The 57137-nt window shown below is 71.6% G+C and carries 51 protein-coding genes, 1 tRNA gene, 1 other RNA gene and 1 pseudogene (2 of these 54 running past the window's edge); 30 read left to right on the top strand and 24 right to left on the bottom strand.

The window, feature by feature from the left end; genetic code table 11:
- Positions 1-1280 carry the 3' portion of a leucyl aminopeptidase gene (locus ABD907_RS19735; protein WP_345218729.1) on the top strand. 193 nt of this gene lie to the left of the window's left edge, so 1280 of the gene's 1473 nt are visible here — the last part of the coding sequence; its start codon lies beyond the left edge, outside the window; it ends in the stop codon at positions 1278-1280.
- Positions 1281-1285: 5 nt separating this feature from the next.
- Here the strand turns inward: ABD907_RS19735 and ABD907_RS19730 are convergent, their stop codons facing one another.
- On the bottom strand, positions 1286-1642 hold the full coding sequence (locus ABD907_RS19730) for an oxidoreductase (protein ID WP_345218727.1): 357 nt from the start codon (positions 1640-1642) through the stop codon (positions 1286-1288).
- A gap of 190 nt (positions 1643-1832) precedes the next feature.
- On the opposite strand from ABD907_RS19730, the gene lpdA reads away from it, so the two are divergent.
- The gene (lpdA, locus tag ABD907_RS19725) at positions 1833-3212 is read left to right on the top strand and encodes a dihydrolipoyl dehydrogenase (RefSeq protein WP_345218726.1); all 1380 of its coding nucleotides are present in this window, start codon (positions 1833-1835) and stop codon (positions 3210-3212) included.
- A gap of 24 nt (positions 3213-3236) precedes the next feature.
- Positions 3237-5228 (top strand): 2-oxoglutarate dehydrogenase, E2 component, dihydrolipoamide succinyltransferase, encoded by a 1992-nt coding sequence (sucB, locus tag ABD907_RS19720; protein WP_345218724.1) that lies wholly within the window; start codon positions 3237-3239, stop codon positions 5226-5228.
- Positions 5229-5319: 91 nt separating this feature from the next.
- Here the strand turns inward: sucB and ABD907_RS19715 are convergent, their stop codons facing one another.
- On the bottom strand, positions 5320-6636 hold the full coding sequence (locus tag ABD907_RS19715; protein WP_345218722.1) for a serine/threonine-protein kinase: 1317 nt from the start codon (positions 6634-6636) through the stop codon (positions 5320-5322).
- A 103-nt stretch (positions 6637-6739) separates the two neighbouring features.
- The gene (locus ABD907_RS19710) at positions 6740-8851 is read right to left on the bottom strand and encodes an MMPL family transporter (RefSeq protein WP_345218720.1); all 2112 of its coding nucleotides are present in this window, start codon (positions 8849-8851) and stop codon (positions 6740-6742) included.
- 196 nt (positions 8852-9047) lie between these two features.
- Between ABD907_RS19710 and lipB the strand changes: the two genes are divergently transcribed.
- From lipB to ABD907_RS19695, 3 genes are read left to right on the top strand one after another with little or no spacing between them, the layout of a single operon-like run.
- On the top strand, positions 9048-9716 hold the full coding sequence (lipB, locus tag ABD907_RS19705) for a lipoyl(octanoyl) transferase LipB (RefSeq protein WP_345218719.1): 669 nt from the start codon (positions 9048-9050) through the stop codon (positions 9714-9716).
- 10 nt (positions 9717-9726) lie between these two features.
- The gene (gene lipA, locus ABD907_RS19700; protein WP_345218716.1) at positions 9727-10749 is read left to right on the top strand and encodes a lipoyl synthase; all 1023 of its coding nucleotides are present in this window, start codon (positions 9727-9729) and stop codon (positions 10747-10749) included.
- A 19-nt stretch (positions 10750-10768) separates the two neighbouring features.
- Positions 10769-11497: a DUF4191 domain-containing protein gene (locus ABD907_RS19695; protein ID WP_345218714.1), complete on the top strand. Its 729-nt coding sequence runs from the start codon at positions 10769-10771 to the stop codon at positions 11495-11497.
- A gap of 195 nt (positions 11498-11692) precedes the next feature.
- On the opposite strand, the gene ABD907_RS19690 is transcribed toward ABD907_RS19695, so the two are convergent.
- Entirely contained in the window at positions 11693-12049 is a 357-nt protein-coding gene (locus tag ABD907_RS19690) for an RDD family protein (RefSeq protein ID WP_345218712.1), read from the bottom strand.
- A 142-nt stretch (positions 12050-12191) separates the two neighbouring features.
- Here ABD907_RS19690 and glnA point away from each other — a divergent pair, with 142 nt between their 5' ends.
- Complete coding sequence (gene glnA / locus ABD907_RS19685) at positions 12192-13616, top strand: type I glutamate--ammonia ligase (protein WP_345218710.1); 1425 nt, start codon at positions 12192-12194, stop codon at positions 13614-13616.
- A gap of 167 nt (positions 13617-13783) precedes the next feature.
- Here glnA and ABD907_RS19680 read toward each other — a convergent pair whose 3' ends face one another.
- From ABD907_RS19680 to ABD907_RS19650, 7 genes are all read right to left on the bottom strand, one after another.
- Positions 13784-14056, bottom strand: a complete 273-nt coding sequence (locus ABD907_RS19680; RefSeq protein WP_345218709.1) for an antibiotic biosynthesis monooxygenase family protein — start codon at positions 14054-14056, stop codon at positions 13784-13786.
- A gap of 369 nt (positions 14057-14425) precedes the next feature.
- Positions 14426-15103 carry an ABC-2 transporter permease gene (locus tag ABD907_RS19675; RefSeq protein ID WP_486334144.1) on the bottom strand — a complete coding sequence of 226 codons (678 nt, stop codon included), beginning with the start codon at positions 15101-15103 and terminating at the stop codon, positions 14426-14428.
- Between the two features lie 45 nt (positions 15104-15148).
- Complete coding sequence (locus tag ABD907_RS19670) at positions 15149-16060, bottom strand: ABC transporter ATP-binding protein (protein ID WP_345218706.1); 912 nt, start codon at positions 16058-16060, stop codon at positions 15149-15151.
- Positions 16060-16965, bottom strand: a complete 906-nt coding sequence (locus tag ABD907_RS19665; protein ID WP_345218703.1) for an ABC-2 transporter permease — start codon at positions 16963-16965, stop codon at positions 16060-16062. Before ABD907_RS19665 ends, ABD907_RS19670 begins: the two co-directional genes overlap by 1 nt.
- Positions 16952-17863: an ABC transporter ATP-binding protein gene (locus ABD907_RS19660; RefSeq protein WP_345218702.1), complete on the bottom strand. Its 912-nt coding sequence runs from the start codon at positions 17861-17863 to the stop codon at positions 16952-16954. Before ABD907_RS19660 ends, ABD907_RS19665 begins: the two co-directional genes overlap by 14 nt.
- A gap of 140 nt (positions 17864-18003) precedes the next feature.
- Positions 18004-21060: a bifunctional [glutamine synthetase] adenylyltransferase/[glutamine synthetase]-adenylyl-L-tyrosine phosphorylase gene (locus ABD907_RS19655; protein WP_345218700.1), complete on the bottom strand. Its 3057-nt coding sequence runs from the start codon at positions 21058-21060 to the stop codon at positions 18004-18006.
- Positions 21057-22394: a glutamine synthetase family protein gene (locus ABD907_RS19650; RefSeq protein ID WP_345218699.1), complete on the bottom strand. Its 1338-nt coding sequence runs from the start codon at positions 22392-22394 to the stop codon at positions 21057-21059. The genes ABD907_RS19655 and ABD907_RS19650 overlap by 4 nt, the downstream gene beginning before the upstream one ends.
- A gap of 120 nt (positions 22395-22514) precedes the next feature.
- On the opposite strand from ABD907_RS19650, the gene panB reads away from it, so the two are divergent.
- Positions 22515-23393: a 3-methyl-2-oxobutanoate hydroxymethyltransferase gene (gene panB, locus ABD907_RS19645; protein WP_345218697.1), complete on the top strand. Its 879-nt coding sequence runs from the start codon at positions 22515-22517 to the stop codon at positions 23391-23393.
- 86 nt (positions 23394-23479) lie between these two features.
- Here panB and ABD907_RS19640 read toward each other — a convergent pair whose 3' ends face one another.
- On the bottom strand, positions 23480-23683 hold the full coding sequence (locus ABD907_RS19640) for an SPOR domain-containing protein (RefSeq protein ID WP_345218696.1): 204 nt from the start codon (positions 23681-23683) through the stop codon (positions 23480-23482).
- A 44-nt stretch (positions 23684-23727) separates the two neighbouring features.
- On the opposite strand from ABD907_RS19640, the gene map reads away from it, so the two are divergent.
- The 3 genes from map to ABD907_RS19625 all read left to right on the top strand — a co-directional run bounded on the left by map (position 23728) and on the right by ABD907_RS19625 (position 25800).
- On the top strand, positions 23728-24612 hold the full coding sequence (gene map / locus ABD907_RS19635) for a type I methionyl aminopeptidase (protein ID WP_345218694.1): 885 nt from the start codon (positions 23728-23730) through the stop codon (positions 24610-24612).
- Positions 24609-25376 (top strand): polyphosphate--glucose phosphotransferase, encoded by a 768-nt coding sequence (gene ppgK, locus ABD907_RS19630; RefSeq protein WP_345218692.1) that lies wholly within the window; start codon positions 24609-24611, stop codon positions 25374-25376. The genes map and ppgK overlap by 4 nt, the downstream gene beginning before the upstream one ends.
- Positions 25377-25611: 235 nt before the next feature.
- Entirely contained in the window at positions 25612-25800 is a 189-nt protein-coding gene (locus tag ABD907_RS19625; RefSeq protein WP_486334143.1) for a PspC domain-containing protein, read from the top strand.
- A gap of 76 nt (positions 25801-25876) precedes the next feature.
- Here ABD907_RS19625 and rnpB read toward each other — a convergent pair.
- Positions 25877-26249: RNase P RNA component class A (rnpB, locus tag ABD907_RS19620), an RNA gene on the bottom strand.
- A gap of 82 nt (positions 26250-26331) precedes the next feature.
- Between rnpB and ABD907_RS19615 the strand changes: the two genes are divergently transcribed.
- The gene (locus tag ABD907_RS19615; protein ID WP_345218689.1) at positions 26332-27123 is read left to right on the top strand and encodes a YaaA family protein; all 792 of its coding nucleotides are present in this window, start codon (positions 26332-26334) and stop codon (positions 27121-27123) included.
- Positions 27124-27178: 55 nt separating this feature from the next.
- On the opposite strand, the gene ABD907_RS19610 is transcribed toward ABD907_RS19615, so the two are convergent.
- The 3 genes from ABD907_RS19610 to ABD907_RS19600 form a co-directional block, all read right to left on the bottom strand.
- Positions 27179-27934 carry a zinc ribbon domain-containing protein gene (locus tag ABD907_RS19610; RefSeq protein ID WP_345218688.1) on the bottom strand — a complete coding sequence of 252 codons (756 nt, stop codon included), beginning with the start codon at positions 27932-27934 and terminating at the stop codon, positions 27179-27181.
- A complete protein-coding gene (locus ABD907_RS19605; protein ID WP_345218687.1) occupies positions 27931-29112 on the bottom strand; it encodes a Nif3-like dinuclear metal center hexameric protein in 1182 nt (393 codons plus the stop codon). Before ABD907_RS19605 ends, ABD907_RS19610 begins: the two co-directional genes overlap by 4 nt.
- A 295-nt stretch (positions 29113-29407) precedes the next feature.
- A complete protein-coding gene (locus tag ABD907_RS19600) occupies positions 29408-30286 on the bottom strand; it encodes a LysR family transcriptional regulator (protein WP_345218684.1) in 879 nt (292 codons plus the stop codon).
- A 95-nt stretch (positions 30287-30381) separates the two neighbouring features.
- Between ABD907_RS19600 and ABD907_RS19595 the strand changes: the two genes are divergently transcribed.
- Positions 30382-30867 (top strand): carboxymuconolactone decarboxylase family protein, encoded by a 486-nt coding sequence (locus ABD907_RS19595; RefSeq protein ID WP_345218681.1) that lies wholly within the window; start codon positions 30382-30384, stop codon positions 30865-30867.
- 28 nt (positions 30868-30895) lie between these two features.
- Complete coding sequence (locus ABD907_RS19590; RefSeq protein WP_345218680.1) at positions 30896-31252, top strand: nuclear transport factor 2 family protein; 357 nt, start codon at positions 30896-30898, stop codon at positions 31250-31252.
- Positions 31253-31361: 109 nt separating this feature from the next.
- On the opposite strand, the gene ABD907_RS19585 is transcribed toward ABD907_RS19590, so the two are convergent.
- Positions 31362-31435, bottom strand: a tRNA-Val gene (locus ABD907_RS19585).
- 144 nt (positions 31436-31579) lie between these two features.
- On the opposite strand from ABD907_RS19585, the gene ABD907_RS19580 reads away from it, so the two are divergent.
- On the top strand, positions 31580-31981 hold the full coding sequence (locus tag ABD907_RS19580; protein ID WP_486334142.1) for a GNAT family N-acetyltransferase: 402 nt from the start codon (positions 31580-31582) through the stop codon (positions 31979-31981).
- Positions 31982-32149: 168 nt separating this feature from the next.
- Here the strand turns inward: ABD907_RS19580 and ABD907_RS19575 are convergent, their stop codons facing one another.
- Both ABD907_RS19575 and ABD907_RS19570 read right to left on the bottom strand, forming a co-directional pair.
- Positions 32150-32641 carry a redoxin domain-containing protein gene (locus ABD907_RS19575; protein ID WP_345218932.1) on the bottom strand — a complete coding sequence of 164 codons (492 nt, stop codon included), beginning with the start codon at positions 32639-32641 and terminating at the stop codon, positions 32150-32152.
- Between the two features lie 20 nt (positions 32642-32661).
- A complete protein-coding gene (locus ABD907_RS19570; RefSeq protein WP_345218676.1) occupies positions 32662-33051 on the bottom strand; it encodes a DUF3052 domain-containing protein in 390 nt (129 codons plus the stop codon).
- A gap of 288 nt (positions 33052-33339) precedes the next feature.
- Here ABD907_RS19570 and ABD907_RS19565 point away from each other — a divergent pair, with 288 nt between their 5' ends.
- From ABD907_RS19565 to ABD907_RS19555, 3 genes are read left to right on the top strand one after another with little or no spacing between them, the layout of a single operon-like run.
- The gene (locus ABD907_RS19565) at positions 33340-34329 is read left to right on the top strand and encodes an ABC transporter ATP-binding protein (RefSeq protein ID WP_345218674.1); all 990 of its coding nucleotides are present in this window, start codon (positions 33340-33342) and stop codon (positions 34327-34329) included.
- Positions 34329-35312 carry an ABC transporter permease subunit gene (locus tag ABD907_RS19560; RefSeq protein ID WP_345218673.1) on the top strand — a complete coding sequence of 328 codons (984 nt, stop codon included), beginning with the start codon at positions 34329-34331 and terminating at the stop codon, positions 35310-35312. Before ABD907_RS19565 ends, ABD907_RS19560 begins: the two co-directional genes overlap by 1 nt.
- Positions 35313-35344: 32 nt before the next feature.
- Positions 35345-36682, top strand: coding sequence for a CoA transferase (locus ABD907_RS19555; protein ID WP_345218671.1), 1338 nt, complete (start codon positions 35345-35347; stop codon positions 36680-36682).
- A gap of 32 nt (positions 36683-36714) precedes the next feature.
- Here the strand turns inward: ABD907_RS19555 and ABD907_RS19550 are convergent, their stop codons facing one another.
- Positions 36715-38172, bottom strand: a complete 1458-nt coding sequence (locus tag ABD907_RS19550) for a sugar porter family MFS transporter (RefSeq protein WP_345218669.1) — start codon at positions 38170-38172, stop codon at positions 36715-36717.
- 265 nt (positions 38173-38437) lie between these two features.
- Here ABD907_RS19550 and aceE point away from each other — a divergent pair, with 265 nt between their 5' ends.
- The 9 genes from aceE (at position 38438) to ABD907_RS19505 (ending at position 50364) form a co-directional block, all read left to right on the top strand.
- Positions 38438-41182 (top strand): pyruvate dehydrogenase (acetyl-transferring), homodimeric type, encoded by a 2745-nt coding sequence (gene aceE / locus ABD907_RS19545; RefSeq protein WP_345218666.1) that lies wholly within the window; start codon positions 38438-38440, stop codon positions 41180-41182.
- A gap of 42 nt (positions 41183-41224) precedes the next feature.
- Positions 41225-41905, top strand: a complete 681-nt coding sequence (locus ABD907_RS19540) for a hypothetical protein (RefSeq protein WP_345218664.1) — start codon at positions 41225-41227, stop codon at positions 41903-41905.
- Between the two features lie 38 nt (positions 41906-41943).
- Positions 41944-43137: a PucR family transcriptional regulator gene (locus ABD907_RS19535; protein WP_345218662.1), complete on the top strand. Its 1194-nt coding sequence runs from the start codon at positions 41944-41946 to the stop codon at positions 43135-43137.
- 178 nt (positions 43138-43315) lie between these two features.
- Positions 43316-44203, top strand: a complete 888-nt coding sequence (locus ABD907_RS19530) for an ACP S-malonyltransferase (protein ID WP_486334122.1) — start codon at positions 43316-43318, stop codon at positions 44201-44203.
- Complete coding sequence (locus ABD907_RS19525) at positions 44200-45213, top strand: beta-ketoacyl-ACP synthase III (RefSeq protein ID WP_345218658.1); 1014 nt, start codon at positions 44200-44202, stop codon at positions 45211-45213. Before ABD907_RS19530 ends, ABD907_RS19525 begins: the two co-directional genes overlap by 4 nt.
- An 82-nt stretch (positions 45214-45295) precedes the next feature.
- Positions 45296-45544 (top strand): acyl carrier protein, encoded by a 249-nt coding sequence (locus ABD907_RS19520; RefSeq protein ID WP_345218657.1) that lies wholly within the window; start codon positions 45296-45298, stop codon positions 45542-45544.
- Between the two features lie 102 nt (positions 45545-45646).
- Complete coding sequence (locus ABD907_RS19515; RefSeq protein WP_345218655.1) at positions 45647-46879, top strand: beta-ketoacyl-[acyl-carrier-protein] synthase family protein; 1233 nt, start codon at positions 45647-45649, stop codon at positions 46877-46879.
- Positions 46880-46980: 101 nt separating this feature from the next.
- Positions 46981-47667: a response regulator gene (locus ABD907_RS19510; protein WP_345218654.1), complete on the top strand. Its 687-nt coding sequence runs from the start codon at positions 46981-46983 to the stop codon at positions 47665-47667.
- Between the two features lie 3 nt (positions 47668-47670).
- On the top strand, positions 47671-50364 hold the full coding sequence (locus ABD907_RS19505; RefSeq protein WP_345218653.1) for a DUF4153 domain-containing protein: 2694 nt from the start codon (positions 47671-47673) through the stop codon (positions 50362-50364).
- 146 nt (positions 50365-50510) lie between these two features.
- Here the strand turns inward: ABD907_RS19505 and ABD907_RS19500 are convergent, their stop codons facing one another.
- The 4 genes from ABD907_RS19500 to ABD907_RS19485 all read right to left on the bottom strand — a co-directional run bounded on the left by ABD907_RS19500 (position 50511) and on the right by ABD907_RS19485 (position 53102).
- Complete coding sequence (locus tag ABD907_RS19500; RefSeq protein WP_345218651.1) at positions 50511-51011, bottom strand: DUF3145 domain-containing protein; 501 nt, start codon at positions 51009-51011, stop codon at positions 50511-50513.
- A gap of 156 nt (positions 51012-51167) precedes the next feature.
- Positions 51168-51656, bottom strand: coding sequence for a peptide deformylase (gene def / locus ABD907_RS19495; protein WP_345218650.1), 489 nt, complete (start codon positions 51654-51656; stop codon positions 51168-51170).
- Between the two features lie 44 nt (positions 51657-51700).
- Entirely contained in the window at positions 51701-52348 is a 648-nt protein-coding gene (locus ABD907_RS19490; RefSeq protein ID WP_345218648.1) for an SGNH/GDSL hydrolase family protein, read from the bottom strand.
- 49 nt (positions 52349-52397) lie between these two features.
- Positions 52398-53102, bottom strand: a complete 705-nt coding sequence (locus ABD907_RS19485) for a CPBP family intramembrane glutamic endopeptidase (RefSeq protein WP_345218645.1) — start codon at positions 53100-53102, stop codon at positions 52398-52400.
- Positions 53103-54263: 1161 nt separating this feature from the next.
- On the opposite strand from ABD907_RS19485, the gene ABD907_RS21320 reads away from it, so the two are divergent.
- The 3 genes and pseudogenes from ABD907_RS21320 to ABD907_RS19470 form a co-directional block, all read left to right on the top strand.
- The gene (locus tag ABD907_RS21320) at positions 54264-55643 is read left to right on the top strand and encodes a dihydrolipoyl dehydrogenase family protein (protein WP_486334141.1); all 1380 of its coding nucleotides are present in this window, start codon (positions 54264-54266) and stop codon (positions 55641-55643) included.
- Between the two features lie 171 nt (positions 55644-55814).
- Positions 55815-56832: pseudogene (locus ABD907_RS19475) on the top strand (ATP-binding cassette domain-containing protein).
- Positions 56829-57137 carry the beginning of an ABC transporter permease gene (locus ABD907_RS19470; protein ID WP_345218639.1) on the top strand. It continues 507 nt past the right edge of the window, so the window shows 309 of its 816 coding nt (coding positions 1-309); its start codon is at positions 56829-56831; the stop codon falls past the right edge of the window. Before ABD907_RS19475 ends, ABD907_RS19470 begins: the two are co-directional and overlap by 4 nt.

Raw genomic sequence — 57137 nt, 5'->3', positions numbered from 1 at the left:
GCGGCGACGGTGTCGCAGCCGACGTCGTCCTCCTCACGGGCGTCGGGAACCTCGGCGACGGCGGTCCCGGCCTCGAGGCGTTGCGGCGGGCCGCCGGTGCGGCCGCCCGCAACCTGGCGGGCACCGGGTCCGCGGTGTTGGCGTTGCCCGCCGAGGACGCCGCCGCGGTGGGTGCCGTGGCGGAAGGCGCCCTCATGGGTGCGTACCGCCTCGGTCAGTACCGCGCGTCCGACCCGGCGCCGGTCGAGCGGCTCCAGCTGTCCACGCCGGCCGCCCGGCAGAAGGACTGCAAGGCCGCCCTCGTGCGCGCCCGGGCCGTCGGCGACGGGGTCCGCGAGGTCCGCGACCTCGTGAACGCCTCCCCCAAGCACCTGTTCCCCGGCTCCTTCGTGGACGCCGCGAAGAGTGCCTCGAAGGGTACCCGGGTCAAGGTCACCGTCCTCGACGAGAAGCAGCTCGCCGCCGGCGGCTACGGCGGCATCCTCGGCGTCGGGCAGGGCAGCACGCGCCCGCCGCGCCTGGTCCGGATCGAGCACTCCCCGTCCCGGCCGCGTGCACACTACGCGCTCGTCGGCAAGGGCATCACCTTCGACTCCGGCGGCCTGTCCCTCAAGCCGGCCAAAGGCATGGAGAACATGAAGGACGACATGGCCGGCGCCGCCACCGTCCTGCACACCGTGCTGGCGGCGACCGCCCTCGACCTGCCCGTCAGGGTGACCGGGTGGCTCGCGCTGGCGGAGAACATGCCCGGCAGCAACGCCCAGCGCCCCTCCGACGTCGTGACCATGCGTGACGGGACGACCGTCGAGATCCTCAACACCGACGCGGAGGGCAGGCTCGTCATGGCCGACGCGCTCGTCGCGGCGCTCGAGGAGCGTCCGGACGCCGTCCTCGACATCGCCACCCTGACCGGTGCGCAGATGGTCGCCCTCGGAGGACGCGTGGGCGGGGTCATGGGTACCGACGACGTGCGGGGCGCCGTCGTCTCCGCGGCCGAGGACGTCGGTGAGCAGTTCTGGCCCATGCCGCTGCCGGCCGAGCTGCGGCCCTCGCTCGACTCCGCCGTCGCCGACCTGGCCAACGTCGGTGGGCGTGAGGGCGGGATGCTCACCGCGGGGCTGTTCCTGAAGGAGTTCGTCGGCGAGACGCCCTGGGCGCACCTCGACGTGGCCGGGCCCGCCTTCAACGAGTCCGGCCCGTACGGCTACACCCCCAAGGGTGGGACCGGTATGGGACTGCGCACGCTGCTCGGCGTGCTGGAGTCGGCCGGGAGGCGCTGACGCACTCAGGTGCGGTGGCGGTGCCGGTTCGCCGAGTTCCAGCGCCGCATCTGCGGCGGGTAGCCGGTCTTCAAGACGTCGTACACCGGGATCTGCAGCTCGCGCCCCAGCGCCCGCGCCGCCCGGGCGTCCGGGACGCGGCGCCGGGTCCACTCGCCCGACCGGGCGATCAGCACGAGGGTGACCGGGTCGTTCGCCGTGGCCGGCTCGATGTAGCCCTCGACGGCGGGTCGGGTCGCCACGAACTGGCGGAAGTGCGCCAGGGTCTGCTGTCGCGCCTCCCGGCGGTCGGGCGCGACCGTCGGGTCCGCGCTTTCCCGGCGCCGCAGCCGCCGGAGGAGTCCACGGGAGATCAGTGCCATCCCTCAACGGTACTGACCACCCGCACTCCGTGCCCGCGTCTCGGCCCGTGCCCCCGGGTCCGCCTGTGAGATACGGCACTGCCCGCGCGGGGCCGGATGCGACTCCGAGCCGCTCGGGTGGAACAATGAGCGCGACACAGGCACCAAGCTGACCCCGTAGTGTTGACAGCGCGCGCTCAAGGAGAGGTACGTGGCAGATTCGCAGGAGTACGACATCGTCATCCTGGGTGCCGGGAGCGGAGGCTATGCGGCGGCGCTGCGTGCCGCCGAACTCGGCATGACAGTGGCGCTCATCGAGGCGGACAAGCTCGGCGGCACCTGCCTGCACCGTGGCTGCATCCCCACCAAGGCGCTGCTGCACTCCGCCGAGGTGGCCGACACCATCCGCGAGAGCGCCGGGGTCGGCATCAAGGGCACGCTAGACGGCATCGACATGGCCGGTGTGAACAGCTTCAAGGACGGCGTCGTCACCCGACTGTTCAAGGGCCTGCAGGGGCTGGTCTCCTCCCGCAAAGTCGAGCTCGTCCAGGGGTGGGGCAAGCTCGTCGCCCCGAACGCCGTCGAGGTCGACGGGAAGCGGTACACCGGCAAGAACGTGGTTCTTGCGTCCGGCTCGTACTCCAAGACCCTGCCCGGCCTGGAGCTCGGGGGCCGCGTGCTCACCTCCGAGCAAGCCCTGGAGCTCGACCACGTGCCCTCGAGCGCCATCGTGCTGGGCGGCGGCGTCATCGGTGTCGAGTTCGCGTCGTTGTGGAGCTCGTTCGGTGCCGAGGTCACCATCATCGAGGGTCTGCCGAACCTGGTGCCGGCCGAGGACGTCGCCCTCTCCAAGGGCCTGGAGCGGGCCTTCCGCAAGCGGAAGATCGGTTTCCACACCAAGACGATGTTCTCCGGGGTCGAGCAGGACGAGAACGGCGTCAAGGTCACGACCGAGGACGGCAAGACGTTCGAGGCCGAGGTGCTGCTCGTCGCGGTCGGCCGCGGCCCCGCCACCGAGGGTCTCGGCTACGAGGAGCAGGGCGTCCCGATGGAGCGGGGGTTCGTCCGCACGGACGAGCGGCTCCGCACCGGCGTCGGGAACGTGTACGCGGTCGGTGACATCGTCCCCGGCCTGCAGCTGGCGCACCGCGGCTTCCAGCAGGGCATCTTCGTCGCCGAGGAGATCGCCGGCCTGAACCCGGCGCCGATCATCGAGTCCGGCATCCCGCGCGTGACGTACTCCGAACCGAACGTCGCGTCGGTCGGGCTCACGGAGTCCCAGGCCAGGGAGACGCTCGGCGAGGACAACGTCCTGACGCTCGACTACAACCTGGGTGGCAACGGCAAGAGCCAGATCCTGCAGACCGCCGGCTTCGTCAAGCTGGTCCGCGAGAAGGACGGACCGATCGTGGGCGTCCACATGCTCGGAGCCCGACTGGGCGAGCTCGTCGGTGAGGGGCAGCTCATCGTCAACTGGGAGGCCTACCCGGAAGACGTCGCTGCCCTGGTCCACGCCCACCCGACGCAGGACGAGGCGCTCGGCGAGGCTGCCCTCGCGCTCGCCGGCAAGCCGCTGCACTCCCACAACTGACCCGATCGAAGGAGATTCCAGGACATGTCTGAGTCCGTGAAGATGCCCGCGCTGGGCGAGTCCGTCACCGAGGGCACGGTCACCCGGTGGCTCAAGGCGGTCGGGGACACGGTCGAGGTCGACGAGCCCCTGCTCGAGGTCTCCACCGACAAGGTCGACACCGAGGTGCCCTCGCCCGTCGCGGGCACGATCGAGAAGATCCTGGTCGAGGAGGACGACACCGTGGAGGTGGGCGGCGACCTCGTCGTCATCGGCGACGGCTCCGGAGGCGGCGAGGCGCCCGCGCAGGATGAAGCCTCCGGGGAGGAGGCGCCCGCGCAGGACGAGGCCCCCGCCGAGGAGGCCCCCGCCCAGGACGAGGCCCCCGCCGAGGACACCGGGGACACGCTGGCGGAGGAGCGACCCTCCTCCGAGCCTGCTGCCGAGGACGTCGAGGCCGCGCAGCCCGCCTCCGAGGGTGCCAAGCCGGCGGACGAGGCCCAGGACGAGGCCACCGAGTCCGCGCCGCCGGCCCGTGGTGGCGGTGACGGCGGCGAGCCGGTGACCATGCCCGCGCTCGGTGAGTCCGTCACCGAGGGCACCATCACGCGCTGGCTCAAGGCCGAGGGCGACACCGTGGAGGTCGACGAGCCGCTGCTCGAGGTCTCCACCGACAAGGTCGACACGGAGGTGCCCTCGCCCGTCGCGGGCACCGTGCTCAAGCTCCTGGTCGGCGAGGACGAGACGGTCGAGGTCGGCGCCGAGCTGGCCCTCGTCGGTTCCGGGGAGGCGCCGGCCTCGGAGCCGGAACAGAAGCGGGAGCAGCCGGAGCAGGGCGAGCAGGAGCAGGCCGAGCAGCCGGAGCCGGAGGAGAAGCAGCAGCCGGCACAACCCCCCGCCGAGACGGAGGCGGCACCGGCCACGACACCCGAGCCGGTGGCCACGACGCCGGAGCGCGCCGAGGAGTCGGTCTCGGAGAAGGCCGAGCCGGAGGCCGAGGAGGAGCCCGCGCAGCCCGCCGAGAAGACGGAGACGCAGGAGCAGGCCGGCGCGCCCGCCGCGCAGCCACCGGCCAGCGAGCCGGCGGAGCCGGTCAGGGAGCGCCCTGCCGCTGCTGCCGGCACCGCGTATGTCACTCCGCTGGTGCGCAAGCTGGCCGCCGAGAAGGGTGTCGACCTGTCGAGCCTGACCGGGACCGGTGTGGGCGGCCGTATCCGCAAGCAGGACGTGGAGGAGGCCGCGGCGAAGGCCGCCGAGCCGGCCAAGGAGGAAGCGCCGGCAGCCGCGCCCAAGGCACCCGCACCGGTGGAGGTCTCCCCCCTGCGTGGCACCACGGAGAAGATGTCTCGGTTGCGCAAGGTGATCTCCAAGCGGATGCGCGAGTCCCTGGACACCTCGGCCCAGCTGACGTCGGTGGCCGAGGTCGACCTGACGCGCGTGGCCGCGCTGCGCGCTCGGGCGAAGGACGGCTTTGCCTCCCGCGAGGGCACGAAGCTGACGTTCCTGCCGTTCTTCGTCAAGGCGGTCACCGAGGCGCTGAAGGCGCACCCGAAGCTGAACGCCACCATCGACGGCGACCAGGTGATCTACCACGGTGCCGAGCACGTGGGTATCGCGGTCGACACGCCCCGCGGCCTGCTCGTGCCGGTCGTCAAGGACGCAGGCGACCTCACGCTGGGCGGAGCCGCGAAGAAGATCAGCGACCTCGCCGCCCGCGCCCGGGACAGCAAGGTCACGCCGGACGAGCTCGCCGGGTCGACGTTCACGATCACGAACACCGGCTCGGCCGGGCTGCTGATCGACACGCCGATCATCAACCAGCCGGAGGTGGCGATCCTCGGCACGGGCACCATCGTCAAGCGCCCGATGGTGGTCAAGGACGCCGACGGCAACGAGACGATCGGCATCCGGTCGATGATCTACCTGTCGCTGACCTACGACCACCGACTGGTCGACGGTGCCGACGCCGGCCGGTTCCTCATGGCGGTGAAGTCCCGGCTGGAGGAGGGCGCCTTCGAGGCCGACCTCGGTCTCTGAGGCATCCGCACGTGCGAAGGCTCCGCAGCCGAGGTATCGGCGCGGGGCCTTCGTGCTGCGCGCCGCCGGGCGGGTGCCGCCACTGCGGTTCTCAGCCGCAAGGTGCGACGCCCGCGATCCGCCACGGAGCCGGACCGGCGACCTCCAGCACCGTGCAGCTGGGCTCCTGCGCCGGGACGACCGTGCCGCTCCTGGGACCCGAGCCGGCGAGTGTGTACTCGCCCTGACGCGTGACCACCTCGACGCGCCATCCGCCGTCGGCGCCGGTACGAGCGTCGATGAGCCGCACGTCCGCGACCTCGGTGTGCAGCCCGGACGGCCGGACGCCCGCGTCCCCCAGATCGGCCAGGAGCGCTGCGTCTCGCTCGGCAGCAGCCGTGCCCGGGACGGTGAGCCGGGCAAGCGCCTGCGCGTCACCGTCCGCGATCGCTTCGTCGCGGGCGGCCACGAGCCGGTCGACCACCTGCTCGGCCGTGGCCGCGTCCACCTCTTGCGTGCCGGAGCCCCAGCGGACCGCGACACCGGTGACTCCGCCGAGCACCGCGGCGCAGGCCGCCACCACGACCAGCGCCTTCCTGGTGGCACGACGACGCCGGTGCCGGCCGCGCGGTCGGCGTGGTCGCGCGGGCTGGGTGCTGGCCTCACCCGAGCGCAGGCGTGCCTGGGCGAGGTCCGCCTCGGACGGGACCTCCAGCTTCCGCGGCGTGCCCAGCGCGGCGGCTTCGGCGGCCAGCTCGCGCGCCCGGGGCCGGTCGCGCGGATCAGGCGACAGGGCCCGCGCGAGCGCTCTGTCGACGTCGGGATGACCACCGGTGGCCCACCGCACCACCTGCGCCAGCGCCCACACGTCGGCGGACGCACTGGCCGGGTCACCGACGCGCCGCTCGGGTGCGACGAAGCCCGGTGTGCCCCTCTCGTGCGTGACCTCGCCGGCGAGGTCGAGGAGCACCGGGACACCGCCGGCGGTGAGGACGATGTTCGACGGCGCCACGTCACCGTGCACGATGCCCATCTCGTGCAGCCGGCCGAGCGCAGAGGCGAGTGCGCCGAGCAGCGTCAGCGCTCCCCCGGGCGTGAGATCGCCCTGTGCGATCCGGACGGTCACCAGGTTCGGGCCGGGCACCTCCTCCGCGACGAGGGCACATCGCCCCTCCCCGAGTCCGACGACATCGATGACGCGCAGCAGGTGCGGGTCCGCCGTCGACCGGAGCGCCTCCAGCCGCCGCAGGAGCGCGGTGCCCCGCTCCCCCTCCGGGAGCTGGACGAACGAGACGACGACCGGCCGTCCGAGGCGGCTGCGCGCGGACCAGGCGGCGCCGCCGGCGCCGAATCCCACGGGCGAGACGATCTCGTACCCGGGGACCGTGGGCCGGCTCGTTGGACCCGGCCGACGCTGCAGGATCTGCATGGCTCGAGCCAACCACGCCCGCCCCGGTGCCCACCGGAGTTATCCACAGGTTCGGTAGGGGTTGGCGCGACCGTGGAGGGGCCGTCGTCGGGACTGGTGGCGGTCAGTCGGCCGGCACTGAGCGCTGCCGCGGCCACCAAGCGGTCCGTCCGAGGTCGTGGACGACACCCGGTACGAGCAGGCTCCGCACGACGAACGTGTCGATGAGCACGCCGGCGGCCACGATGAAGGCGATCTGCACGAGGAAGAGCAGCGGAATCACCGACAATGCGCTGAACGTGGCGGCAAGGACGAGGCCGGCCGAGGTGATGACGCCACCCGTCACCGCCAAACCACGCCGGGTGCCCTCCCGGGTGCCGTGGGTCAGCGACTCCTCGCGCACCCGAGTCATGAGAAAGATCGAGTAGTCGATGCCGAGCGCCACGAGGAACACGAACCCGTACAGCGGAACGGTCGCGTCCGCGCCCGGGAAGTCGAGGACGTGGTTGAACACCACGGCGCTCAGGCCCATGGTGGCCGCGAAGGAGAGCACGTTGGCGCCCAGCAGGACGAGCGGCGCGACGATCGAGCGCAGCAGCAGCACGAGCATGACGAAGATCGCCGTCAGCACCACGGGGATGATCGTGCGCAGGTCCTGTGCAGAGGTCCGCTGGGTGTCCAGGCGTTCTGCCGCGGCGCCGCCCACGAGGGCGTCCGGATCGGCACGCTGGACCGCGTCACGGAGCGCGGCGACGGTGGACGCCGCCTCCTGCGTCTCGGCCGCGGCCTCGGTGACGACCTCGACCCGGACGCGCCCGTCGACGACCACCGGCTCGCCGCCCGGACCGGCAAGGATCTCTGCGCCCCGCACGCCGTCGACCTCTTCGGCGGCGTTGCGGACCTCCTCGCCGGTCTCCTGCGACGTGATGACGAGTGCCGGCTGGACCGTGCCTTCCGCGAAGTGCTCGGCGAGCACCTCCTCCCCGGCCACCGACTCCACGTCGCTGAGGAAGACGTCCGACTGGCCGGTGCCCTCCGCCCGCAGCGTGGGGACGAACGCCGCACCCGCGAGCAGCACGATGGCGGTGACCGCCCACACGCCCCGGTCGTGCCGGCTGACGCCGTCGGCCACCCGCGACCAGAGCCGGCGGTCCCGACCGGCCTCGCCGTACTGCGGGGCGCTCGGCCAGAACACGAACCGTGAGCGACGACCGGCCACGAGGAGCAGCGCCGGAAGCAGCGTCAGCGCGGCGACGAAGGCCGCGGCTATCCCGATCGCGGCCACCGGCCCGAGGCTGGCGTTGGACCGCAGGTCGGACAGCAGCAGACACAGGAGGCCGACGATGACCGTGCCGGCGCTGGCCGCGACCGGTTCGAGGGAGGCCCGCCACGCCGCCCACATCGCCGTCGAGGGCCGCTCGTGGCGGGTCAGCTCTTCGCGGTACCGCGCCACCAGCAGGAGCGAGTAGTCGGTCGCGGCGCCGATGACCAGGATCGAGAGAATGCCCTGGCCCTGCCCGTTCAGCAGCAGCACGCCGTTCCCGGCCAACGGTTTGACCACCAACGCCGCCGCGCACAGCGCGAACACGGCCGTGAGCAGCACGGCGAAGGGGAGGATCGGCGAGCGGTACACGACGACGAGGATGACCAGGACGACGGCCAGGGCCACCCCGAGGAGGATGCCGTCGATCCCGGCGAACGCCGAGCCGAGGTCGGTCACGAAACCCGCCGGACCGGTGACCCACGCCTGGAGCCCGCTCCCGGCGAGCTCGTCGTCGACGAACTCCCGCAGGTTGCCGACGACGACGGCTGCGAGGCTCTCCTGCTCCGCGCCCACGAGCTCGTCCGCGGCCTCGCCGTCGAGCGGGACGGGAACCAGCAGTGCCTCGCCGTCCTCGGACGGTACGAGGGCGATCCGACCGTCCACCACGTCAGCCAGCACCCGGTCGCCCGGCAGGTCGAGCTCCGCCGCCGCGTCGGCGAGAGATCGGCCCACCTCGACCTGATCCGGTGTCAGCTTTCCGCCCTCGGTGGGACGAAGGACGATGAGCGCCGGGAGTGTCGTGCCGTCGGAGAACTCGCGCGCCAGCTCACCGGCGCGTGTCGACTCGGCGTTCTCCGGAAGGAAGGTCGCCTCGTCGTTCTCCTGCACCTCGGAGAGCGACCCTTGCGCCATGCCGCCGAACCCGCCGACGGCGAGCCAGCCGACGAGGACCCCGAGAATGGCTGGGCGCACCAGGCGACGGCGGTTCACGGTCTTCGAGGGCCTCTCCGGGTAGGACCGCCCGCCCGGACGGCGGACTCGCTCATGCTGAAGTCGGCCGGGCGCGCCTGCAAGCCGGGGCGCGCCCGCGAGCCGGCCGCGGCCGCGGGGGCCCGCCCCGCTCGGCCTCGCCCCCGCCCGGCCGCGCGCCGAGGGATACGATCCAGACGTGGAGCTGCAGCGGGTGGACCTCGGTTCGGAGCTCGTCGACTACCGGTGGGCGTGGGACCTTCAACGCGAGGTGCATGCCGCCGTCGTCGCCGGCGATGGCCCGGACACGGTGCTGCTCCTGGAGCACGCGGACGTCTACACCGCCGGCAAGCGCACCTCGAGAGCCGAACGGCCCACCGACGGCACCGAGGTCATCGACGTCGACCGTGGTGGCCGCATCACCTGGCACGGTCCCGGCCAACTGGTGGCCTACCCGATCGTGCGCCTGGCCGAACCGGTGGACGTCGTCGCCCACGTCCGGGCGCTCGAGCAGGCGGTCATCGAAGTCGCGGCCCGACACGGGGTGACGACGGTACGGGTGGAGGGCCGCTCCGGCGTCTGGGTGCCGGCGGACGCCCGCGGCCGTGACCGCAAGCTTTGTGCCATCGGCGTACGGGTGGCGCGCGGCGTGACCATGCACGGGCTCGCGCTGAACGCCTGCCCCGACCTGGCTGCGTTCGACCGGATCGTCCCGTGCGGCATCGACGACGCCGACGTCACCTCGCTCACCGCGGAGACCGGGCGGCGGGTCACTCCGCTCGAGCTCGCGGACGACCTCGGGGACGCGCTCGTGACCGCCCTCACACCCATCGTGGCCGCTGGTGTCCCCACGGCTGCCGGGACGTAGTATCGAGATCGTGACCGTCGAACCCGAAGGCCGCCGCATGCTCCGCGTCGAGGCTCGCAACGCCGAGACGCCCATCGAGCGCAAGCCCGAGTGGATCAAGACCAAGGCCGTGATGGGCCCCGAGTACCGCGAGCTGAAACAGCTCGTGCACGGGCAGGGCCTGCACACGGTGTGCGAGGAGGCGGGCTGTCCCAACATCTTCGAGTGTTGGGAGGACCGCGAGGCCACGTTCCTCATCGGCGGGTCCCAATGCACCCGTCGCTGCGACTTCTGCCAGATCGACACCGGCAAGCCCTCCGCGCTGGACCGGATGGAGCCGATCAAGGTCGCCAACTCCGTCAAGGAGATGGGCCTGAAGTACTCGACCGTCACGGGCGTCGCGCGTGACGACCTGGAGGACGGCGGAGCCTGGCTCTACGCCGAGACCGTGCGGCAGATCCACGAGCGCAACCCCGGCACCGGCGTCGAGCTGCTCATCCCGGACTTCGACGCGAAGCCGGACCAGCTCGCCGAGGTCTTCTCCTCCCGGCCGGAGGTGCTCGCCCACAACGTCGAGACGGTCCCGCGGATCTTCCGCCGGATCCGGCCGGGGTTCCGTTACGACCGTTCGCTGCGGGTCCTGACGATGGCGGCCGAGGACGGCTTCGTCACCAAGTCGAACCTCATGCTCGGCATGGGCGAGTCGTTCGACGAGGTCGTCGACGCCATGCAGCAGCTCCGCGACGCCCGCTGCGACCTGCTGACCATCAACCAGTACATGCGTCCGACGCTGCGTCACCATCCGGTCGAGCGCTGGGTGAAGCCCCACGAGTTCGTCGAGCTGTCGGAGATCGCCGAGGAGATCGGCTTCCTGGGCGTCATGGCGGGCCCGATGGTCCGTTCGAGCTACCGGGCCGGCCGGCTCTGGGCCCGCGCGATGGTGAAGAAGGGCCGCGAGGTCCCGGCGGCACTGTCGCACCTGACGGAGGAGACCACGTCCCGCCAGGAGGCGAGCTCCGTCGTCGCCCGCCTGAGCGCCACGGTCGGCGCCTGACCCCGTACCCTTGACGATCATGGCCCGCAAGAAATCTGACGGCGCGACAGACGCCGCACCTGTGCCCGAACCAGAGAAGAAGCAGCGCTGGTACCACAACGTCCGGGACGCGTACCAGATGACCCGTCGGGTCAATCCCGCGATCACCTGGATCCTCATCGGCGTCTTCGTGCTCACCATGGGACTGGCGCTGGCGATCGGCTTCGCCTGGGGCCACCCGATCTACATGGCGTTCTTCGGGCTGCTGCTCTCGCTGACCCTGCTGATGGCCGTGCTCGCCTGGCAGACGCGGAAGTCGAGCTACAAGCAGATCGACGGGCGGCCCGGCGCCGTCGGCGCCGTGCTCGGTCAGATCCGCCGCGGCTGGAACCTCGAGCAGGAGCCGGTGGCGGTCAACCCCCGCACCCAGGACATGGTGTTCCGGATGATCGGCAAGGCTGGCATCGTCCTCGTCTCCGAGGGCCCGAGCCACCGCGCCGGGCGACTGCTCAACGAGGAGAAGCGCAAGGTCTCGCGCGTGGCCCCGAACGTGCCGGTGCACACCGTGCAGTACGGCAACGAGGAGGGTCAGGTCCCGATCTCGAAGCTGACCCGCACCGTCCAGAAGCTCGACAAGAAGCTCACCAGCGCCGAGGTCGCGCAGGTCAGCAAGCGGATGCAGGCGCTCGGCAGCGCGAAGCCGCCGGTGCCCAAGGGCGTCGACCCGATGAAGGCGCGCCCGGACCGCAAGGCGATGAAGGGCCGCTGACGAGCACGTAGCGGAGGCTGGGGCGAGGAACGAGACCCGGCCGAAGCGAAGAGCGAGGAAGCGACTTAGTCGAAAGGGCCGCTGACGAGCACGTAGCGGAGCTGGCCCAACCGTTGGAGCAACTTCCGAAGGCTGTGCCTGCCGGAGTCGAGCCCTTGACCTCGTAGGCCTCGTATGCGCTGTGCGAGAGCCGAGTCAGCGGATCTTGGTGATCGTGGTGCCGGCGGCGACGTCGTGGAGGCCGCGGCCGTCGCCCGTCCACACCACGGCCGGGATCACCAGGCAGAGCAGCACCGTCCGGACGAGCGCACGCAACGGCCCGGCGGGCCCGCGGCCCGGTGTCCGGACGGCGATCCCGACAACGACGTGGCCGATCGTCGCGCTGAGCGTGCCCACCATGGCGACGGTCATGACCGCGAAGACCGCGAGCGTGGCCATGGGGTCGTAGTCGAAGAAGCCCGCGCTGATCGCAGACGCGACGGCCCAGTCGATGACGAGGCCCAGAAGGCGGCGGCCGAGGCCGGCCGGGGGCGGGAAGTCCGGATCGTGCACCGCCCGAGCCTATCGATCCGGCGACGGCGTAACGTGCCCGACACATTTGGGTGACACAAGTGAAATGGCCGCAGAATAGCGTCGGCGCGGTTGACCGGATCGGCCCGTACCCCACCCCACCCCACCCCCAAGGAGCCCACGGATGTTCTCAACCCCCGAGGAGGCGATCGCCTTCACCAAGGAGCAGGACGTCAAGTTCGTCGACGTCCGCTTCTGCGACTTGCCGGGCATCATGCAGCACTTCAACATCCCCGTCGAGGCGTTCACCCCGGACGCCTTCACCGACGGCCTGATGTTCGACGGGTCCTCCATCCGAGGGTTCCAGGCGATCCACGAGTCGGACATGAAGCTGGTGCCGGACGTCACGAGCGCGTTCGTCGACCCGTTCCGCAAGCACAAGACCCTGGTGGTCAACTTCTCCATCGTCGACCCGTTCACCGGTGAGGCCTACTCCCGCGACCCGCGCAACATCGCGGCCAAGGCCGAGGCGTACCTGAAGACCACCGGCATCGCGGACACCGTCTTCTTCGGTGCCGAGGCGGAGTTCTACGTCTTCGACGACGTCCGGTTCGCGACGGACCAGCACTCCAGCTTCTACTACCTCGACTCCAAGGAGGCCGCGTGGAACACCGGCCGTGAGGAGGAGGGTGGCAACCAGGGGTACAAGACCCGGTACAAGGGTGGCTACTTCCCCGTCTCCCCCTCGGACCAGTTCGCGGACATCCGTGACGACATGGTCACGACGCTGCAGCAGGTCGGCCTCGAGGTCGAGCGCGCGCACCACGAGGTGGGCACCGCCGGCCAGCAGGAGATCAACTACCGCTTCGACACGCTCCGTCACGCGGCCGACGACGTGCTCAAGTTCAAATACGTCATCAAGAACACCGCCTGGGAGGCCGGCAAGACCGCGACCTTCATGCCGAAGCCGCTGTTCGGCGACAACGGCTCCGGCATGCACTCGCACCAGTCGCTGTGGAAGGACGGCGAGCCGCTGTTCTTCGACGAGCGCGGCTACGGCGGCCTGTCCGACCTCGCCCGCTGGTACATCGGTGGCCTGCTCCGCCACGCCCCGTCCCTGCTGGCGTTCACCAACCCGACGGTGAACTCTTACCACCGGCTCGTGCCCGGCTTCGAGGCCCCGGTCAACCTGGTGTACTCGGCCCGCAACCGCTCCGCATGCATCCGCATCCCGATCACCGGCTCCTCGCCGAAGGCCAAGCGCATCGAGTTCCGCGTGCCCGACCCGTCGTCGAACCCGTACCTGGCGTTCTCCGCCATGCTGATGGCCGGTCTCGACGGCATCCAGAACCGGATCGAGCCGCCGGAGCCGGTCGACAAGGACCTCTACGAGCTCCCGCCCGAGGAGCACTCCCAGATCGCCCAGGTCCCGGACTCGCTGCCCGGGGTCCTCGACGCCCTCGAGGCGGACCACGACTACCTGACGCAGGGTGATGTCTTCACCGAGGACCTCATCGAGACCTGGATCGAGTACAAGCGCGAGAACGAGATCGACCCGCTGCGGCACCGTCCGCACCCGCACGAGTTCGAGCTCTACTTCGACATCTGATCGGTAGACCGAAGAGCCCCCGGAGATTGAGGGTCTCCGGGGGATTCTCGCGTCCCGCAGGCCTGCCCTCACCCGTCGCTGGTGGAGAGTGCCGCCTGTAGCCGACCCGAAGGCGGCCCACCCGAAGGGCCCGCCCCGGGTGGGGGACGAGGGGGCAAGCCCCGGCCCTAGGCGTCGTACTCAGCCGTCGGCGTCACCAGTACGGGTGGTGCCTGGAGCTTCAAGCTCTGGGCGATCGCCGGGATCTCCGGATCTCCAAGGAACTCCTTATAGTCTTCCTCGTCCCAGTCGAAGACCGACCACACCCGGTGAGGATCGTCGGGATCGAGGAACACCAGGGAGCCTCGGCATCCGTGCTCCCGCCGCTTGTCCGCGCCGGTCGTCGCGAAGACTTCCAAGAACCGATCGAGATCGGTGACCTTAGCGATGGTCGTGATCATGAATCCCTCCCTTCCTGCCCATCGTGCGAAGTCCGAGCATCCAGGTTGAGGCCTCAAGTGGACGTGAGGTCCAGGCCTCACGTCGTCCAATTGCCCTCTCCGAGGTGCACAAAAAACTGTGCGGGTCAGCTCCTCGTCGTCACTACGTGGCAGGCAAGAACTCCGGAACAAGAACTACGGGGTATATGGACAAGGTTGTAGCCACGGGCACGACGGCATTAGGCCCGCCGGGGACGAGCTGCCGCACACCGCAGTGAGCGGTGCTCGTCTCGGCGAGACGCGACACGACGTGGAGACGCTCGCCCACTCGTACGCCGCGAATCCGGCGATCTGTCCGACGTGCCGTGCTCGCCGGACCTGTCGCGTAGGTCAGTCCTCCCCCGCAACCGTGAGGACCCGGAGCCGGTTCCCGGCGTACCAGGTCGCAGCGGCGAACACGGCGATGATCAGCACGACGGCGAGCGCGGCGCCGACGTCCGCGGTGAACAGCCCCGACGGTGCGATCGACTCGGTCACGGACAGCGCCCACTGCTGCACGCTGAGGTTGCGCGCGCCCGGCACGAAACTGCCGACGAGGCTCTCCCAGATCAGCGCGTAGACGAGGCCGATGATGACCGCGTGCCGGGTGATGATCGCCAGGAGCATGAAGATCACGCCGTAGACGGCTCCGGCGGCCAGCGCACCCGCGCCGAACGCGAGCACGATGCTCGCACCCATGCCCAGGATGGCCGCGGCCAGCATGGTGGGGATCACCGCGAAGCCGATCGTCGCCCCGACCGCCACCGCCAGCTTGCTCTGCACGATGGTGTGGCGCGAGAGGGGCTTGGAGAGGATGTGGATGACCGAGCCGTCGTCGATCTCGGGTGCGATCACCCCGGTGCCGACGATGAGCCCGAACAGGGGCAGGAACGTCGCCAGCGACACGCTCTGCAGCAGGGTGGCGGCCTGGGCGTCGGACACCGAGACCAGCAGCCGCGTCAGTACCGCGATGCCGACCAGGAGCAGGGCCAACGCGCCGAGCAGCCACGCGCGTCGTCCGCCGAGCATCCCGCGGGCGGTCAGTCGAATGATGGTGCCGTTCACGTTGATCTCCTAGTTCTCGACCAGATAGGAGAAGACGCTCTCCAACGACTCGTCGGTCGGTGACACCTCGTACAGCCGCACTCCCGCGTCGCGGGCGACGCGAGGCAACAGCTCGGAAAACCGCAAGAACTCGCTTGCATGCACCCGCAAGGTCCCTCCTTCGAGGTTGACACCGGCCGTCGAACCGTCGGCCACCAGGGCGGACGCGAGCACGCGGTCATCGCTCGACGCGATGGTGTACTGGTGGGGCCGGTCGATCATCAGCCGGCGGATCTCGCGATAGTCGCCGGAGGCGGCGTAGCGGCCGGCGATCACCACCTCGATCCGGTTCGCGACCTGCTCCACCTCCTCGAGGATGTGGGAGCTGAACAGCACGGTCCGGCCCTCGGCGCCCATCGTGCGTAGCAGCCCGATCAGGTGCAGGCGCTGGCGCGGGTCCATGCCGTTGAACGGCTCGTCCAGCAGCAGCACGTCGGGATCGTGCACCAGGGCGGACGCCATCTTGACCCGCTGCTTCATGCCCTTCGAGTACTCGCCCACCTTCCGGTTCTGGGCGTCCTGCATGCCGACCGTCCCGAGCGCGCGCTGTGCGGCCGCACCGGGCTCTGGCACGCCGTGCAGCTCCGCGTTGGCCAGGACGAACTGCCGGCCGGTGAGGAAGTCGTAGGTCGCCTCGCGCTCGGGGACGATCCCCATCACCCGGTAGACGTCCTGGTGCTTCCAGATGGTCGAGCCGTCGAGCGTCACGGTTCCGGTCGACGGCGGCAGGAAACCCGCGAGCATATGAATCAGGGTGGACTTGCCGGCCCCGTTCGGTCCGAGCAGCCCGGTGATGCCGGGACCGATCGACATGGTGATGTCATTGACCGCCACGACGTTGCCGAACCAGCGCGAGCAGGCGTCGATCTCAAGTGTCGCCATCAGAGCTTCACCCTCCGGTATCGCAGGGACAGAGCCCAGTAGGTCAGGGCCACGGCGGCCAGGGTCACGACGAAGAACACCAGTCCGGCCGCGTCGGTCGTCGGCCCGGCCGGCGCCGACGGCTCCACGCCGAACGCCCACACCTGCACGCCGTCGACGAGCGTCATCGGTGAGAACAGACCGATCCAGCCGGCCATGCTCGGGTTGTCGGCGTCGAAGGCCACCAGGGCCTGGAGTCCGGTGACGACGGCGTAGCTGAGCGCCAGGACGGTGACGATCGCGGCGATGCCGAACCCGCGGCGGGCGGTGAGCGACGCGATCAGCATCCCGACGCCCGCCAGGACCACCGCGAACAGGGCCGCGCCGACCAGGGCCTGCGCGACCTCGACGGTCTGGGTTCCCGCGTCGAACTCCGCGGCCAGCGAACCCACGTACATGATCAGCAGCGGGACGGCGATCAGGATGAACACCGCTGTCGTGAGCGCCGCGTACTTGGCGCGGACGTAGTCGACCCGCTCCAGCGGCCTCGAGAGGTAGAGCGGCAGGGTGTGGAACCGCAGGTCCAGCGAGACCGCCTGGGGCGCCGCGACGGCCACGAAGATGGCGATGGCGGCCTGAGTCACCATCGCGAAGCGGGTGTAGGCCAGCACCGGCTCCGTCAGCTGCCCCTGCCCGCTGCCGACCACCGTGATCACCGCGAGCACGACGGCGGGCAGGATCATCACGACGACCATGCCCATCGGGACGACCTTCGACTTGGCGGATCGCCCCAGCCCGAAGATGCCGCGGAGCGTGTGCGTGTAGAGCCCGTAGGTGATCGCTCCGCGGCTCAGCCGCTCGCCGTCGTACCCGCGATAGCCGATGTTGTGGATGACGCCTGTCGGTGACGCCTCAGACTGCGACATCGGCCGCCTCCTCGTCGAAGACCTCGGATATGTGGTGACGCCGTGCTTCGAGCCGGACCAGGCCGAACGCCCCGTCGGCGATCACGTCCCGCACCAGGTCGTACGTCTCGTCCCCGTCGACACCTACGACCAGCAGCTGACCGTCCCGCGCGACGCGCAAACCGGCTGAGGTCATCGCCTGCGCCGCAGCGTCGGCGTCCTTGGCCACCTCGACGGCGAGCTGGGCGCTCGACCGGGTGAAGTCGGCGACTGACGACGATCGCAGCAGCACACCGGCGTCGATGATCACGACGTGGTCGCAGATCCGCTCGAGCTCGCCGAGCAGGTGGGAGGTGACGAGGACGGAGATGCCGAAGTCGTCGTAGATGCGGCGGACCAGTGCGAGCATCTCGTCCCGGCCGACCGGGTCGAGCCCGTTGGTGGGCTCGTCGAGAAAGACCACGTCGGGGTCGTGGACGAGCGCCTGCGCGAGCTTCACGCGCTGCTTCATGCCGGTCGAGTAGCCACCGATCGGCCGGTAACGCTCCTCGTACAGCCCGACGTGCCGCAGGGTGTCGGCGGCACGCTCGCGCGCGGCGTCGGACGGCAGACCGGACATCCGCGCGAGGTGGACGACGAGCTCCGTCGCGGAGACGTCGCCCGGCAGACAGTCATGCTCCGGCATGTAGCCGACGCGGCTACGCAGCGCAGCCCCGTCGTCCTGGATGTCGCGACCCAGGATGCGTGCGCTGCCCGACGTCGCGTCGGTCAGGCCCAGCAGGATCTTGATCAAGGTCGACTTGCCGGCGCCGTTGGCTCCGACCAGGCCGGTGACTCCGTCGCCGACGTCGACGGTCAGCCCGTCGAGCGCCGTGACGCCGGGATATCTCTTGGTGAGGTGTTCTGTCGCTATGACCACGCCTTGAAGGTATGCCTGGGCGTCGGCCGGGAGAACCCTGAGATCGGCATTCAAGGGCAACGTCAGGGTGGGCATCAGGGTGATCACCCAGCAGGGGGTCGGGCGGGGTCAGGGGCTCGCCATGGCGAGGGAGTCGCGACCTACTCGTAGAACAGGTCCTCGGCCACCGCACGCGCCCGGCGGGCCGTGCGCAGCCACTGCTCCTCCAGGTCCAGCCGGTGACCGGGCTCGTAGCCGAGGAGCCGGGAGACCACCTCGAGGTCGGCGGGCTCGTGCGGCAGCACGTCGGCCCGTCGCCCGGTCGCCCGGCCGGACCCCAGGACGATCGCGTCGCGGATCCGCGAGGCCAGCAGCCAGGCCTCGCTCAGCTGGTGGGCGTCGTCGACGGGGACGATGCCCGCCTCGTGCAGCGCATCCAGCGCATCCAGCGTCCCGGTCGTGCGTAGCTCCGGGACCTCGCCGGCGTGCCGCAGCTGCAGCAGCTGCACCGTCCACTCCACGTCACTGAGACCGCCGGGCCCGAGCTTGACGTGCCGGTTGGGCGCCACGCCCCGGGGCATCCGCTCGGTCTCCACCCGCGCCTTGATCCGGCGCAGGTCGCGGACCGTGCTCCCCGGCAGCCCGTCAGCGGGGTAGCGCAACGGATCGATGATCGCCCGGAACTCGTCCGCCAGAGCGGCGTCGCCCGCCACCGGCCGCGCCCGCAGCAGCGCCTGCCGCTCCCACGGCTCGACCCAGCGGTCGTAGTACTCGGCGTACGACGCGAGGGTCCGTGTCATCGGCCCGTTGCGGCCCTCCGGCCGCAGGTCGGCGTCGACCTCCAGCGGCGGCTCCGTGGCCGCCCGCCCGAGGAGCGAGCGAACCAGCGACGCCACCTCGGTCGCGACACGGGTGGCGGTCTCCTCGTCCGCGCCGGGAAGCGGGTCGTGCACGAAGAGGACGTCGGCGTCGGAGGCGTAGCCCATCTCCTCTCCCCCGAGCCGCCCCATCGCGACAACGAGGTAGCGGGATGGCGGTTGGTCCAGCCCGTAACGCTCCGTGGCTTCCGTGACCGCCACTGCGAGTGCGCCCTGCAGGGCGCAGTCCGCGCCCCGGGTGATGATCGTGGCCGACCGCGTCGGACCACCGAGGCCGAGCACCTCTCCGATGGCCGCTCTCAGCAGTCCCCGACGGCGCAGGTACCGGCCTGCGAGAGCCTTCTCGAAGGGCTCGGTCCGCCGGGCCTGCAGGGCCGCCAGCTCGCTCGCGAGCCCCTCCGCGGTCCGGGGCGCCAGCTCCTCCTCGTCGTCCAGCCACGCCACCGCCTCGGGCAGCCTGCCGAGCGCGTCGGCCACGTACCTGGAGGTCGAGAGCAGCCGGGCGAGGCGGTGCGCCGTCTCGCCCGAGTCCCGCAGCAGCTTGAGGTACCACGGCGTGCCGCCGATGTCCTCGGAGAGCTTGCGGAAGGCGAGGAGTCCCGCATCGGGTACCGGACCCTGCGCGAACCAGCCGAGCATGACGGGCAGCAGCTGCCGCTGGATGTTCGAGGCGCGGGAGATCCCCTCGGTCAGCGCCGCGATGTGGTTCAGCGCCCCAGAGGGGTCGTGGTAGCCGATGGCGGCGAGTCGCGCCCGCGCGGCCTCCGGCGCGAGGGAGACGTCGTCGGTGCTGAGCCGGGCGGTCAGCGGCAGCAGCGGCCGGTAGAAGATCTCCTCGTGCAGGTGCCGGACCTCCCGGCGCACCTGCCGCAGCCGTTCGGTCAGCGACGACGCGCCCGAGACGCCCTCGACGCCGACGGAGCGGGCGAGCCGGCGCAGGTCGTCCTGACCGGTCGGCACGAGATGGGTGCGGCGCATCCGGTGGAGCTGGATGCGGTGCTCGAGGACCCGCAGGAACCGGTAGTGGTGATCGAGCAGCGCGGCGTCGTCGCGGCCGACGTATCCCCCGGCGGCGAGCTGCGCGAGACCTTCCAGAGTGGTCCGGGACCGGATGCTCGGGTCCGCACGGCCGTGGACGAGCTGCAGGAGCTGGACCGTGAACTCGACGTCGCGCAGCCCGCCGGCACCGAGCTTGAGCTGCCGGTCGGCCTCAGCGAGTGGGATGTGCGCCTCGACCCGGCGCCGCATCGCCTGGCTGTCCTCGACGAACCGTTCCTTCTCGACAGCGTGGAAGATCATCGGGGCGATGGCCTCGCCGTACGCCCGGCCGAGGGCGCGGTCCCCGGCCACGGGCCGGGCCTTGAGCAGCGCCTGGAACTCCCAGCCCTTGGCCCACCGTTCGTAGTACGCCAGGTGCGAGGCCAAGGTGCGCACGAGCGGGCCGTCCTTACCCTCCGGTCGCAGGTTTGCGTCCAGCGGCCACAGGGCGGGCTCCGGGCCGACGTCGGAGACGTGCCTCGCGAGGGCGGCGGCCAGCGCCGTGCCGGTCCGCATGGCCTCGTCCTCGTCGGCGCCCTCGGCCGGTTCGGCGACGTAGACGACGTCGACGTCGGAGATGTAGTTGAGCTCGTGGCCGCCGGTCTTGCCCATGCCGACGACGGCGAGCCGCACCTCGCGTCCACCGCCGGGAAGGCTCGCCCGGGCGACGGCCAGGGCGGCGTCGAGCGCGGCGGCGACGGCGTCCGCGATGGCCGCTGCGACGCGCGGGAAGTCACCCAACGGGTCGGCGCTGGTCAGGTCGGCGGCGGCGATCTGCAAGAGCCGCCGTCGGTAGGACCGGCGCAGCGCGGCCACGCCGTCGCCGCCGCCGCCGTCGCCGTCGGCCACCGGCACGTCGGCGCCCGGGTCGGCGCCGACCGCGCGCAGGGCCTCGGTGCGGACCTCGTCGGCGGGCCGGTCCAGCACCGAACCGGTGCCGTTCTCGTCCAGGAGGTCGGCCACGCCCTCGGGCCGGGCGACCAGGTCGTTCCCCAGCGCGGTCGACAGGCCGAGCACCGCGAGCAGCCGGCGACGCGGCTCCTTCTCGGCCAGCACCCGGCTCAGCAACGCCCCGTCGCCCGAGCCGGACCCGCCGGCGGCCTCGGCCAGGCGCAGCAGGGTCAACAGCGCCAGGTCGGGGTCCGCCGTCCTACCGAGGGCCTCGTCCAACGGTGCGCCGGCCGCTGCGGCCCGGGCCGCGTACGGCGCGAGGGCGTCGTCGTCCAGCCTGTCGGCGGCGAGGCCGGCGTCGGTGAAGCCCAGCCGCCGCAGCGCCGTCGTGCGTGAGACCTGCCGGGTCACAGCGCGGGGATGAACCGCTGCAGCTCGTAGGCGGTCACCTGGTTGCGGTACTCCTCGAACTCGGTCTGCTTGTTCCGCAGGAAGTACTCGAAGGTGTCCTCGCCGAGCGTCTCGGCCAGCAGCTCCGAGGACTCCATGATCTCCAGCGCCTCACGCAGCGACGCCGGCAACGACTTGATGCCCAGCGCGCGCCGCTCGGGCCGGCTCATCGCGGCCACGTCCTCGCTGGCGCCCTCGGGCAGCTCGTACCCCTCCTGGACGCCCTTGAGGCCGGCGTTGAGCAGCACCGCGAACGCGAGGTACGGGTTCGCGGCGGAGTCGAGGGCGCGGTACTCCACGCGCGCCGAGCCGGGTTTGTCCGGCTTGTACATCGGCACCCGCACGAGGGCGGACCGGTTGTTGTGGCCCCAGGAGACGTAGCTGGGCGCCTCGCCGCCGCCCCACAGGCGCTTGTAGGAGTTCACGTGCTGGTTGCACACCGCCGTGATCTCCTTGGCGTGCCGCAGCAGCCCCGCGATGAACTTGCGGGCGGTGTCGGAGAGATGGAACTCGCCGGACGGGTCGTGGAAGGCGTTCTGGTCGCCCTCGAACAGCGACATGTGCACGTGCATGCCCGAGCCCGGAGCGTCCACCAGCGGCTTCGGCATGAAGGTGGCGAGCACGTCCTGGCGCAGGCCCACCTCCTTGATGACCGTACGGAAGGTCTGGATGTTGTCCGCCATGGACAGCGCGTCGGCGTAGCGCAGGTCGATCTCGTTCTGGCCCGGCCCAGCCTCGTGGTGGGAGAACTCGACCGAGATGCCCATCGACTCCAGGGCGGTGATCGCGTCTCGCCGGAAGTCGTGCGCCGTGCCGCGCGCGACGTGGTCGAAATAGCCACCGGTGTCGATCGGAACCAGCGGCTCGGCCGGGGAGGCGACGTTGTTGAAGAGGTAGAACTCGATCTCGGGGTGGGTGTAGAACGTGAACCCGGCCTCGGCGGCCTTGTTCAGGGCCCGCTTGAGCACGCTGCGCGGGTCCGAGCGAGCGGGCTCGCCGGTCGGCGTCAGCACGTCGCAGAACATGCGGGCGACGCCGTTCTCGTCACCGCGCCAGGGCAGCACCTGGAACGTCGACGGGTCCGGCTTGGCCAGCATGTCGGACTCGTAGACGCGGGAGAGGCCCTCGATGGAGGAGCCGTCGAAGCCGATGCCCTCGGCGAAGGCGCCCTCGAGCTCGGCGGGGGCGATGGCGACGGACTTCAGCACGCCCAGGACGTCGGTGAACCAGAGCCGGATGAAACGCACGTCGCGTTCCTCGATCGCTCGGAGCACGTACTCCTGCTGCTTGTCCATCGACGACTCCCTGCCTCGCATCGGCTGCTGCACGCGGCCACGTCCGGTCCGCACCGTCCCATCATGGCGCACACGGCCGCCATTAGGCTGGGCACATCCACGAGCCTGTCAGGAGGAACCATGACGGACCCTGTGTCCGGTTCGGCGTCCGGCCGCGTCCCGAGCACGGAGGGGTCGAGCGCCGAGGGCGCGGCAGCCCCCCGCCGCTTCCGGGTGCACCATCTCCGTCAGGCCAAGGAGCGTGGCAAGCCCCTGACCATGCTGACGGCCTACGACGCCGTCACCGCGCCGATCTTCGACGAGGCCGGGATCGACATGCTGCTGGTCGGCGACTCGATCGGCAACACCATGCACGGCCATCCGACGACGATCCCGGTGACCGTCGACGAGATGATCCCGGCGGTGCGTGCCGTCGCCCGCAGCACGCGCCGAGCGATGGTGATCGCGGACCTGCCGTTCGGGTCCTACGAGGCCGGTCCCGACCAGTGCCTGGCGACGGCGGTGCGGATGTTGAAGGAGGCCGGCGCGCACGCCGTGAAGTTCGAGGGCGGCGCGCACCTGACCGAGCACGTCGCCCTGCTGACCCGGTCCGGCATCCCGGTGGTCGCGCACCTCGGCTTCACCCCCCAGTCCGAGAACCTTCTCGGCGGCAAGCGGGTCCAGGGACGCGGGCAGGATGCCGCCGAGAAGCTCGTGGGCGACGCGCTCGAGCTGGCGAACGCGGGCGCCGTCGCCGTCGTGCTGGAGATGGTGCCCGGCGCGGTCGCCGCGCGCGTCACCGAGGTGATCGACGTGCCCACCATCGGCATCGGCGCGGGCGCCGACGTCGACGGTCAGGTCCTGGTGTGGACCGACATGGCCGGCATGACGTCGTGGTCCCCCCGGTTCTCGCGCCGCTTCGGCGACGTGGGCGCCGAGCTGCACAATGCGGCACGGTCCTACGCCGAGGCGGTTCGCGAGAAGTCCTTCCCGACGTCGGAGCACACCTTCGAGTCCTGAGCGCGCGCCGCTCCTGAGCGCACGTCGCCGGGCTCATGACCGGCCGGCGCGCGACTCACCGACGCGATCCCGCCGCCGGCCACGTCTCACTGCTCGGTGTCGCCGCTGTTCCAGGCCTTCTCCTCCTCGGTCCACTCCTCGTTGCGCTCGTCCGCATGCTTCATCGCCTGCGCGGCCTCCTCCGCGCTCGCGTACGGGCCCATCCGGTTCGTGGCGCCACGCACCTTGCCCTGCACGACCTGCTTGGTACCGAGGTCGTAGTACCACTGCTCCGCTGCTGACTCACTCACCGCTGCTGCTCCTGACTGTGCTGGGTATCCGTACACTCGCCACCATGCTCGCCGACCGTGCGCCCCGGGGCACCCTCATCCCGGGCACCGTCTCACCAGTACGCACCGTCCCGGCCGCGATCCCCCGCCCCGAGTATGTCGGGCGCACCGGTCCCGAACGGATCACGGCCTCGGACGTGAAGAATCCGGAGACGGTGGACAGGATCCGCCGGGCCTCGCGTCTGGCCGCCGAGGCCCTGGCCGAGGTGGGCCGGAACGTACGACCCGGCGTGACGACGAACGAGCTCGACGCCGTCGGCCACGAGTTCCTGGTCGACCACGGCGCCTACCCGTCCACGCTCAGCTACAAAGGCTTCCCGAAGTCGCTGTGCACGTCCGTCAACGAGGTGATCTGCCACGGCATCCCGGACAGCACGGTGCTGGCCGAGGGCGACATCGTCAACGTCGACATCACCGCCTATCTCGACGGCGTGCACGGCGACACGAACGCCACCTTCGCCGTCGGGGAGATCGACGAGGAGTCCCGCCTGCTGATCGAGCGCACCAGGACGGCCATGGAGCGTGGCATCAAGGCGATCCGCCCCGGCCGTCGGGTCAATGTCATCGGCCGGGTCATCGAGTCCTACGCGCGCCGGTTCGACTACGGCGTGGTCCGCGAGTTCACCGGGCACGGCGTCGGCGAGGCGTTCCACTCCGGCCTCGTCGTGCCGCACTACGACAGCGCGCCCCAGCACGACGAGGTCATGGAGCCCGGCATGGTCTTCACGGTCGAACCGATGCTCACCCTCGGCGGGGCCGACTGGGAGCAGTGGGACGACGGCTGGACCGTGGTCACGAAGGACCGGTCCCGCACCGCCCAGTGGGAGCACACGCTGGTCGTGACGGACGACGGCGCAGAGATCCTGACCGTCAGCCAGGGAGCGTCATGAGCAGGTCCGCCGGCCCCGCGCTGGCCTTCGGCATCGACATCGGCGGCTCCGGGATCAAGGGCGCGCCGGTCGACCTTGCCACCGGCGAGTTCGCCGCGGACCGGATCCGCATCCCGACACCCGATCCGTCGAAGCCGGCGGCCGTCGCGGCGACCGTCGCCGAGCTGGTGGCGTCCTTCGACCTGCCGCCGGAGACGCCCGTCGGGCTGACGTTCCCCGCGCCGATCAAGCACGGCGTGGTGCCGTTCATCGCGAACCTGCACCAGTCGTGGACGGGCGTCGACGTGCCGGCGCTGATGAGCGAGGCCACCGGCCGCAGTGTCATCGCCGTCAACGACGCCGACGCCGCCGGGGTGGCCGAGGGCATCTACGGTGCCGCCAAGGACGTGTCCGGCGTCGTGATCGTCACGACGCTCGGCACCGGGATCGGCTCCGGCATGCTCCTCGACGGCAAGCTGGTGCCCAACACCGAGATGGGGCACCTGGAGATCGACGGGCACGACGCCGAGTCGCGGGCGGCCTCGTCCGCGCGCGAGCGGGAGGACCTGAGCTGGGAGAAGTGGGCCAAGCGGCTTCAGCGGTTCTACGAGACCGTCGAGATGCTGTTCTCCCCGGACCTGCTCGTGGTCGGCGGCGGCGTGAGCAAGCGGCACAAGAAGTTCCTGCCGCTGCTCAAGACGAACGCGCCCATCGTGCCGGCCGAGCTGCGCAACACCGCCGGCATCGTCGGTGCGGCGCACCTGGCGGCCATCGGCCACCGCTGACGCCGGCTCTGGCCCGGCACGCGCGGCCATGGCACTGCGGCCCACCTCGCCGGCGAGCACTACGAAGGCCATGCCTGCGGGAGTCGTGCCGATGTGGCGCGCCAGCTCAGGGTCGCCGACGGCGCGGTCAGGGGCGCGGTCAGGGGCCTTCCCGGATGTGGCGACCGCGCGGTCGGGGCATCGTGGTCACGTACCCGAAGAGAGGAATCCTGACATGGCCGACATCCGCCGGTCGATGAGCCGTTCCGGACTGGTCCGTCCCCGCCGCGACCGCATCATCGCCGGAGTCTGCGCGGGACTCGCCCGCCGCTTCGGCATGAGTCCGTGGACGGCGAGACTGCTGTTCCTGCTGATCCTGTTCATCCCCGGGATGCAGATCATCGCCTACTTCATCCTCTGGATCCTCATGCCGAACGAGGACTGACCTCACAGCTACGCACCCGGCGGTTGGAGGGCCCGCCGGGTGCGTCGCGGCCACCGGCGCGGCAATGCTGCGAGGGCGGATGAGCCGGCCGGTACGCCGGGTTCTGTAGCCGCGGCCCGGGGGGCGCGGTGGCGGCCATCCATCTACGACGTACGTTGCCGCACGCCTCCAGCGACCTACCCACAGGCTCGGGCGGGCAGCCCTCGAACGCCTGCTGTCTGGTCTTGCTCCGGGTGGGGTTTACCGAGCCGCGACGGTCACCCGCCGCGCTGGTGGTCTCTTACACCACCGTTTCACCCTTACCGCCGGGCGAGCCCGGCGGCGGTCTGTTTTCTGTGGCACTTTCCCGCGGGTCACCCCGGGTGGGCGTTACCCACCACCCCGCCCTGCGGAGCCCGGACGTTCCTCGGCACACCTGGAGGGTGTGACGCGACCGCCTGGCCGACTCATCCGTACACCCATGCTACCGGCCCAGCACCCGGGACGCGGCCGGCGTCAGCCACGTCCCCGCCGTCGGGCTAGCATCGCGTGGTGCTCGTGCTCCTCCCGCCCTCCGAGGGCAAGACGGCGCCCGCCCGCGGCGCCCCCGTCGACCTCACGAAACTCTCCTCGGCCGCGCTCACGGGCGCTCGCGAACGTGTCCTCGACCGGCTCGTCGAGGTCTCGGCGCGTGACGACGCGCCCGACCTGCTCGGTGTCGGTGCCGGAGTCGCCGACGAGGTCCGGCACAACACCGGGCTGCGCACCGCGCCTGCCGCACCCGCGGCCCGCGTCTACTCCGGGGTCCTGTTCGCCGCCGCGGGCCTGCCCGAGCTGACCGGTACGGCGCGGCGGCGTGCCGCCCAGTGCGTACGGATCTTCTCGGGCCTGTGGGGCGTGCTCGAGCCGTCGGACCGCGTGCCGGCCTATCGGCTCTCCATGGGGGCCGCGCTGCCCGGCCTGCCCGGTGGGAAGCCGTCGGCGTTCTGGCGTGCCCACCTCGCCGGTGTCCTCGACGAGCGGGCCAGCGGCGACGTCGTCGTCGACTGTCGCTCGGCGGCCTACGCGGCCGCATGGAAGCCGCCGCGGGACTGCGACCACGTGACCGTGCAGGTGGTGCGCGAGGACGTCACGGGCCAGCGTCAGGTGGTCTCCCACAACGCCAAGCACGCGCGCGGTCTGCTGACCCACCACCTGCTGACGCGCACGAGCCGGCCGCCGCGGACGGCGGAGCGTCTGGCCGAGGCAGCCCAGGAGATGGTCGACGGCGGATCGATCCACGCCGTCGAGCTCGGGACCGCGGTCCGCGGGCGCCGCACCCTCACGCTCGTCGAGCGCGGCTAGTCCCGGCGGCAGAAGGCCCGGACTCCGACGCCTGCCGGGACCGGGACCGCGTCGGTCATGCCCGGCCGGAGGTCTCGCCGTCGTCCAGGCGGACGAGGACGTAGCCGTGCTCCTCGGAGACGAGCACCTCGTCCTCGGCGGCGGTGTCGATCGCGGAGAGCTCGCTCAGGCTGAAGTCGATGCTCACGCCCTCGGTGCGGTGGCCGTGCAGCGCGACGACTCCGAGGCCACCGGTGCGCGAGCGTGCGTACTCGTAGAGATCGAGGAGCTCGGCGTCGACCTCGCCGGCGAGCTCCGCACGCTGAGCATTGAGCTTTTCAGCCTCGGCGTCGATCTCGGCAAACGCGGCGTCGCGGTCGGCGATGTGCTGCTCGCGGTCCCCCGCGATGGCCTTCTCCTGGGCCTCGAGCTCGGCGACCTGCTTCTCGGCCGTCTCGAGGCGCTCCATGATCTCGAGCTCGATCTCCTCCAGGACACTCTGCCGCTCCCCCAGCTGGGCGAGCTCGTTCTGCAGGGCGAGGAGCTCGCGGGAGACGCCCTGCCCGGCGTCGAGCGTGGCCTGGTGCCGGGCGGCACGGCTGCGGACCTGCTCGACGTCGGCCTCCGAGCGGGCGAGCTCACGCCGGGTGTCCGCGGCGACCGTGCGGGCCTCCACCTGAGCGCGGTGGACGTCCTCGCCGCGGCCCTCGAGCTCCTGCAGGGCGGCGAGCACGGGCAGCGTGCGCCGCTGGTGCGCGAGCTTCGCGAGCCGCGTGTCGAGCGCTTGGAGGTCGAGCAGCTTGCGTTGGGCGTCCTTGGGGGCGGTGGTCACAGGTGGGCTCCTTCCAGCACGAGGTCCCACGGGTCGGTGACCAGCGTGGAGACGTGCAGGTCCAACGTACTGCCGCGAGCCTCGGCGGCCGAACGCAGCACGGCCGCCGCGCGGGGCAGCCAGGGCCACTCGCTGGCCCAGTGGGTCGCGTCGACGAGGTAGGGCGGTCCGCCGGCGATGTGCTCCGACGCCGGGTGGTGCCGCAGGTCCGCCGTGACGTACACGTCCGCGCCGACGGACCGGACATGTCCGAGCAGGGAGTCGCCGGCGCCGCCGCAGACAGCGACGGTGTAGACCTCGGCGTCCAGGTCGCCGGCCACCCGGATGCCCTGCGGCGTGGCCGGCAGTGCGGTGGCGACCAGGTCCGCGAAGGTCAGGAGCGTGGTCGGTAGCGGCAGGTGCCCGATGCGGCCGGTCCCGGTGGCGGCCCCCGGGTCCGCCTGGGCGACGAGGGTGTAGGCAGGCTCCTCGTAGGGATGGGCGTCCCGCAGCGCGGCAAGGGCTGCGGCGCGCCGGGATCGGTGCAGGACCATCTCCACCCGGTCCTCGGCCACCTCCTCGGTCGCACCTACCGAGCCGACGGCGGGCCGAGCGCCCGGGAGCGGCCGGAAGGTGCCGGTGCCGGCCGAGACGAATGCCGCACGCTCGTAGTCCCCGAGGCGTCCCGCGCCGGCCTCGGCGAGGGCGTCGACGACGGCGCTCGTGTGCTCCCGGGGCACGAAGGTGACGAGCGTGTCGAGACCGTCGGTAGCGAGGGGCACGATCGGACGCGTGTCGACGAGACCGAGGACGTCCGCCAGCGCCTGGGCCACGCCCTCCGTCGCGGCGTCCGCGTTGGTGTGCGCCGTGTAGAGCGCGCAGCCGCCGGCGATGAGCGAGTGGACCGCCCGACCCTTCGGTGTGGTGGCGGCGACGCTGGAGGTTCCGCGCAGGTAGAGCGGGTGGTGCGTCAGCAGCAGGTCCGCACCGACGTCGAGGGCCTCGGCCACCACCTCCGGAGTCGGGTCGACCGCGAGCAGCACCGTCCGTACCGGCGCCCCCGGGTCGCCGGCGACGAGCCCGACGGCGTCCCAGTCCTCGGCCGTGCCGGGAGGGTAGTGCTCCTCGAGGACGGACATCACGTCTGCCAGGGTGAGGTCCGGCCCGGCCGAGCGGGCCGTGGAGAGTGCGTCGGTCATGAGTTCCGAGCCTAACGGCCGTACGTGGTGCCTTTCACAGTGCCGATGGGTGCAGCGCACGCCTGGCCTCGTTGCCGAGCATGGTCGCGGTCCGCGGGTCCGCATGCTCCCACGGCTGACGTCGAGCACGTCGCCTCGATGCCGTCCGGCGACTTGGGCGAGCGCCTTCGTTGCCGCTACGCATCGGTCGAAGGCGGTGATCGCGCTGCGTGCACTGCACGCCGCCTCCGCCTCCGCCTCCGCCTCCGCCTCCGAGAAGCGTCATCTCTCGGCCCGTGATCGGGATGGCGTGCGATCAGGAGTGCGTTTGCGGCTGCTCGAGAAGGTGGAGGAGTGCTTGGGCGGCGTGGCTCGGCCGACGTTTCCAGACGATGCCGAGCTGAGAGCGCGCGCGCTCGTCGGCGATCCGGAGCGCCACGACGTCCTCCCAGTCGCGAGCCGTGGTCGCGCTCACGATGCCCACACCGAGTCCGCGGCTGGTCAGCATCTGCACGTAGGCAGGTGAGGACACCTCCCAGCGGGGCTCGGCGGACGTTCCGGCGCGCACGAGGAGCGCGTCGAGGGCTGCCCGCGCGCCAGTGCCGCGAACAAGTGAGATGAGGTCGGTGCGGGCGAGCTCGGCGGGGCGGATGCGGTCGCGTGTGGCCCAGGGGTGCCCCGGCGCAACAACGGCGACGAGAGGATCGTCGAACACCACCGAGGTCTGCACAGCCTCGGGCGTCGCACCCACCCACGCGGCGAGTGCGACGTCGGCAGTGCCGTCGCGGATCTGGGCGATCAGGTCGCCGGACGGGCCTTCGTGCAGGCGGAGGTCGATGCCGGGGTGCCGGGTATGGATGGTCGCGAGCGCGTCGAACAGGGGTTGCCAAACCATCCCGGTGACGGTCGCGACCCGCAGCATCCCGGTCACCAGGCCACGGATGTCGTTCGCTGCCCCGGCCACGTCGTCGACCGCGGCGATCGCCGCCCGCGCGTGCGGCACCAGTCGCTCCCCCGCCGGAGTGAGCACGACCCGGCGCGCCGACCGGTCGATGAGTGCGAGCCCCAACTCCCGTTCCAACTTCTGCAACTGGGTGCTCACGCCCGACTGGCTGATTCGGACCGCCTCAGCTGCGGCCGTGAACGTCCCTGCGTCGACGACGGCAAGGAAGTATCGCAACTGATGAAGTTCCATATTCACCGATGATAGGTGCGATACGAACCTGATGTTGGACAGATGGCTCGAACGAGACGAACGTGGAGGGAAAGCGCGAACGAGGAGAAGTCACCATGACCAGCACATCCACCGAGACCGTCGGCGTCCTGACCCGGCTCGACATCGACACCACCGCCCCCGCGTTCTCTCGGGGGCTGGCCGCGTTGGACGCGGCAGCCACTCGCGAGCTCGACGAGGCCGGCGTGGAGCCGGGCCTGCGAGAACTGGTGCGACTGCGGGCATCGCAGATCAACGGATGCGCCTACTGCGTTGCCGAGCACACGCGCGACGCTCTCTCAGCCGGTGAACCGATCGGTCGCCTCGCCGCCGTCGCGGTGTGGCGCGAGTCGCCCTTCTTCACCACGCGGGAACGGGCGGCCCTCGCCCTCACCGACACGATGACCCGCGTCGCCGACACGCACGTCCCGGACGCCGACTGGCGCGAAGCGTCCGCCCATCTGAACCCGGCCGAGCTCGGCGCACTCGTCTCGCTCATCGTCGTCATCAACGCCTGGAACACCGTCGGCGTCACGACCCGCGCATGGACCCCGACCATCTGACCTTTCACCCCACCGGAAGGACGCTCTGATGAATCAGAACGAGATCACCCGCGCCGCCGCAACGACCTACTTCGACGCGTGGCGAAACCGCGATTTCGACCGCCTCCGGACGGTCCTGGCACCCGACGTCGAGTTTGTCGGCACCATGGGAACGGCCAGCGGCATCGACGAGTGCATCGCCGGCCTCAAAGGGATGGCGGAGTCGATCATGACCGACCTGACCCTGCGCGCCCGCGTCGTGGAAGGACCCGATGCCATGACTTGGTTCGACCTGCACACCGCCGCCACCGCCCCGATCCCCACCGTCAACTGGAGTCATCTCGAGGACTGCCTCATCACCCGCATCCGCGTCACCTTCGACCCGCGACCGATCCTCGAGGCATGAGCGTCGGTCGCCCGAACACGCTCACGCGATGCGAGTCCACTTCCTCGCCTCGGCGGGGCAAGAGCGTGCGCGGCTCAGGCTGGACCTCGCGGCTGAACTACCCGCGAGGTGGGCCCGGCCGGTCTCGAACCGACGACCTCCGCGGTGTAAGCGCGGCGCTCTGACCAACTGAGCTACAGGCCCCTGCGCCGAAGGGCGCCCCGACAGCGTAGTCCAGGTGGCATCGCCGCGGTGGTCGTCGAACCTTGCTAGCGTCCGTGCGTGACCTCGCCGGAATCCACCGCACGCGTGGCGTTTCGCACCGCCGGCCGCGACGACCTCGAGCGGATGGTCGAGCTCATCGCCGACGACTCGGTCGCATCACGGCGGACCGGCTCGTTCGGGCCGGCCCACGTCGCCGGCTTCGAGGCGATCGACTCCAGCCCGAACGACGAGCTCGTGGTGGCCGAGCTCGACGGCGAGGTGGTCGGTGTCATGCAGCTGACGTACATCCCGGGCATCGCGCGGAACGGGGCCACCCGCCTCCACATCGAGGCGGTCCGGGTTGATGCCCGGCTCCGGGGACTGGGCATCGGCCGGCTGATGATGGAGCACGCGCATGCGCGCGGGCGGGAACGTGGTTGCGCCCTCGCCCAGCTGACGTCGGACAAGCAGCGGCCAGACGCGCACCGGTTCTACCGGGACCTCGGGTACGTGCAGTCGCACGAAGGCTTCAAGAGGTCGCTCTGACGCCACCCGCCGACGAGGTGACGGCGCGGCCGCGCAATCGAGTCAACGTTCGGGGGTCGGAGCGCACCTCTGCGGCGACTCGGACAGCAGAACTCGACTCGAACGCGGGCTGAACGGTACACGCGCAGACCCGAGAGCGATCGGCGCCGCGGACCCGGGCGGAGCGGCTCAGGTCTCGAGAGTCGCCAGCGCGTCGCGGTACTCCGCCAGCTCGCGCGCCCGGCCCTTCGGCTTCACGACCGACCACCGCACCGTTCCGTCGGCGTCGACGAGGAAGCTGCCGCGAACGGCGTGCCCGCTCCGCTCGTCGAACACCCCGTAGCGGCGCGAGACCTCGCCGTGCGGCCAGAAGTCGGAGAGCAGGTCGAAGCCGAAGCCCTCTGCCTCCGCCCAGGCACGCTGGGCGAACATCGCGTCGGTGGAGACAGCGAGCAGCCGCACACCACGCGCCGTGAAGTCGGCGAGGTTGTCCCGCAGCTCACGCAGCTCGACCGTGCAGATCCCGGAGAACACGAACGGGAAGAACACGACCACGACCGGCGACCCGCGCAGGGCCGAGAGCCGCACCGGAGTGCCGTGCGTGTCCGGGAGCACGAAGTCTGGGGCCGCGGTACCGGCGGACCGCACAGACCCTGGAGCCGCGGCACCGGGAGCCGGCACCGATGTCCCGGCCCGGCCGCTCACCGCCGGGAGCGGCTGCGCGACGCGATCCGGATGCCGTTCCAGGCCGGCCCGACGGAGATGGCCGAGGTGGCGAGCATCCCCGCGGTCCGGGCGGCCTCCTCCACGTCCGCCGGAACCACATGCCCGTCACGTCCGGGCTTCGGGGTGAGCACCCAGATCAGACCGCCGTCGTCGAGGTTGGCCTGGGCGTCGACCAGCATGTCGGTCAACTCCTCCTGACCACCGTCGTCGTCACGCCACCAGATGATGGTGCCGTCGGACACGTCGCCGTATTCCTCGTCGACCAGCTCGGTTCCGGTGGCCTCCTCGACGCCCTGTCGAACTGCGGAGTCGACGTCGTCGTCGTAGAGGAACTCCTGGATCACCTGCCCGGTAGTGAAGCCCAAGCTTCCCGCTCCGGCTCCCGCGCTGACTGCCACGTGCGTCCTTCCCTCTGGGGCCCATCGACCCGTCGTGTCCGTCCAGGCACGACCATCATGTCCGCACCCGGGTCCGAGCCCGTGCTCGAGTTGCTCAACCCCACCGTAGTGGCGACCAGCTGCGCAAGCTCGCAGATCACCGCCTGGCGAACCCGCGGAACGCCCACCCCGTTCTGGCTCGGAGGCGTCCGTTACCCCGATAGCGTGGCCGGCGGGTCGCCGACGCGGCCGACCTGGCCGAACGTGGGGAGACCGATGACTGAGCTGGCGATCGACACGACGGCCCTGCGCCGGACCTACCGGGCGCGTGGCGGCCGACGAGTCGGCGTGGAGGGACTGGACCTTCGCGTGCCCGTCGGTGGCGTCCACGGTTTCCTCGGCCCGAACGGCTCCGGCAAGACCACCACCATCCGGATGCTCCTCGGCCTGGTGCGCGCGGAGTCCGGCAGCATGCGCATCTTCGGCCACGAGGTGCCCGACGAGCTTCCGGACGTTATCGGCCGGGTCGGCGCGATCGTCGAGTCGCCGAAGTTCTTCCCGACCTTCACGGGCTGGAGGAACCTGGAGCTGCTCGCGGCGGGCATCGGGACGCCCAAGGCCCGCGTCGGCGAGGTCCTCGACGCCACCGGACTGGGCGATCGCGGCAAGGACCGGTACAAGGGTTACTCGCTCGGCATGAAGCAGCGCCTCGCCATCGCCGCCACCCTGCTGAAGTCGCCGGACCTCCTGATCTTCGACGAGCCGACCAACGGCCTCGACCCGGCCGGGATCCACGAGATCCGCCAGACCATGCGCCGCCTCGCCGACGAGGGCCGCACCGTGCTGGTGTCCAGCCACATCCTGGCCGAGGTCGAGCAGATCGCCGACACGGTCTCCATCATCGGCGCGGGACGCCTGCTGGCCGAGGGGCCCGTCACCGACGTCATCGGCGACTCCGGCATCACCGCCGTGCGCGTCGGCGTCCCCGACCCCGAGTCCGCCGCTGCCGTGCTGAGCGGTGACGGCCTGCGCGTGCGGCCGGACGGGCCCTACCTGAGGGTCCGCGGTGTCGACGACCCGGCACGCATCACCGAGCTCCTCGCCCACCGGGGCATCTACGTCCACGAGCTGGTCCCCGAGCGTGCGGACCTGGAGTCGGTGTTCCTCGAGCTGACCTCCGCGACCTCTCTCGCGCAACCGCCACGCGGCCGACGCGGACGCCACGCACCGGCCGAACCCGTTGAACCGGCCGCGGAGGTGTCCTGATGCGGCTGCTGAAGGTCGAGCTACGGCGACTGTTCTCCCGGCGTCTGGTCATCGCCGCCATGCTCGCCGGCCTGGTCGGTGCCGGCCTCGTGCTGTTCGGGTTCTTCCAGACCTCGCAGCCCATGTCCGAGACGGAACGCGAGCAGGCGGAGCAGTACTGGCAGCAGGCCCGGGCGGACTGGGAGCAGCACGGCGAGGAGAACATCGCTCAGTGCCTCGAGCAGGAGGAGGCAGAGAGCGAACGCGCCGGTGAGGACCTGGACTTCGGCTGCGACCAGATGGCGCCCCAGCGCGAGCACTTCTTCTTCGAGTCGCCGCCGCTCGAGGAGACCCTCCCGCGGCTGCTCTCCAGCAGCGCACCGATCTATCTCCTGGTCGGCTTCTTCGTCGGCGGAACCTTCACGGCGGCAGCGGCGAGTACGGGCGCGCTCGGCACCTGGCTGACGTTCGAGCCGCGCCGAACCCGCGTCTACGCCTCCAAGGTGCTCGCCGCCGGCCTCGGCATCCTGCCGGCCGCCGCCGTCCTGCTGGGCGTGGTGGTCGGTGGCGCCTGGCTCATCGGCACCGGGTTCGACACGGCCGGCGGCATGACCGCCGAACATTGGGAGAGCGTGGCGTGGACCGCGCTGCGTCTGCTCGCGCTGACCGGTGTGACCGCCGCCCTCGGTGCGGTGCTCGGGTTGCTGCTCCGGCACACCGCGGCGGTTCTCGGCGCCGTAGCCGGTTGGGGCGTGGCCGTCGAGGCCATCCTGGGGCAGCAGGTGGACCGGCTCGCGCCCTGGATACTGAGCACGAACATCATCGGGTGGATCAACCACGGCACGACCTACGACGTGCGCTCGTGCACCACGGACGCCCAGGGAATGATGTGCGAGTACGAGATGGTGGACCTGGCGTTCGCACACTCCGCCGTCTATCTCGGCGTGGTTGCGGTCGGCCTCACCGTGCTCGGCCTGCTGGTGTTCCGGCGCCGCGACCTCTAGCCGCGGTCTCCGGGCGGTGGGATCGTTCGACCGTGAACGAGGAAGCAGTCGCCGTCACCGGGCCGCGCCGCTGGTGGGCGGGCCCGCTCGACGTCGAGGGCCTGGCTCTCGACGCCGTCACGCGGTGCGCCGCGGCTGCTGCGGCCCTCGGCCGAGTGCGCGGACGTCCCGTCCGGGTCGGCGTCGACACGGCCGACGTCGCGGCCGCCTACGACTCGTTCCGTCACCTCCGTGCGGACGGCCGGGCCGTGGCCGGCTTCGCCCCGTTGTCGACGTTCGTCGAGGCCCACGACGGTTGGGTGCGCTTCCATGCGAACTACCCGCACCACCGGGCCGCGCTGCTGTCCGCGCTGGCGATCGGTCCGCACCTCGACGACGAGCAGGCCGCGGCCCGTGTGGGTGCCGTGGTCCGAGGGTTGACGGCCACCGACACCGAGGCGCTGGTGCGGTCCGCGGGCGGCGTGGCCGCGGCGATGCGCCGCCCTGAACAGTGGCTGTCCCACGATCAGGGACGTGCCGTGGCCGCCACGCCCCTCATCGAGACTCGCCGGCACACCGGCGCCGGCGCCGGGCTGCCGGCCACGGGCCGCCTGCCGATGACCGGCCTGCGCGTCCTCGATCTCACGCGAGTCATCGCCGGACCGACGGCCACCCGCATGCTCGGCGCGCTCGGCGCGGACGTCCTGCGCGTCGACCCGCCCACGATGCCGGAGATTCTCGACCAGCACCTGGACACCGGCTTCGGGAAACGCTCGGCGGAGGCCGACCTGGCCGATCCGGCCGCCCGGGAACGCCTCGAACGGGTGCTCGCCGGAGCCGACGTCCTGATCACCGGCTACCGGCCGGGGGCGCTCGCCGGGTTCGGTCTCGCGGCCGGCGACGTCCTCGCGCGTCGCCCGCACCCGGTCGTCGCCGAGCTGTCCGCCTGGGGATCGGGCGGCCCGTGGGCGGGCGAGCGGGGTTTCGACTCGATCGTCCAGGTCGCCACCGGCATCGCGCACCGGTACGCCACCGGCTCCCGGCCGGGTGCCCTGCCGGTCCAGGCCCTCGACCACACGGCCGGCTACCTCCTGGCGGCCGCGGTCATGGAGGCCCTCGCCCACCGGGACGACGGCGGAGCAGCCGTCCGTGTCAGCCTCGCCCGCGTCGCGCACGAGCTGCAGACCCGCCCGCCCGGGCCGGTCGCCGAGCCCGGGTCTGCGGACGAGCGCCGCGCCGCGGGCCTGCTACCGGTGCGCACCGAGACGGTCACCTCGGCCTACGGGACGCTGGTCCACGTACCGCCGCCGCTGCGCGTCGACGGCGAACGCCTGCGTTTCCCCGCCCCGCCCCGGCCGTACGGCCGCGACGAGCTCGCCTGGGCGGGCTGAGCAGAGCTGGCGAACCCCGGACGACTCCGGTGCTAGTCCGCCGCCTCGGCGGGCGCCCTCCGGCGCCCGACGGTCGGCTCGTCGGACATCTCCTCCAGCTCCATGCCCTTGGTCTCCGGCACCTTGCGCAGGACGAAGAAGAACGACACCACGGCGAACGTCGCGTAGAAGCCGTACGCGAACGGCAGGCCGATGTTGGCGAACATCGGGAAGGTGGTGGAGATGAAGAAGTTGGCCGCCCACTGCGCCGCTGCCGCCACGGCCAGCGCACCGGCCCGGATGGAGTTCGGGAACATCTCGCCGAGCAGCACCCACACCAGTGGTCCCCAGCTGGCTCCGAAGGAGACCACGAAGACGTTCGCGCAGATGAGGGCCACGAGCGACCACGGCGCCGCGAGGTCCGCGGTCTGCGTGCCGTCGGGCAACGTCTCCATGGTCGCGAACGAGAACGAAAGAGCCATCAGCGCCAGCGAGACCGCCATCCCGACGGAGCCGGCGAGGAGCATCGGCCGGCGTCCCACCTTGTCGACGAGCAGGATCGCCACGATCGTGACGACGATGTTCGTGACCGACGTGATGACCGAGATGGTCAACGCGTCGGACTCCGCGAACCCGACCGAGCGCCACAGCGTGGTCGAGTAGTAGAAGATCACGTTGATGCCCACGAACTGCTGGAACACGGAGAGCAGGATCCCGGTCCACACGATCGGCTTGAGTCCGAGCGTCCGGCCCCGCAGGTCGGCGAGCGACTCGCGCTTCTCCGCGTTGAGCGTCCTACGGATCTCTTCGATCTTCAGGTTCACGTTGACGACGCCGGTGAAGTCGTAGAGGACCTGCGAGGCCTTGTCGATCTGACCGCGCGCCACCAGGAAGCGGGGCGACTCGGGCAGCCGCAGCGCGAACAGCCCGTAGACGGCGGCAGGCACGGCCTCGGCGATGAACATCCATCGCCACGCCTCGCGGCCCAGCCACAGCGTCTCGGCGGCACCACCCGCGAACCCGGCCAGCACGGCGTCGGACATCAGCGCGGTGAAGATGCCGGTCACGATGGCGAGCTGCTGCAGCGAGCCCAGCCTGCCGCGCACCCGCGACGGCGAGACCTCGGCGATGTATGCCGGCGCGATGACCGACGCCGCACCGACACCGAGCCCGCCGAGCACCCGCCACAAGATCAGGTCCACGACGCCGGTCGCGAAGCCGGAACCGATCGCGGACGCGAAGAACAGGGCCGCCGAGATCATCATGGTGGGGACCCGACCGAGCCGGCTCGCGACCGGCCCGGCGAACCAGGCGCCGACCGCACAGCCGATCAGCGCCGAGGAGACGGCGAACCCCTTCAGGGCGGTGCCGAGCCCGAACGATCCCGCCAGCGCGTCGACGGCTCCGTTGATGACCGCGGTGTCGAAGCCGAACAGGAACCCGCCGAGCGCGGCTGCGATGCAGATGCCGATGACACGACCGCTGAGGCGGCTGGGTGGAGAGTCCGTCATGGCGGTCACTCTCCCCGCCACCGCCACGGCTCGCACGCCGAGGTGATCGCCGGTGGGCAGGCCGAGGTGATCGCCGGTGGGCAGGCCGAGGTGGTCGCCGCGGTGCGCGCACCGAGGTGATCGGCACGGCATGGGTGTTCGGAGTCACACGGCACCAGGCGCCCGCGGTTCGACCCCGGGCGTTCCGAGCATGACAATGTTGCTTACGCTGAGGTGTCGCACGCCGTGTCGCCACCGCCGACGCCAAGACCGAAAGAAGGAACGCGTGAGCTCACGAGACGAGTCCTCGCCCCTGATCAACGGACTGCTCAGTCAGGTCAAGGACATCGACGCGGAAGAGACCGACGAGTGGCTCGAGTCGCTCGACGGCCTCATCGAGGAGCGCGGCGGACCCCGCGCCCGGTACATCCTGCTGAATCTGCTCCGGCGTGCCCGTGAGCGCTCCGTGGCGATCCCGAACCCGATCACGACGCCGTACGTCAACACCATCCCCGTCCACGAGGAGGGTTACTTCCCGGGCGACGAGGCGGTCGAGCGCAAGTACCGCGGCTGGATCCGCTGGAACGCCGCCGTCATGGTGACCCGGGCACAGCGGCCCGGGGTCGGCGTCGGGGGGCACATCTCCTCCTACGCGTCGCTCGCGACCCTCTACGAGGTGGGCCTCAACCACTTCTTCCGTGGCAAGCAGCACCCGGGCGGAGGCGACCACGTCTTCTTCCAGGGTCACGCCTCCCCCGGCAACTACGCCCGCGCCTACCTCGAGGGCCGTCTCACCGAGGCCGACCTGGACGGCTTCCGGCAGGAGTACTCCCACCCGGAGGAGGGCCGCGGCCTGCCCTCCTACCCGCACCCGCGGCGGATGCCCGACTTCTGGGAGTTCCCCACGGTCTCCATGGGACTCGGCCCGGCGCAGGCGATCCAGCAGGCGTGGGTCAACAAGTACCTGCACGAGCGGGGCATCAAGGACACCTCCCAGCAGCACACCTGGGCGTTCCTCGGCGACGGCGAGATGGACGAGCCGGAGTCGCGCGGCATGCTCCAGCAGGCCTCCTGGCAGAACCTCGACAACCTGACGTTCGTCGTCAACTGCAACCTCCAGCGGCTCGACGGCCCGGTGCGCGGCAACGGCAAGATCATCCAGGAGCTGGAGGCACAGTTCCGTGGCGCCGGCTGGAACGTCATCAAGGTCATCTGGGGCCGCGAGTGGGACGCGCTGCTCAACGCCGACAAGGACCGCGCGCTCGTCAACCTCATGAACACCGTCCCCGACGGCGACTTCCAGACGTACAAGGCGAACGACGGCGCCTACGTCCGCGAGCACTTCTTCGGCCGCGACCCGCGGACCAAGGAGCTCGTCAAGAACATGACCGACGACCAGATCTGGGCGCTCAAGCGCGGCGGGCACGACTACCGCAAGATCTACGCCGCCTACAAGGCCGCCCTGGAGCACACCGGTCAGCCGACCGTCATCCTGGCCCACACGGTCAAGGGCTACGGCCTGGGTCCGTCGTTCGCGGGACGCAACGCGACCCACCAGATGAAGAAGATGAAGACCACGGACCTGAAGATGCTCCGTGACGCGATGCGGATCCCGATCTCGGACGAGCAGCTCGAGGACCCGTACAACGCGCCGTACTACCGGCCGGACGAGTCGGACGAGGCGCTGCAGTACATGCTCGAGCGGCGCAAGGCGCTCGGTGGCTTCATCCCCGAGCGGATCACCACGTTCGACCCCCTCCCGCTGCCGGACGAGAAGCCGTACGAGGTTCTCGCGAAGGGCTCCGGCCAGCAGGAGGTCGCCACCACCATGGCGTTCGTACGCCTGCTCCGAGAGCTGATGAAGGACAAGGAGATCGGCAAACGTTTCGTGCCGATCATCCCCGACGAGGCCAGGACCTTCGGCCTGGACTCGATGTTCCCGACGGCGAAGATCTTCAACGTCCACGGCCAGAACTACACCTCCGTGGATCAGGACCTCATGCTCAGCTACAAGGAGTCCGAGCAAGGGCAGCTGCTCCACACCGGCATCAACGAGGCGGGCTCCGCAGCCGCGATGCAGGTGCTCGGCACCTCCTACGCCGTCCACGGCGAGCCGATGATCCCGGTCTACATCTTCTACTCGATGTTCGGGTTCCAGCGCACCGGTGACCAGCTCTGGGCCGCCGGCGACCAGCTGGCCCGTGGCTTCATCATCGGCGCGACCGCCGGCAAGACCACGCTGGCGGGCGAGGGCACCCAGCACATGGACGGCCACTCCCCCGTGCTGGCCTCCACGAACCCCGCGATCGTCCACTACGACCCCGCCTACGGCTACGAGATCCGGCACATCGTCCGGGACGGCCTCCAGCGGATGTTCGGCGACGACTCCCGCGACCAGAACGTCATGTACTACCTCACGGTGTACAACGAGCCGATGCACCAGCCGGCGGAGCCGGAGAACCTCGACGTCGAGGGCCTCCTGCGCGGCATCTACCAGATCGCCGCACCCGACGGCGACGGCCCGCGTGTCCAGCTGCTCTCCTCCGGCGTCGGGGTGCCGTGGGCGCTCCACGCCCGCGAGCTGCTCGCCGAGGACTGGGGCGTCCGCGCCGGCGTGTGGTCGGTGACCAGCTGGTACGAGCTGCGCCGGGACGGCGTCGCCGCGGACGACCACAACTTCCTCCACCCGGAGGAGGAGCCGCGCGAGGCGTACCTGACCACGAAGCTGCGCGACGCCGGAGGCCCGTTCGTCGCGACGTCGGACTTCGAGCACCAGGTCCAGGACAGCATCCGTCAGTGGGTCCCCGGGGACTACTACACCCTCGGCGCCGACGGGTTCGGCTACTCCGACACGCGCCCGGCGGCACGGCGCCAGCTGTTCATCGACGCCCACTCGATGGCGGTGCGTGCCCTCCAGGGCCTCGCCGACCGCGGCGAGGTGGACCGGGACGTCGTCCGGCAGGCGATCGAGAAGTACGACCTGTTCAACGTCAACGCCGGAGTCTCCGGCTCGTCGGGAGGCGAGTCCTGACCCGGACAGCGGCCGGGAGCGCCACCGGTTAGGCTCGGCAACATGTCCTGGATCGCTCGCCTCCGCTCTCTGCTCTCGCGGCAGACCCCGGCCACGCGCGTCGGGACCCGTCGCCCGTCCGCCGTGGAGCGCACGGATGACGTGGTGCGCGAGGACGAGCTGCGGGCGAAGCTGATCAGCGACCCGAACGACATCGAGGCCTTCAAGGCGCTGGCGGAGCTCGTGCGGTCCCACGCCGCCGGCGCGGCGCCGGCCGACCCGCTGACCGCGGACCACCACGTGGAGGCGAAGGACCGCGCCGCAGACCTCGCGGTGTGGTCGCTGGCCGAGGAGATCGCCGGCAACTCGCGCGCCTGGTACGCCCTCGTCGAGCTGGCCAGGCTCTCCCTGCACGACGACCGTGAGGGCGCGATGCGCCGTCTCGGCGGTGCGTGCGAGCGGGACACCACCGGTGCCGCCCTGGCGGAGTCCGTGCGGATGCTGCGTGAGGAGGACCTGCCGGGCGAGGGCTTCGGCCTCGGCGTGGGGCACTGGAACGCGAAGGAGCACGTCGTGGAGGCCGGGGTGCAGGTCATCCGTGCCGCCCTGGAGGCGCACCGGCCGGCCGAGGCCCGCCGGCTCCTCGATGCCATGACCGCGGAACGGCACGACGCCGCAGCGACGGCCGCGGCCGCCGAGCTCGAGCCGGAGGTCGCTGCCGCTGAGGCCGGCTCGAACGCCTAGTTTGTAGGCATCCCACAACGCTGACCTATGCTCGCAGGATGACGACGAGCCAACGGAACGGACGCGAGCTGGGCAGCTCCGACGTCGTCCGGCGGCTCCGTGGCGGCACCGACCTGCTCACGACGGCGGCCCTGCGCCGCCTGGACGCCGAGCTCGACTGGTACCGCGACCTCGCCGCCGAGGACCGCTCCTGGATCGGCCTGGTGGCGCAGGCCGGCATTGCCGCCTTCATCGACTGGTACGAGGAGCCCGACGCCGGGTCCTACAACGCCCAGGAGATCTTCCGCGCCGCCCCGCCCGAGCTGACCCGCTCCATCTCCCTGCAGCACACGCTGCAGCTGGTCCGCATCGTCGTCGAGGTCGTCGAGGACAACGCCGTCCAGCTCGCCGAGCCCGGCCAGCAGGCCGACCTGCGCGAGGCAGTGCTCGTCTACTCCCGCGAGGTCGCCTTCTCCGCCGCCGAGGTCTACGCCCGCGCCGCCGAGTCCCGCGGGGCCTGGGACGCGCGGCTGGAGGCCCTCGTCGTCGACTCCCTGATCCGCGGCGGCGACGAGTCGATGCGTTCGCGCATCTCGGCGCTCGGGTGGTCCGGCAAGGGCCGCACCATGGTCGTCGTCGGTCCCGCGCCGGCGGACATGGACGAGCGCCGGACGGCGGACCTGCGACGCGCGTGCCGACGGTCGGCGCAGGACGCGCTCGTCGGCATCCAGGGCGACCGTGTCGTCGTCGTGCTGGGCGGCGAGAGCGACCTGCGGGCTGCCGCGACGACCCTGCTGCCCCGGTTCGGACCCGGACCCGTGGTGCTCGGTCCCGAGACCGGCGAGGTCGGTGACGCCGGACGCTCCGCCCGCGCGGCCCTCGCCGGCATGCTCGCCGTCGCCGCCTGGCCGGGGGCCCCACGACCCGTCCCCGCCGACGAGCTCCTCCCCGAACGGATGCTCAACGGCGATCCCCTCGCCCGCCGCACGCTCGTGGAGGAGCTGTACAGACCGCTCGTCGGGTCCGGCGGTCCGCTCGTACAGACTCTCGAGGAGTACCTGGCGCAGGGCCGTTCCCTCGAAGGCGCCGCCCGGGCCCTGTACGTCCACCCCAACACCGTTCGGTACCGCCTGCGCCGCATCGGCCAGGTGGTCGGTTGGGACCCGACCGACGCCCGCGAGGGCTTCGTGCTCCAGATGGCCCTCGCCGTCGGGCGGCTGTCCGAGTCGGCCGTCACCCACCGCGGGCTGTGAGGCATCCCGTGAGGCATCTCTCCCGATCCGGGCTCGTGCCCCGCCGTTTTGTAGAACTCCGACAAGGGGCTTTCAGGGAGTTGGTAGGCGTCGTAGGCGCTGCCGGACCCCGACCGCCGGGCAGAGTGGGACGGTGCTAGCCCTTCTGTGCCCTGGTCAGGGCGCCCAGACCCCCGGGATGCTCGGACCTTGGCTCGAGGTCCCGGACCTTGCCGACCGTCTCGACCGCTACGCCGACGTCACCGAGCTGGACCTGCGGACGCTCGGCACCACGGCCGACGCCGACGCCATCCGGGACACGAGCGTCGCCCAGCCGCTCCTCGTCGCCGCCTCGCTGCTCAGCCTGCACGCGCTGCTCGGTGACGCCGGACCCGACGTCCGGCCCGACGTGACCGCCGGCCACTCGGTGGGCGAGCTCGCCGCCGTCGCCGTCGCCGGTGTGCTCAGCGACGAGGAGGCGCTGGTCCTCGTCCGCGAGCGTGGCCGGGCCATGGCGGACGCCGCGGCCGTCCGCCCGACCGGCATGACCGCCGTCGTCGGCGGCCGCCCCGAGGAGGTCGCCGAGGCACTGGCGCGCCAGGGCCTCACCGCGGCCAACGTCAACGGCGGCGGCCAGGTGGTCGCCGCGGGAACCGCCGAGCAGCTGCAGGCACTGGCCGACGACCCGCCGGCCCGCGCCCGGGTCATCCCCCTGCAGGTGGCGGGTGCCTTCCACACCGAGCACATGGCGCCCGCCGTCGAGCACGTCCGGGTGACCGCAGACGGCCTCGCCCCCGCCGATCCGGCGGTCACGCTCCTCTCGAACGCCGACGGTGCCGTCGTCACCTCGGGCGCTGAGGCCGTCGACCGCCTCGTCAAGCAGGTGGCCACGCCCGTGCGGTGGGACCGGTGCTGCGAGCGGCTCGTCGAGCTGGGAGTGACCGGCGCCGTCGAGCTGTGCCCCGGTGGCGTCCTCACCGGGCTCGCGCGCCGTACGCTGCCTGGCGTGGAGACCGTCGCGATCAAGAGTCCCGACGACCTCCCCGCAGCCCGCGACCTCGTCAGCCGCCACGGAGGAACCCGATGAGCCGACCCGCCCTGCGCGCCGCCGCGCCCGTCGAGCACGCCCGCATCCTCGGCATCGGCGGCGTCCGCGGGGAGAACGTGGTCGTGAACGACGAGATCGTCGGCCCCATCGACTCCTCCGACGAGTGGATCCGTCAGCGCACCGGGATCGTCTCCCGGCGCCGCGCCGGAGCGAACGTGACGGTGGGGGACCTCGCCGAGGGCGCCGCCCAGGAGGCCCTCGCCCGGGCCGGCCTCGGCGGTGCCGACCTGGACGCGGTCATCGTCGCGACGGTGACCTGGTTCGAGCAGACACCGTCGCTGGCGACCCACATCGCCGACCGGCTCGGTGCCACGCCGGCCTCGGCGTTCGACATCTCTGCCGCCTGCGCGGGCTACACCTACGGCGTCGCGCAGGCCGATGCGCTCGTGCGTGCCGGTACCGCCCGCCACGTCCTGGTGGTCGGCGTCGAGAAGATGTCCGACTTCATCGACCCGACCGACCGGTCGATCAGCTTCCTGCTCGGCGACGGCGCCGGAGCCGCCGTCGTCGGCCCCTCCGACTTCCCGGGCATCGGGCGCACCGTCTGGGGCTCCGACGGATCCTCGGCGGCGATGATCGGCCAGACCCACTCGTGGCTGGACTTCCGGAACGCGGATGCGGCGGAGGTCACCTGGCCGACCTTGCGCCAGGAGGGACCCTCCGTCTACAAGTGGGCGGTCTTCCAGATGACCAAGGTGGCCGAGGAGGCCATCGACGCGGCCGGGCTCACGCCGCACGACATCGACGTGTTCCTGCCGCACCAGGCCAACATGCGGATCATCGACCACATGGTGAAGAATCTCGGTCTGCGCGACGACGCCGTCATCGGTCGCGACATCGCCGAGACCGGCAACACCTCCGCCGCCTCCATCCCGCTCGCCGCCGAACGGCTCATGCGCGAGGGACAGGCACGCAGCGGCGACATCGCGCTGCAGATCGGGTTCGGGGCCGGGCTCGCCTACGCCGCGCAGGTCGTGGTCCTGCCCTGACCCGCGTGCCTGCCGGGCAGCGGCCCGCCGCACCACCACACTGTCAACCGACAACTGGAACGAACGAAACGGAGACAACCACATGGCTCACAGCGAGCAGGAGATCCTTGCCGGACTGGCCGAGATCGTGAACGAGGAGACCGGGCTGCCCGCCGACTCGGTGACGCCCCAGAAGTCGTTCACCGACGACCTCGACGTGGACTCGCTGTCGATGATGACCATCGCCACCCTCGCCGAGGAGAAGTTCGACGTGCGCATCCCCGACGAGGAGGTCGGGAACCTGCGTACCGTCCAGGACGCCGTCGACTACATCAACAAGGCGCAGGGCTGAGGTCTCGGGGCGCACCGCACAGGTGCGCCCCGAGCCGGCCCCGCCACCAGCAAGCCGTCGCTCCCACCCGGGACGACCCGAGACAAACCCCAGGAGCCCTCGATGTCACAGCGCACCGTCGTCGTCACCGGCCTGGGCACGACGAATCCGCTCGGCGGGGACGTGGCCTCGACCTGGCAGCAGATCCTCGCCGGCACGTCCGGCGTGAGCACGCTCGACAACGACTGGGCCGAGGAGTACGGCATCCCGGTCAACTTCGCCGGCACGATCGCCGTGCCGCCGGACACCGTCCTGAGCCGCCCCGAGACCCGTAAGCTCGACCCGTCCGCCCAGTACGCCGTCATCGCCGCCGCGGAGGCGTGGGCCGACGCCGGCTCCCCCGAGGTCGACGGCGACCGGCTCGGTACCGTCGTCGGCTCCGGCATCGGCGGCGTGTGGACCATCCTCGACGCCTGGGACACCGTCAAGGAGAAGGGCGCGCGGCGGGTCATGCCGCTGACCGTGCCGATGCTCATGGCCAACTCCCCCGCGGCCAACGTCTCCGTCCGCTACGGCGCCAAGGCCGGTGCGCACGCCCCCATCTCGGCCTGCGCCTCAGGCGCCGAGGCGATCGGCTACGGCATCGACATGATCCGCAACGGCCGCGCCGACGTCGTCATCGCCGGTGGGACCGAGGCAGCCATCCACCCGCTGCCGCTCGCGGCGTTCGCGAAGATGCAGGCCCTGTCCACCAGGAACGACGACCCCGAGGGCGCGTCGCGCCCGTACGACGCCGAACGTGACGGCTTCGTCATGGGCGAGGGGGCCGGGATCATCGTGCTCGAGTCCGCCGAGCACGCCGCCGCCCGCGGTGCCAAGGTCCACGCCGTCGTGTCCGGGATGGGCATGACCGCCGACGCCTACGACGTCGCCCCTCCGGACCCCTCCGGCGCCGGTCAGGAGTCGGCGATGCGCATCGCGCTGGCGGACGCCGACATGTCCGGTGACGACGTCGTGCACGTCAACGCGCACGCCACCTCCACCCCCGCCGGCGACGGGGTGGAGGCGGACGCCATCGGTCGGGTCCTCGGCGACGACACCGCCGTGTCCGCGACGAAGTCCATGACCGGGCACCTGCTCGGTGGGGCCGGCGCGCTCGAGACCGTGCTGACGATCCTCGCGGTGCGCGAGCACCTCGCTCCGCCCACCATCAACGTGGTGAACCTGCAGGAGGGCCTCACCATCGACCTCGTCCGTGACGAGCCCCGCGAGCTCCCGGCCGGGCAGATCGCCGCGGTGAACAACGCCTTCGGGTTCGGCGGGCACAACGTGGCCCTGCTGGTCACCTCGGCCTAGGTCCGTCCTGTCCGCGTGGGGACCGCACGCGCCGAGATCTTCACAGGACGCTCACACGCCCGGCGCCGGACGGTCAGGTGCGCGCTCCTAGGCTCGTTCCCATGAGCGAACCTGACGCGCGGCTGCTGGTCGTCGAGGACGACCCGACGATCAACCAAGCCCTGACCGACCGGCTCGTCGCCGAGGGCTTCGTCGTTCACCAGGCGTACGACGGGCCCGGTGCCGTCGCGGCCTTCGCCGACCACCGCCCCGACCTGGTGGTCCTCGACGTCATGCTCCCCGGCTTCGACGGCGTCGAGGTGTGCCGCCGCATCCAGGCGGACCGCCCCGTACCGGTCCTGATGCTCACCGCCCGGACGGAGGAGACCGACGTGCTCGTCGGCCTCGGCGTCGGCGCCGACGACTACGTCACGAAGCCGTTCCGGATGCGTGAGGTGGTCGCGCGGGTCCGGGCGCTGCTGCGCCGGGTGGAACGCGCCAGGGAGCTTGCCGACGACGGCGCGGGGCAGATGGTGATCGGCTCGTTGACGATCGACGGCGCCACCCGCCGGGTGCACGTCGACGGCGCCGAGGTGCACCTCACGCCGCTGGAGTTCGACCTGCTCCTCACCCTCGCCGCCGACCCCGGGACCGTCCGCAGCCGCGAGGACCTGATGCGCGAGGTGTGGGGCTGGTCGGACGCCCACGGCACGCGGACCCTGGACACCCACGTCAAGGCGCTGCGGGCGAAGGTCGGCGCGGAGCGCGTCCGGACCGTGCACGGCGTCGGCTACGCCCTGCAGGGCTGAGCCGTGGAGCACCGGCCGACCGACCGGCCGCTCGACCGGGTCGGGTCCATCAAGATCAAGATCGGCCTGCTCGTGGGCCTGTCCGTGGTGGTGGCTGCGCTGGTCGCCGAGATCGGGAACCGGGCTGACGTGCCGGCCTGGCTTACCGTCCCGGTGACAGTCGCCGCCGCGCTGGCCGTCACCCAGTGGCTGGCCCGCGGGATGACCGCGCCGCTGCGGGAGATGACGGACGCGGCCGCCCGGATGGCGACCGGCGACTACTCCCAGCGAGTGACCGACACCTCGGCCGACGAGGTCGGACGGCTCGGCCAGGCCTTCAACACGATGGCCGTGGACCTGGCGACGGCGGACCAGCAGCGCCGCAGGCTCGTCGCCACGGTCTCCCACGAGCTCCGGACCCCGCTGGCCGCTCAGCGGGCCCTGCTGGAGAACCTGGTCGACGGCGTCGTCCGGCCCGACGACGAGGCGCTGCAGTCGGCCCTCGGCCAGTCCGAACGCCTCAGCGAGCTGGTCGGCGACCTTCTCGACCTCGCGCGGATCGACGCCGGGGCCGCCCCGCTCGACGTCGGGCGGGTCGAGGTGGCGGAGCTGCTCGACCGATCCGTGGCCGAGGCGGGTGTCGGCGGCCGTCCTGTCCGCTATGAGGTCGTCGTCGACCCGGCCGGCCTCGTGGTGGACGCCGACGCGGCCCGGCTCGCTCAGGTGGCGGCGAACCTCCTCGACAACGCGGCACGGCACTCCCCGGCGGACGGCACGGTCACTGTCCGCGCCGGCGTCGAGGGCGCGGACAGGTGGTTCCTCGAGGTCTCCGACTCGGGCCCCGGGATCCCCGCCGGCCAGGAGGAGCACGTGTTCCGTTTCGGCACCGCGGACGACGGCGGTGGCGGCGGCACCGGCCTCGGGCTCGCCATCGCCGCGTGGGTGTGCGAGCTGCACGGTGGCTCGATCGCCGCACTGGCGCCTGTCGACGGCAGCGGCGCGCGCGTCCGAGCCGTCCTGCCGCGCCGGCCCGTCTCGCCGCAAGGGCCCTCCGAGACCGGTGCGGCGGAGACCGACCTGGCGGAGCCCGCTGCGGCGGAGACCGACCTGGCGGAGCCCACCGCGGCGGCGAAGAGCCAGCACGCCGAGACGCCTCAGCTCGCCTCCGCCGAGGTCTCTCAGCGCGAGGAGGAGGTCTCCCCGTACGCCGAAGCCGTCACCGAGACCGCCGACGGCCGAGGCATCGTCGACACGCTCTTCCGGGACGTGTGGCCCGACCGTGGGCCGGCGACCGCTCCGGTCGCGCTGCTCGGCTCGACCGCGATCGGTGTGGTGGCGGCGCTCACACTGCCGTTCCGGGACATCGGTGTCGGCGTGCTGCTGGTCCTGCTGCTGGGCGGCGCCCTCGTGCTACGGCACTCTGCTCGGCTGACCCGGCCCTGGACCGTCCTCACCACGGCGCTGTGCCTGGGTCTGGGCTCCTTCGTCGTCCTGCGCGACGCCGACTGGCTCTCGGTGCTGGCCCTGCTGGTCGTCGCCGTGCTCGTCACGACCGCCCTGACCGATGCCCGCCGTTTCCTGCCCGTCCTCGCCGGCCCCGCCGCCTGGGTGCTCGCGGCTGTCCGCGGGCTGCCGCTCCTCGGCCGCACGCTCAACGCGACGACGCGGCACCGGCTGCTGTGGCCGGTCCTGCGTACCGCGGTCCTCTCGCTGGTCGCGCTCGTCGTCTTCGGCGGCCTGTTCGCCTCCGGCGACGCCATCTTCGGCACCTGGGTCGCCGGGCTCGTCCCGGACGTCGACTGGGACAACCTGACGTTCCGGACGTTCGTGCTCGTCCTCGTGTGGGGCCTCGTGCTGACCGGCTGCTACGTGGCGCTCAACCCGCCGCAGACCGAGCGGCTGGCGCTGCCGGTGCCCTCGCCGGTGACCCGTGCGTGGGAGTGGCTGGTCCCGGTCGGGCTGGTCGTCGCTGTCTTCGCCGGTTTCGTCGCCGCCCAGGCGACGGCCATGTGGGGTGGTCACGAGTACCTCGAGGCCGTCACCGGGCTGACCTATGCCGAGTACGTCCATCAGGGCTTCGGCCAGCTCACGTTAGCGACGGCGCTCACCCTGGCGACCGTCGCCGTCGTGGTCCGGAAGGCGCCGCGCGCCGGCGAGCGGGACCGGCTGCTGCTGCGCGTCACGCTCGGCGTGCTCTGCCTGCTCACGCTGATCGTCGTGGCCTCGGCCCTGTACCGGATGGCCGTCTACCAGGAGGCGTACGGGTTCACCGTGCTGCGCGTCCTGGTGGACGCCTTCGAGCTGTGGCTGGGGCTGATCGTCGTGCTGGTCATGGTCGCCGGTGTCCGGCTGACGGGCTGGTGGCTGCCCCGTGCCGCGCTGCTCTCGGGCACCGTGTTCCTGCTGGTGATCGGGCTGGCCAACCCGGAGGGGTGGGTGGCCGAGCAGAACATCGAGCGGTACGAGGAGACCGGCGACCTGGACCTGCGCTACCTCTCGAGCCTCAGCGACGACGCGACACCCGCCATCGTCGAGGGCCTGCCCACGGACCTCGTCGGCTGCGTCGCGAGCTGGGACGCCGCGAGCTGGGACGCCGGCGACCGGAACCCGGACGACCTCCTCGCCTGGAACCTCGGCAGGGCGCGAGCGCAGGAGTACGTCCGACAGGTGCACCTCGACGGTGGGAACAGCTGTCCGCCTGAGCTCGGCGGCTCCTGACACGCACGAGCCCCGACACGCACGAAGCCCGACACGCACGAGCCCCGACACGCGACAACGGCGGGGGCCCAGCAGGGTTGTCCTGCGGGATCCCCGCCGTTGCTCGTGCTCGTGCCGACCGTGCGTGGGTGCGGCGCGGCTGCTCGTCAGCCGACGCGGTGGAGCCAGCGGACCGGCGCGCCGGCGCCGGCGTAGCGGAACGGCTCCAGCTCGTCGTCCCAAGCCTGCCCGAGGGCCAGATCGAGCTCCTGGCGCATCTTGAGCGGGTCGGCGCCGTGCTCGAGCGCGGCACGAACCCGGTCCTCCGGGACGACGACGTTGCCGTGCGCGTCCGTCTGGGCGTGGAAGATGCCGAGCTCAGGGGTGTGCGACCAGCGTCCGCCGTCGCACCCGGGGCTCGGATCCTCGGTGATCTCGTAGCGCAGGTGGGTCCAGCCGCGCAGGGCCGAGGCCAGGCGCGCGCCGGTGCCGACCGGGCCCACCCAGGAGTGCTCGGAGCGGAACATGCCGGGCGCGGCTCCCTGCGGCGTCCACTCGAGGCCCACGCGGGCGTCGAGCACCGTCCCCGCCGCCCACTCGATGTGCGGGCATAGTGCACGGGGCGCAGAGTGCACGAAAATGACGCCGCGGGTGAAGGCACCATTCATGTCTACTCCTCCTGGTCCGGTTCGAGGTACGTCTTCCCCTACGACCTCAGCCCTGACCAGGCGTGACACGTTCGCGCGGCGAACTGTCCCCCACTATGCCCGACATTCCGGCGCCGCGCCAGCCCCTGCCGCGCGCGGCGGCCCGAGCGGCAACGCCTACAGCTGCTCGCGGACTGCCTTCATGGCCTGCTTGCGCACGCCCTTCTCCAGGCGGTCGAGGTAGAGCATGCCGTCGAGGTGGTCGCACTCGTGCTGCAGGCATCGCGCCATGAGCTCCTCGCCCTCGACGACGACGGGCCTGCCGTCGAGGTCGATGCCCTCGACCCGGGTGTACCAGGCCCGCCGCGTCGGGAACCACAGGCCGGGCACCGAGAGGCAGCCCTCGTCGCCGTCCTGGTACTCGTCCTCCGAGAGCGCGACGATGCGCGGGTTGAGGACGTAGCCGACCTCGTCGTCGATGTTCCACGAGAACGCCCGCAGGCCGACGCCGATCTGGTTGGCGGCCAGGCCCGCGCGCCCCTCCTCGTCGACCGTCTCCAACAGGTCCTCCACGAGGGAACGGACCCGAGCGTCGATGTTCTCGACCGGCTCGCACGGGGTGCGCAGCACGGGGTCGCCCACGGTACGGATCTCACGCATCGCCATGGGCCACATCGTGGCACGGCCGGACGACGGCTGATAAACCGTCCTCAGCCACCGGCCGCCTCGAGCACCGCCGCGCGGATGCGCCCGCCGAGCACCTCGGCCCCGCGCCGGGTGGGATGGACCCCGTCGGAGCTCATCCCGTCGGCGAACCGCTCCCCCTCGCGAAGCGCCGCGGGAGTCGCGACCCAGTGCCAGCCCGCGTCCGCGGCGAGGTCCTCGAGCGCGGTGTTGAGGCCGGTCGCGAGCTCGGGCGCCCGGTCGATCGGCGGGACGGCCGAGAGGACCACCTCCGGCGCGCCGACGGTGTCGGCGATGTCACGGATGTTCGCGACGGTGGGTTCGTGGCCCTCGCCGGGCCCGACGTCGTTCGTGCCCGCCATGATCACGAGGACGTCCGCATCCACCGGCTCGACGGCGGCTGCCATCTGCGCCGTCGTCGAGCCCCACTGGGCCCAGCCGCCGACCAGGGTGACGTGGTCACCGACGACGTAGCTCACCCAAGACTCCGCGCCCAGCTGGCCAGCCGCGAAGTCGGGGCTGTCGGCCTCGGTGATGGAGTCTCCGACGGCCGCGAGGCGGATGGTCCCCTGGTGGGTCGCCGGCGGCGACGGCGACGGCGGCCTCGCGGGTGCGTCGCCGCCCGAGAGCGAGCACCCGGCGAGCGCCAGGGCCGCCACCACCGGCAGGACCACGACCCGACGGAGGTGTCGTACGGCCCTGCTCACCGCAGACCCGCCGGGCTCACCGCAGACCCGCCAGGAGCACGAGCATGATCATGAGGTTGTTCGCGGCGTGCAGCGCCACGCTCGCCCACAGGGACCGGTTCCATCGCACGAGGATCGCGGTGACCAAACCGATCGCCCCGACCACGATCATGGCCGCAGGGACGACGTGCGCCAGCCCGAAGCAGATCGCAGAGCCGATGATGCCGACGACCCAGCCGGCTCGTCCTTCGATCCAGCCGAGCAGGATCCGCCGGAAGAGGATCTCCTCCAGTAGCGGGAAGACGACGGCCACCGCGAGGAGGGTGAGCACCACGGACGCCGGGCGGACACGCGTCGCCGCGGTCGCGATCGCCTCGGACTGCGTCGAGGCCGGCCCCATGTCCAGGGCACCGACCACGGCGGCCGCGGGGATGACGGCCGCGAGCCACCCCAGCGGCACCTGCCAGAGCAGGTTCCAGGGCGAGCGGCGGCCACGAACCAGCCCGAGGTCCCGCCACGTCCATCCCCGGCGACGGGCCGCGAGCCACATCCCGGCGCTGGTCAGGACCGCCATCACCGGCAGGAAGTACCCGACGAACACCTCGGGCTCCAGGACGGTGCCCGCGGCGAAGGACGCGCCGAAGCCGACGGCGGCGGAGAGTGCGAAGGCGCCGACGAACCACAGCAGGTCCCGCACGTGCACGCGTCGCGGATAGGTCGGGTCACGAAAGGCGCTGGTCACGTCATCGAACCTAACCCCGCCCCGCCGGCCGTGCAGACGCGGGGCGCAGAGGAGGCAGGACCGGCGCAGGGCCCGGGACCACCGTCCCGCGGACGTACCGGCCCGTGAGACGGACCGGTACGCGAAAACCGGTCGGCCACCACGGACTGGTTCCGCGACCGGGCGCCGGTGCCCGGCCAGGACTTCCGCCGCGACATCTGGCCGCAGATCGCCCGTGAGCTCGTCCTCGCCCACCTGCTCACCCTGGTGAAGCACCACCCGGGCACGGTGGCCGTCGGCCGCGACAAGGTGACCGCCCGTGTCGCCGCAGCCGCCGTGGAGGACCTCGACGGTCTCGTCGCGGACGTGGTCGTCGAACCCACTCGGCGCATCTGGCTCGAGCGTCTCGACCGGCCCGGCGTCGTCGCCCCCGACGAGCACGAGTGGGCGGTGTGGGTCCAGCGGTGGCGGACGCTCGAGCTGGAGTCGATCACCCGCCCGGACGCCAGCCCCCGCGCGATGGTCAACCGGGCCATGGCGGTCCTGCGCCTCGAGGTCGCGCGGCTCGCCGGGGCCGGCGCGATCGACGGCGCCTCGATCGTGCGCGACCTCACCGGCTGGTTCGAGCCGCTGGGTCTCGTGCTCGCCTCCGGTCCGCCGCCGGAGCGCACCGCCGAGCTGCTGGCGCTCGTCGGCGCCGGCGTCGTGGAGCTCCTCGGGGAGGGCATGCAGGTCGGCGTGGCGGACGGCCGCTTCGTCGGCCGCTCCGCTGTGCGGGCCCCGGCGCGCCGCACGCGCGCGTTCGTCGAGACGCGCATGTCCCAGGGCCACGCGGACGTCACGGACGACCCGCTGCTTCGCGGGCTGCTCGACACGGGCCGCGCCCGGCTGCACGCGCGGCCCTCCGCGTCCGGTCCCGCGCTCACCCGTTCCCTGGACGTCGCGGCGGACTCCTTCACGCTCGTCGACGCCGCCGGGCACGAGGACCCCCGCGTGATCGTCCTCGGGTCCCGGCCGGCGACGTCCAGCCCGGCTCGGCGATCGGGGCCGCACCGGGCGTACCGTCCCCGTTGCTCGCCGGCGCAGACCGGGCCGCGGCGCAGGTGCTCGAACGGCTCCCGCTCGACGTCGGCGCCGAATTGTGGTCCGCTCGCTCCTGACGCCGTTCGGGAGGGCAGTGCCATGACAGAGACCGTGGACATCGTGGTGATCGGCATGGGCCCGGGCGGTGAGGACGCCGCGGCCCGGCTCGCGGAGGCAGGGCTCTCCGTGGTCGGCGTCGAGTCACGGCTGGTCGGCGGTGAGTGCCCCTACTACGCCTGCGTGCCCACCAAGATGATGGTGCGGGCGGCGGACGTGCTGACCGAGGGCAGGCGGGTCGGCGAGCTGGCCGGCCGGTCCGAGGTGCACCCGCACTGGCATCCGGTCGCAGCCCGTATCCGGGACGAGGCCACCGACGACTGGGACGACACCGCCGCCGTCGAGCGGTTCGAGCAGACCGGCGGCCGGTTCGTCCGCGGCCGGGCGGAGATCTCCGCCCCCGGTGAGGTGACCGTGTCGACGACGGACGGCGAGCTGGTGCTGCGCGCCGAACGTGGCATCGTGCTCAATCCGGGCACCGAGCCGGCCGTGCCGCCGATCGACGGGCTCGCCGACACCCCATATTGGACCAACCGGGACGCCGTGGTACTTCAGGAGATCCCCGCCTCCCTGATCGTGCTGGGCGGCGGACCGGTGGGCTGCGAGCTCGCACAGATCTTCGCCCGGTTCGGCAGCGAGGTGACCCTGCTGGAGGCCGGCAACCGGCTGCTCGGTGAGGACGAGCCGGAGGCCGGCCAGCTGCTCGCCGACGTCTTCGCCGCCGAGGGCATCGACGTGCGGACGGGCGCGTCCGTGCGCGCGGTCGAGCACACCGGCGCCGAGTTCGTCGCCCATATCGACGCCGGCGCCGGCGACGCCTTTCGTGCGCAGCACCTGCTCGTCGCCACGGGCCGCCGGACCGACCTGGTGGCACTCGGGGTCGGCGCCGTCGGCCTGGACGACGAGGCAGGCGTCATCGAGGTCGACGAGCGCATGCGTGCCACGAGCGGTGTGTGGGCGATCGGGGACGTCACGGGCCATGGCCAGTTCACGCACGTGTCGATGTACCAGGCGGGGATCGCCGTCGCCGACATCCTCGGCCGCGACGGTGCGACCGCCGACTACCGCGCCGTTCCGCGCGTGACGTTCACGGACCCCGAGATCGGCGCGGTCGGGCTGACCGAGGCGTCCGCGCGGGACGCCGGCCTGCGGGTGCGCACGGGTCAGGCGGACGTCGCCGCCTCCACCCGGGGCTGGATCCACAAGGAGGGCAACGAAGGGCTCATCAAGCTCGTCGAGGACGCCGACCGTGGCGTGCTGGTCGGCGCCACCTCCACGGGGCCGACGGGCGGTGAGGTGCTCGGTGCGCTGGCCGTGGCGGTGCACGCCGAGGTGCCCACCGAGCGACTGCGGGAGCAGATGTTCGCGTACCCGACGTTCCACCGGGCCATCGCGAACGCTCTTCGGGACCTGGCCGGCTGAAGCGGGTAGTACGTCCTCAGTACTCCCGGTGACGTAGCCGCGGACCTTCTTCACGCCGGTCACGGCACGCCGAAGACGGTCCCCGTGCCGGACGCGCGCGTACCGTCCCGCCCGCAACGATCTAGGGCAGGGCCGCGGAGCGCGGCCGGGACGGACGAGGAGAGGGACGGCATGAGCATGGCATTCGAGGCGAGGAGGCTCGTCAAACGGTTCGGCCGAACCACCGCGCTGGACGGTCTCGACCTGAGCGCCAGGACCGCGACGGTCCTCGGCGTCCTGGGACCCAACGGCGCGGGCAAGTCGACCGCGATCCGGATCCTCGCCCACCCTGACCAGACCCGACGAGGGCTCGGCCCGGGTGGGGGGATACGACGTCGTCCGAGACGCCGGGACGGTGCGGCGGCTCATCGGTCTGACCGGGCAGAGCGCGACCGTGGACGAGGATCTCACCGGCCGGGAGAATCTCGTGCTGTTCGGCAAGCTGCTGGACCTGCCGACCCGGCGAGCGCGGGCGCGGGCGGACGAGCTCATCGAGCAGTTCGGGCTGCTGGACGCCGCCGAGCGGCGGCTGTCGACCTACTCCGGCGGCATGCGCCGTCGCCTGGACCTGGCGGCCGGGCTCGTCGGTGACCCGTCGGTGGTCTTCCTCGACGAACCGACCACCGGGCTGGACCCGCGCAAGCGGGACGACATGTGGGACACGGTCCGGTCGCTGACCGCGTCCGGGGTGACCGTCCTGCTCACCACGCAGTACCTCGAGGAGGCCGACGCCCTCGCCGACGAGATCGCCGTGATCGATCACGGGCGCGTCATCGCGCACGACACCCCGGCCGGTCTGAAGCAGACCGCGGGACGGCAGACCGCCGTCGTGCGACCACGGGACCCCGCCGACCTCGGCCGGGCCACGGACGTCCTCACCCGCGTCACCGGGCGAAGGGGCGTGCAGCCCGTCGGTGGGCAGCTCACCGTGCCGGTCGACAACGACCAGACGTTCACGCACATCGTCCAAGAGCTCGCGGCGGCGCGGGTGCCCGCCGTGGAGCTGGCCCTGCGCCTGCCGAGCCTGGACGACGTCTTCCTCTCCCTGACCGGCGTGCCCACCGAGCCCGACCAGGAGCGCACCAACGAGCCGGACGAGGCCGACGAGCTGGATGCCGAGAACGCCGACGAGGAGGCCGTCGCCTCATGACTTCCACCACCGCCAGTCCCGCCGTTTCCCGCACGTACGAGCGGCCACGCCGAGGGGCCGGCCTGCGCCAGAGTCTCGCGCTTGCCGGCCGGAGCCTGACCAAGACGAGACGAAACCCGGGCATGGTGCTGGACGCGCTGATGCTGCCCGTCCTCTTCCTGCTGCTGTTCGTCTACCTCTTCGGCGGTGCCGTTGCCGGCTCCTCCCAGGAGTACCTGCAGTACCTCTTCCCAGGCATCCTCGTCCTCTCCACCGTGCTGGTGGGCCAGACGTCGACCGGGTTGAGCATCGTGATCGACATGAAG

It is taken from the genome of Georgenia halophila, assembly GCF_039541595.1.
This window is presented reverse-complemented; position numbering and strand designations above follow the sequence as displayed.

Bases quoted from the DNA above. Each gene is read 5' to 3' on its own strand.
- def (WP_345218650.1), bottom strand. From the start codon at position 51,656: ATGGCGATGCGTGAGATCCGTACCGTGGGCGACCCCGTGCTGCGCACC.
- ABD907_RS19550 (WP_345218669.1), bottom strand. From the start codon at position 38,172: ATGACGGACTCTCCACCCAGCCGCCTCAGCGGTCGTGTCATCGGCATC.
- ABD907_RS19525 (WP_345218658.1), top strand. From the start codon at position 44,200: ATGAGCCGACCCGCCCTGCGCGCCGCCGCGCCCGTCGAGCACGCCCGC.
- ABD907_RS19605 (WP_345218687.1), bottom strand. From the start codon at position 29,112: ATGACCGACGCACTCTCCACGGCCCGCTCGGCCGGGCCGGACCTCACC.
- ABD907_RS19730 (WP_345218727.1), bottom strand. From the start codon at position 1,642: ATGGCACTGATCTCCCGTGGACTCCTCCGGCGGCTGCGGCGCCGGGAA.
- ABD907_RS19665 (WP_345218703.1), bottom strand. From the start codon at position 16,965: ATGTCGCAGTCTGAGGCGTCACCGACAGGCGTCATCCACAACATCGGC.
- panB (WP_345218697.1), top strand. From the start codon at position 22,515: ATGACGGACCCTGTGTCCGGTTCGGCGTCCGGCCGCGTCCCGAGCACG.
- ABD907_RS19600 (WP_345218684.1), bottom strand. From the start codon at position 30,286: ATGGAACTTCATCAGTTGCGATACTTCCTTGCCGTCGTCGACGCAGGG.
- ppgK (WP_345218692.1), top strand. From the start codon at position 24,609: ATGAGCAGGTCCGCCGGCCCCGCGCTGGCCTTCGGCATCGACATCGGC.
- sucB (WP_345218724.1), top strand. From the start codon at position 3,237: ATGTCTGAGTCCGTGAAGATGCCCGCGCTGGGCGAGTCCGTCACCGAG.
- ABD907_RS19535 (WP_345218662.1), top strand. From the start codon at position 41,944: ATGACGACGAGCCAACGGAACGGACGCGAGCTGGGCAGCTCCGACGTC.
- ABD907_RS19510 (WP_345218654.1), top strand. From the start codon at position 46,981: ATGAGCGAACCTGACGCGCGGCTGCTGGTCGTCGAGGACGACCCGACG.
- glnA (WP_345218710.1), top strand. From the start codon at position 12,192: ATGTTCTCAACCCCCGAGGAGGCGATCGCCTTCACCAAGGAGCAGGAC.
- ABD907_RS21320 (WP_486334141.1), top strand. From the start codon at position 54,264: ATGACAGAGACCGTGGACATCGTGGTGATCGGCATGGGCCCGGGCGGT.
- ABD907_RS19520 (WP_345218657.1), top strand. From the start codon at position 45,296: ATGGCTCACAGCGAGCAGGAGATCCTTGCCGGACTGGCCGAGATCGTG.
- ABD907_RS19500 (WP_345218651.1), bottom strand. From the start codon at position 51,011: ATGAATGGTGCCTTCACCCGCGGCGTCATTTTCGTGCACTCTGCGCCC.
- ABD907_RS19715 (WP_345218722.1), bottom strand. From the start codon at position 6,636: ATGCAGATCCTGCAGCGTCGGCCGGGTCCAACGAGCCGGCCCACGGTC.
- map (WP_345218694.1), top strand. From the start codon at position 23,728: ATGCTCGCCGACCGTGCGCCCCGGGGCACCCTCATCCCGGGCACCGTC.
- ABD907_RS19515 (WP_345218655.1), top strand. From the start codon at position 45,647: ATGTCACAGCGCACCGTCGTCGTCACCGGCCTGGGCACGACGAATCCG.
- ABD907_RS19565 (WP_345218674.1), top strand. From the start codon at position 33,340: ATGACTGAGCTGGCGATCGACACGACGGCCCTGCGCCGGACCTACCGG.
- ABD907_RS19680 (WP_345218709.1), bottom strand. From the start codon at position 14,056: ATGATCACGACCATCGCTAAGGTCACCGATCTCGATCGGTTCTTGGAA.
- ABD907_RS19530 (WP_486334122.1), top strand. From the start codon at position 43,316: ATGCTCGGACCTTGGCTCGAGGTCCCGGACCTTGCCGACCGTCTCGAC.
- ABD907_RS19580 (WP_486334142.1), top strand. From the start codon at position 31,580: ATGGTCGAGCTCATCGCCGACGACTCGGTCGCATCACGGCGGACCGGC.
- ABD907_RS19560 (WP_345218673.1), top strand. From the start codon at position 34,329: ATGCGGCTGCTGAAGGTCGAGCTACGGCGACTGTTCTCCCGGCGTCTG.
- ABD907_RS19695 (WP_345218714.1), top strand. From the start codon at position 10,769: ATGGCCCGCAAGAAATCTGACGGCGCGACAGACGCCGCACCTGTGCCC.
- ABD907_RS19590 (WP_345218680.1), top strand. From the start codon at position 30,896: ATGAATCAGAACGAGATCACCCGCGCCGCCGCAACGACCTACTTCGAC.
- ABD907_RS19670 (WP_345218706.1), bottom strand. From the start codon at position 16,060: ATGGCGACACTTGAGATCGACGCCTGCTCGCGCTGGTTCGGCAACGTC.
- ABD907_RS19650 (WP_345218699.1), bottom strand. From the start codon at position 22,394: ATGGACAAGCAGCAGGAGTACGTGCTCCGAGCGATCGAGGAACGCGAC.
- ABD907_RS19595 (WP_345218681.1), top strand. From the start codon at position 30,382: ATGACCAGCACATCCACCGAGACCGTCGGCGTCCTGACCCGGCTCGAC.
- ABD907_RS19675 (WP_486334144.1), bottom strand. From the start codon at position 15,103: ATGCTCGGCGGACGACGCGCGTGGCTGCTCGGCGCGTTGGCCCTGCTC.
- ABD907_RS19625 (WP_486334143.1), top strand. From the start codon at position 25,612: ATGAGCCGTTCCGGACTGGTCCGTCCCCGCCGCGACCGCATCATCGCC.
- ABD907_RS19540 (WP_345218664.1), top strand. From the start codon at position 41,225: ATGTCCTGGATCGCTCGCCTCCGCTCTCTGCTCTCGCGGCAGACCCCG.